Origin of the sequence: Streptomyces endophyticus, assembly GCF_035798155.1 — a bacterium.
Lineage (GTDB): Bacteria > Actinomycetota > Actinomycetes > Streptomycetales > Streptomycetaceae > Streptomyces > Streptomyces endophyticus.
Window position 1 is genome coordinate 1 of sequence record NZ_JAOZYC010000185.1, and the last position, 48255, is coordinate 48255.

Consider the following 48255-nt stretch of genomic DNA (forward strand, 5'->3'; position numbering starts at 1 on the left):
GTCATCGTCCCGCCGAACCAGGTCGCCATCCTGGGCATCGGCGCCACCGTCAAGCGCCCGGTCGTCATCTCCGACCCCGAGCTCGGCGACACCATCGCGGTGCGTGACATGACCTACGTGACCCTCTCCTACGACCACCGCCTGGTGGACGGCGCCGTCGTACGCGCGCGTGCGTAGCCGAACGCTCCGGCGGGCACCCCCTCTGTAGCCCGCCCCCGACAAACGCTCTCTGTAACCGGCATCACCCGTCGCATGCGCGGCCGTACCCCGTCCGGCCAGGGCAGCGGCCTTATTGTCTAAGGGTCCCCGCCGACCCACCGGGTCCACCCTGCCAAGGAGCCCCCATGACCGCGCCCGTCGTCCACTCGCTTCGCGATCAGATCCGCGAGCACATCGTCGAGGGGATCGTCAGCGGCCGCTGGAAGCCGGGCGAGCGCATCGTGGAGCGCCGGATCGCGACCGAGCTGGAGGTCTCGCAGACCCCGGTGCGGGAGGCGCTGCGGGAGCTGGAATCACTGCGGCTCATCGAGTCGGCGCCGAACAAGGGCGTGCGGGTACGGAACCTCTCCGCGGCGGACCTGGAGGAGTCCTACCCGGTCAGGGCGGGCCTGGAGGCCATCGCGGCGGAGCTGGCGGCCGCCAGGCTGGCCGACGACTGCTCGGCCCTTGAGCCCCACGTGGAGGCGCTGTACAGGGCGGACCAGGAGGCCGACGGGACCGCCCAGGTGCGGCACACGGTCGCCTTTCACCGCGCGCTGGTGCGGGCGGCGGACAATTCGGTGCTTCTGCACACGTGGGAGGGGCTCGGTATCGAGGTCTTCACCGCGCTGTCCATCCGCTGGCTGGGCACCGTGCAGCAGTCGTACGCGGAGGAGCACGCCGATCTCGTCGCCGCGTTCCGGCGGCGTGACCCGGAGATCGCGGCCCTCGTGAAGGCCCACGTCCTGGGGTGTGCGCCCCGCGCATGAGGCGTCACGGTCCGCAGCTCTGACCAGGCACTCCGTGCCCTGATCGACGAAATCCGGCGACACCCTGTGCCGACTTTCTCGATCTGAAGAGGTTTTGCGGGTGAATCCTTTGATCGATCATCGATCAGCGAGTTACAGTCCCGGATGGGTCCCCACCCGGACCTCGCCCTGTCCTGCCAAAGACAAAGGGCACCCCCACCCCACCCCCTTCGACTCAGGAAGGCGTGCGGCGACTATGACCGACCCCATGCGCATCCAGCCGAGCGAGCTCGACCAGCTCCCGGACCGTGACCCCGAGGAGACCGCCGAATGGCGGGCCTCCCTGGACGCCGTTACCCAGGCGGCCGGGCCGCACCGCGCCGCGTACCTCATGCGGCGCACGCTGGAAGGCGCCGAAGCGGGCGGCCTGGCGCTGCCGAAGCTTCTTGAGACGGACTACCTCAACTCCATCCCCACCGCCGCCGAGCCGGAGTTCCCGGGCGACGAGGAGATGGAAGCCAAGATCACCGCGTACAACCGCTGGAACGCGGCCGCGATGGTGACCCGTGGCTCGAAGCACGGCGTCGGCGGCCACATCGCCACGTTCGCCTCGGCCGCCTGGCTGTACGAGACCGGCTTCAACCACTTCTTCCGCGGCAAGGAGGGCGACGGCTCGGGCGACCAGCTCTACATCCAGGGCCACGCCTCCCCGGGCATCTACGCCCGCGCCTTCCTCGACGGCCGCCTCAGCGAGCAGCAGCTCGACAACTTCCGCCGCGAGGCGGGGGGCAACGGTCTGCCGTCGTACCCGCACCCGCGCCGCCTGCCCTGGCTGTGGGAGTTCCCGACGGTGTCCATGGGCCTCGGCCCGCTGTCCGCGATCTACCAGGCGCGGTTCAACCGCTACCTGACCGCGCGGAACATCAAGGACACGTCGAACTCGCACGTCTGGGCGTTCCTCGGCGACGGCGAGATGGACGAGCCCGAGTCGACCTCGGCGCTCACGCTCGCCGCCCGCGAGGGTCTGGACAACCTGACCTTCGTCATCAACTGCAACCTGCAGCGCCTGGACGGCCCGGTCCGCCCGAACTTCCGCGTGGTGCAGGAGCTCGAGGCCCAGTTCCTCGGCTCCGGCTGGAACGTCATCAAGTCCATGTGGGGCAACGCCTGGGACGAGCTCTTCCAGCTCGACACCACCGGCGCCCTGCTGCGCCGCCTGCGCGAGGTCCCGGACGCCCAGTTCCAGACGTACCAGACCCGCGACGTCGCCTACATCCGCGAGAACTTCTTCGGCACGGACCCGGCGCTCATCGAGCTCGCCAAGGTGCTGTCCGACGACAAGATCTCCGAGTGCTTCCACACCTCGCGCGGCGGCCACGAGCCCCGCAAGGTGTACGCGGCGTACAAGGCGGCCGTCGAGCACAAGGGCAAGCCGACCGTGATCCTCACCCAGACGGTGAAGGGCTTCACGCTCGGTAAGGGCTTCGAGTCCAAGAACGCCAACCACCAGATGAAGAAGCTGACGATCGACGAGTTCAAGGGCATGCGTGACCTCCTTGACCTGCCGATCCCGGACAGCCACTTCGAGGACGGCGTCGTCCCGTACGCGCGTCCCGCCGACGACTCCCCCGAGCTGCGCTACCTCGCCGAGCGTCGCGCCGCCCTCGACGGTCCCGCCCCGGCCCGCCGTACGCAGCCGCTCGCGCCGCTGCCCGCGCCCGCGGACAAGGCGTTCGCCTCGTTCGACAAGGGCTCCGGCACGCAGTCGGTCGCCTCGACGATGGCGCTCGTACGCCTGCTGAAGGACCTCGTACGGGACAAGACGTCCGGCAAGCGCTGGGTGCCGATCATTCCCGACGAGGCGCGCACCTTCGGCATGGAGTCGCTGTTCCCGTCGCTGGGTCTGTACTCGCCCAAGGGCCAGACGTACGACCCGGTCGACCGCGACCAGCTCATGTACTACAAGGAGTCCGAGTCCGGCCAGATCCTCAACGAGGGGATCAACGAGGCCGGTTCGCTCGCCGACTTCATCGCCGCCGCCACGTCGTACTCGACGCACGGCGAGCAGATGATCCCGCTGTACATCTTCTACTCGATGTTCGGCTGGCAGCGCACCGGCGACCAGTTCTGGCAGCTCGGCGACCAGATGGGCCGCGGCTTCGTCATCGGCGCCACGGCAGGCCGTACGACGCTCACCGGTGAGGGCCTGCAGCACGCGGACGGCCACTCGCCGATGATCGCGGCCACCAACCCGGCGGCCGTGACGTACGACCCGGCGTTCGCGTACGAGATCAGCGCCATCATGAAGGACGGTCTGCGCCGCATGTACGGCGAGGCCAAGCCGGGCGAGGACCAGGACGTCTTCTACTACCTGACGGTCTACAACGAGCCGATGCCGCAGCCGGCCAAGCCGGCCGTGGACGGTCTCGACGAGGCCATCATCAAGGGCCTGTACCGCTTCAACACGGCGGAGACCGCCGGTGTGGACGTGGCGGCGGCGAACGCCCCGCGCATCAACCTCATCGGCTCCGGCACGGCGATCCACTGGACGCTCAAGGCGCAGCAGTTGCTCGCCGAGGACTTCGGTGTGGCCGCCGACGTGTGGTCCGCGACGTCGTGGACCGAGCTGCGCCGCGACGCCCTCGAGGCCGACGAGGCGCTGCTGAACGGCGAGGAGCGGGTGCCGTTCGTCCGCCAGGCGCTGGCCGGCGCCGAGGGCCCGGTGCTCGCCGTCTCCGACTACATGCGCCAGGTCCCCGACCAGATCGCGCAGTGGATCGAGCAGGACTACACCTCGCTCGGCGCGGACGGCTTCGGCCTCTCCGACACCCGCGAGGACGCCCGCCGCCACTTCGGTGTCGACGCGGAGTCGATCGTCGTCGCGTCCCTCGCCCAGCTCGCCCGCCGCGGCGAGGTCAAGGCGACGGCCGTGAAGGAGGCGCGCGAGCGCTACGGCCTGTAAGGCCTGCTGAGAGGTACGTGTGCGTGCCCCGTCCCGATTGCCGGGACGGGGCACGCGTGCGTGAATGGACGCGTCGTCGCGAAGGCCGTCCGCGGGAGGCGCAGTTCCGTGAAGATCTCCAAGTCCCCCTCCGCTCCCTGCTGGGCCGATCTGTCGACGCCCGACCCGGAGGCGGCCCGGTACTTCTACGAGGCCCTGTTCGGCTGGCGCACCCGGTCGTCCGACGACCCCACGGTCGGCGGCCACGGCACGTTCGCGCTCGACAGCCCGGACGGACCGAAGGTGGCCGGGGTCGGCCCGGTGCTGCGCCCCGGACAGCCCGCCGCCTGGCTGCCGTACTTCCAGTCCGGCGGCATCGACGCGGTCACCGCGCGCGTGAGCGGCAACGGCGGCCGGGTCGTCTCCGGACCGATCGGCGTCCCCGCGGAGGGCAGGCTCGCGGTCTGCCAGGATCCGGCGGGCGCGGCGTTCGGCCTGTGGGAGCCGCAGGGGCGCGCCGGGTTCGAGGTGGTGAACGTGCCGAGCAGCTTCTGCTGGTTCGAGCTGCTCACACGGGACGGGGCGGGCGCGGTGGACTTCTACCAGTCGGTGCTCGGCTGGGGCGCGCGGCGCGACGGCGGCCACACGGAGTGGAGCGTCGCCGACGAGCCCTTCGGCAGCATGGTCGACATGTCGACCGGACAGTTCCCGCCCGAGGTGCCCTCGTACTGGAATCTGTACGTGGCCGTGGACGATCCGGACGCGGTGGCCGAGCGCTGCACGGAGCTGTCGGGGCGGGTCCTGGTGGCACCGACGACGATCGAGCCGGGCCGGTTCGCGATGCTCGCGGACCCGCAGGGCGCGGCGTTCTCGGTGATGCGCTTCGCGGCGTGAGCTGCTTGAGCGGGTCCCGTTGTCAGTGGAGCGGTTCATGATGACCGTATGCGTGCTGCCCGCCTGATCAAGATGGTGCTGTTGCTCCAGTCCCGGCCGTCCATGACCGCGGCCGAGCTGGCGCGCGAGCTCGAGGTGTCCGAGCGGACGGTGACGCGGGACGCGCAGGCACTGTCGGAGGCCGGGGTTCCGGTGTACGCGGACCGGGGGCGGGCCGGTGGGTACCGGCTGATCGGCGGGTACCGGACGCGGCTCACGGGGCTCGCGCGCGGCGAGGCGGAGGCGCTGTTCCTGTCGGGGGTGCCGGGGGCGCTGCGCGAGATGGGCCTTGAGGACGCGGCGTCGGCGGCGCATCTGAAGGTGTCGGCCGCCCTGCTGCCCTCCTTGCGGGACGCGCCGCGGACGGCGGCGCAGCGCTTCCATCTGGACGCGCCGGGCTGGTTCCAGGAGCCGCAGACGCCCGAGCTGCTGCCCGCGATCGCGGAGGCGGTGTGGGAGGACCGGGTGGTGCGGGTCCGCTACCGCCGCACATCGCTCGGGCAGGCGGAGGACGTGGAGCGGGAGTTGGAGCCGTACGGGCTCGTGCTCAAGGCGGGCGTCTGGTACCTGGCGGCCGCGGTGCGCGGGGCGGACACCTTCCGGGTGTACCGGGTCGACCGGTTCACGGCCGTGGAGCCGGGCGAGGAGCGGTTCGGGCGGGGCGAGGGGGAGGACGCGTTCGACCTGCCCGCGTTCTGGGAGGAGCGGTCGGCGCAGTTCGTACGGGCACTGCTGCGGGCGGAGGTCGTCGTGCGGCTCACGCCCTCCGGGGTACGTCAACTTCCGTACGCCACCGATCCGGCGTCCGCGCGCGAGGCCGTGGAGTCGGCGGGGGACGCGGACGCCGACGGGCGGATCGCGGTGACACTGCCGGTCGAGTCGGAGGACGTGGCGTACACGCAGCTCATGGCGCTCGGTCCGGAGGCGGAGGTGGTGGCTCCGGCGGCGCTGCGGGAGCGGTTCACGCAGGCCGCGCGGCGCATGCGGGGGTGGTACGGCTGACGGTGCCGGGCCGCGAGCGGGTCGCCCCGGGCGTGCCGTGGGCATGTGCATGCATAACGAAGTGGAGCAGCTCCCGCGCTCGGCGTGCGCCCCATCGGTACAGGGCCGATGCTGGTCCCGTGATGGACGAGACCGAGTTCTGGGAGATCGTGGACAGTACGCGTGAGGCCGCGGGTGGCGACCCCGAGGATCACGCCGAGCTGCTCGTCGAGCGGCTGCTGCGGTCCGATCCGGACTTCGTGCTCGACTTCGCCCGACACTTCGAGTCCCGGTACAACCGGGCGTACCGCTGGGACCTTTGGGGCGCGGCGTGGGTGCTGCTCGACGGGGCGAGCGACGACGCCTTCGACTACTTCCGCTGCTGGCTGATCGGCCAGGGCCGGGAGATGTTCGAAGGTGCGCTGCACGATCCGGACTCGCTGGCGGAACTCCTGGACGACTTCGACGACGAGGTCGACGGGGACGGCGAGGAGATCGGTTACGCGGCGGACGAGGCGTACGAACAGCTGACGGGGGTGGTCGCCCCGGACCTGGGCCTCTCCCCCGCCCCACCGGAGCCGGAGGGCACGCCTCTGGACTTCGAGGACGACGGGTTGATGGCCCGGACGTATCCCCGCCTCACGGCGCGGTTCGGGTAGCCGCGGCACCGGGGCGGGGCCATTCCCGACAGTCCTGCCGGACGGGCCTGCTCAATCGCCGCAGGGGCTTGATTGTGCCGCCCGGATCGCCTGGTCCACTCCCGGGTGCGCGAACTCGAACCCCGATTCCAGCAGCCGCGTGGGCACCGCCCGGGTCGACCCGAGAACGTCCCCCGCCATCTCCCCGAGGGCCACGCGGAGGGCGAAGGACGGAACGGGCAGCACCGCAGGCCTCCGCAGGACACGCCCCATCGCCGCCGTCACCTCCCGGTTCGTCGCCGGCTGGGGCGCCGTCAGGTTCACCGGACCGGCCAGCTCGTCCGTGTCCAGAAGGTGCCGCAGCGCCGCCACGTGGTCGGCGAGCGCGATGTACGACCAGTACTGCCGGCCGTCCCCAAGACGCCCGCCGAGCCCCGCCCTGAACAGCGGGAAGAGCTTGCCCCAGGCTCCTCCGCCGCGCGCGACGACGAGGCCGGTGCGGGCGAACACCGTACGGATGCCCGCCTGGTGCGCGGGCGCGGCCGCCGCCTCCCACTCGACGCAGAGCGAGGGCAGGAAGCCGTCGCCCGCCGGAGCCGATTCGTCGACCGTGCGGGCGCCCGTGTCGCCGTAGTAGCCGACCGCGCTGCCGTTGAGCAGGACGCGCGGCGGCGTGCCGAGCCCGGCGGCCGCCCGCGCGAGCGTCTGCGTGCCGAGGACCCGGCTGTCGCGGATCTCCCGCTTGTACGCGGCCGTCCACCGGTGGTCGCCGACCCCGGCCCCCGCGAGGTTGACGATCGCCTCGCAGCCGGAGAGCCGGGACGTGTCGACGTAACCCTCCTTCCGGTCCCAGCGCGCCTCGTCCGGCGCCCGTGGGGCGCGCCGCACCAGGCGCACCACGTCGTGCCCGTCGTCCGTCAGGGACCGGACCAGGGCCGAGCCGATGAGTCCTGAGGCGCCCGCCACCACGAAACGTGTCATGGGCCCATCCTGCCCGTCGTACAGTCGGCCGCATGTCAGCCCCCGAGGGCTCCGAGGCCCACATACGTTTCGCCGTCCCCGAGGACGCGGCGGCGCTCGGCCGTCTCGACCGGGAGACCTGGTCGTATCTGCACGCGGTGACGGCGCTCGACCCGGGGCCTTCGCCGTTCTTCAACGAGCGCTTCGGCCCGCGCGACCACCTTGTCGCCGAGCTCGACGGCCGGCTCGTGGGATACATCCGCCTCGGCCTCCCCACACCCCTGGAGACGAACGCGCACGTACGGCAGATCATGGGGCTCGCGGTCGCCGACGCCGCCCGCGGACGAGGCGCGGGCCGGGCCCTCGTGCGGGGCGCGATCGAACTGGCGCGGCGGCAGGGCGCGCGCCGGATCACGCTGCGCGTCCTCGGCCACAACACCCCGGCACGGAAGCTGTACGAGGCGGAGGGCTTCGTGGTCGAGGGCGTGCTGCCCGAGGAGTTCCTGCTCGACGGGGCGTACGTGGACGACGTGCTGATGGGACAGCCCCTGTAGGCCGCCCGGCGGCGGCGCGGTCACGGCGTGCGACGGGCGGCGACTCGTAGCAGGGTGAGGTGACACCTCCCACACCTCCAACGCCTCCGTCGCGAAGGGAGCCGAAGCCCGCATGACCTGGCCCGCGGCGCGCCGCAGAGACGAGGCGGAGCGCGCCTGGCTGCGCGGTGCGCCGCCGCCGCGCTGGGTGCGGTGGCTGCCGATCGGGCTGCTCGTGGTCCTGTACGCGCTCCAGGCCCCCACGGGATACCGGTTCGAGCTCGCGTTCCCGCTCGCGGCCATCCCGCCGCTCGCCGCGCTGTCGTACGGTCCCGTGGCCACGGCCCTCTACGGCGGCTTCGTCATCCTGCTCCTCGAACTGCCCCGCACCGGCTTCGGGCGCCCCGGCGACAGTGACGTGCTGACGGTGGGTCTCGTCGCCGTGCTCAGCACGGCGATCGCCCTGGTCCGCAGACGCAGGGACAAGCAGCTGGTCACGGTGCGCACGGTCGCGGAGGCCGCCCAGTTCGCGGTGCTGCCGCCGCTGCCCGAGCGGGTCGGGGCCGTGTGCTGCGCGGGCCTGTACCGGGCGGCGCACCGCGGCGCCCTGGTCGGCGGCGACCTCTTCGACGTGCGCAAGAGCCCGACCGGCGTGCGGGCGGTCGTCGGCGACGTACAGGGACATGGTCTGTCGGCGGTGGGCACGGTCGCGGGGCTGCTCGGCGCGTTCCGGGAGGCGGTCCTCGACCAGCCGGACCTGGAGGGCGTGGCGGCGCGCCTCGACCGGCGGCTCGTGGTGGACACGGCGGAGGACGAGCACGCGGAGCTGTTCGCGACGGCGGTGCTGCTCGAATTCCCCGACCCCGCCCCCGGCGAAGCCCCCGTCGTACGCCTCATCAGCTGCGGTCATCCGCACCCGCTGCTGCTGCGCGACGGGCGGGTGACCGAGCTGGACGTGCCGTCGGGTGCGCCGCTCGGCCTCGGCCTCGCGGAGGCCGCGCCGCCCGAGCGGCTCACGGTCGAGCTGCGGCCCGGGGACCGGCTGATCGCGCCGTCGGACGGGGTGACGGAGGCGCGGAACCGGGACGGGGAGTTCTATCCACTCGCCGACCGGCTTCCGCAGTTCGCGGGCGAGGATCCGGCCGGGCTCACGGACGCGGTGTGGCGGGACGTCATCCGGTTCGCCGGAGCCGTCAGGGACGATCTGACGCTGCTCGTCTTCGCCCCGCTCGTGTCCGCTCCTGACGCCACGCGGACCCCGGACGTGCCTCGCGAGGCGTGAGGTGTGAACGTAGGCGCATGAAGAACCCGGGACTCCCGCGCCGGCAGGGACACCGCCGAGCCGCGGCCACCGCCTCCGTACTGCTGCTGCCGCTCGCCGTTTCCACGCTGTCCGCCTGTTCCGACGACGACGGGGCGACCAATCCGCCGCCCGCCGCCTCGCCCGCCGCGACGGCGAGCGGCGCCCGCTGTGTCACGGACCGCTCGGCCGACGACAAGGGCCCGGACGCGGAGCCGCGCGCGAAGGCCGGGTACACGGTCACCGACAAGACGGTGAAGGCGAAGGCCCAGAAGGAGTTCAAGACGACGACGGGCGACAAGTCGGCGCTGCTCGTGTCGGGTTCGGGGAAGCTGACGACGCGCGACGCGAAGATCATCAAGCATGGCGGCACCTCGTCGGTCACCGCGTCCGACGGGCACGGCCTCAACGCCGCCGCGCTCGCCCGCGACGGGGGCACGCTCACGATGTCCGGCGGCCGGATGTCCACCCAGGGCAAGGGTGCGACCGGGGTGTTCGCCTCGGGCGAGGACGCGAAGGCCACGCTCAGCTCGGGCGGCATCAGGACGAAGGGCACCTCCGCGCGCGGGGTCACGGCGACGCACGGCGGCGCGCTCGACCTGACGTACGTGGAGATCGACACGGCGGCCGCGCAGGCGGCGCCGGTGGCCGTGGGGCCCGGCGGCGGGAAGGTCACGGTGTCCGGCGGCACGATGACCTCGGCGGGCTGCGGGTCGCCTGGCGTGCAGACGGCGGGCGACGTGTCCTTGTCGCAGACGCTGTTCGACCTGGCCAACTCGGAGGCGTTCACCGTGGAGGCCGGGGGTTCGCTGTCCCTGAAGGACGTCCGGGCGTCCGCCGCGGCGGGCGGTGTGGTGCTGCGCGGCGACGGCGAGACCTCGTTCCGGATGACCGGCGGGGCGGTCCAGGCCTCCGACGGTGACATCTTCTCGGTCCAACAGGCCGACGCCGACATCGAGTTGAGCGGTGGCGCCGACGTGAAGACGAAGGACGGAAAGCTGCTGCGGGTCACGGACAAGGGCAGGGCGACGTTCACGGCGGACGGCGAGAAGCTGAAGGGCAGCGTGGCCGTGGGCAAGGGCTCATCCGCCGCCCTCGATCTGACCGGCTCCGCCGATCTGGACGGAAAGATCGTGGGAGCGGCGTCGCTGACGCTCGGCCCCAAGACGCAGTGGTCCGTGTCCGGGGACTCGGCGCTGAAGGGCCTGAAGCTGGCGGACGGCGCGAAGGTCTCCGACGTGATCGTGGGCAACGGTCACACGGTGACGTACGACACGGCGTCGAGCCCGGACCTGCACGGGAAGAAGTACCAGCTGGAGGGCGGCGGCACGCTCAAGCCCGCGTAGCGCCCGGGGCGGGCCCGGGTCGGGGCCGGGGCGCTATCGGCGGTTCTGGAGCGCCGCGGCCCGTTCCCTGATCTCGGGCAGCTTCCCCATCAGGGCGAGGCCGGGGCAGAACGTCTCGTAGCCGTCGCGGTGCCCGGACACCGCGGAGAATTCGTGGGCCGTGCCCGCTCTGAAACGGGCCAGGTCGTTGCTGGACACCAGGCGTACGTGCGAGCGCGGGTCGATCCCGGACAGGCCCAGCTTCCAGGCGGCGACGGCGGCGATCGCGTCGGTCATCGCCTTCGGCACCGGGGTGCCCTCGGTGAACGTGCCGATCGCGGCGATCCCCGCCGTGTTCCGGTTGAAGCCCTGCGCGTGGGCGCCGATGACGGGCCGGCCGATGCCGCCCGCACGCCCCTCGTAGACCGTTCCGCAGCGGTCGACGAGGAAGTTGTAGCCGATGTCGTCCCACTCCTTGCCGCCCGATGCGCCGCCGCCCGCCTGACCCGCGTACAGGTAGCGGATGATGCGCGGCGCGTCCGCGCAGTCGTAGTCGTTCGGCGAGTCGGTGTGGTGCAGGAAGACGGCCTTGACGCGGTCGCCGTAGCGGACCGGGTCGCGGTGGTACGTCTCCGCTCCCGCGAGCCACCTGCCGCGCGGCACGATCCGTGGGCGCGCCGCCGGTACCCGGCCGCCCACGGCCGCGACCCGCTTCACCGGTGCCGCGGAGGCCGGCAGCTCGCCGCGGGCCGTGGCCGCGAAACGCGCGGGCCCGGGCCGGTCGACCGTCGCGGCACACAGCAGAAGGAGCCCGAGGGCCAGGGCTCCGGGCAGCCAGCGCAACTTTCTCCGTACGACGTGCACGCCTCCCACCCTCAGCCCGGCGCGCCCTGTGCGGTCAGCCACAGTGGGCCAGGTGGTGGAACCATCGGGGGCACCCGGGCGTTTCTTACCGGTATGGACCTCCACATACTCGACGTGCTGCTGCTCGTGGTGGCCCTCGCCTACGCCGTGTCCGGCTACCGGCGCGGACTGCTCGCGGGCTGCGTCTCGCTGGCCGGGTTCGTGGGCGGTGCGGCCGTCGGCGTCTGGCTGCTGCCGTACCTGATGGAGACGGTCACGCCGGGCACCACATCGGCCACGATCGTCGCCGTCCTCACGGTGCTCGTACCGGCGGTCGCCGGGCACGGTCTCGCCGGGCTGCTCGCGGCGCGGGTGCGCGGCGGCATGTCGCACGCGCCGGGTCCGCTGCGCGTGGCCGACGGGGTGGGCGGCGGCGCGGCGACCGCGGTGGCCGCCCTGGTGGTGGCGTGGGTGGCGGGCAGCGTCCTCGTCGCCTCCTCCTCCACGGTCCTCAACCAGGCGATCCGGAACTCCTCGGTGCTCGGCGCGGTGCAGCACACCATGCCGTCGACGACCCCGTCCTGGTTCTCACAGGCCACGGGCGCGCTCACCTCGGCGGGCTTCCCCCAGGTCTTCGACCCGTTCGCGAGCGAGCCGCCCGCCAAGGTGGCGAAGCCCTCCGGGGACAACGTCACCGCCAAGGCGACCGCCGCCGCCCAGCGCAGCAGCGTGAAGGTGCAGGGCGCGTCGGGCACCCAGGGCCGCGAGGGCAGTGGCTTCGTGTACAGCTCCGAGCACGTCATGACCAACGCCCACGTGGTCGCGGGCATCGACGACCCGACGGTCCGGGTGGGCGGCACGGGCCACGCGTACGAGGCGAAGGTCGTCCTCTTCGACCCCGACAAGGACGTGGCGGTCCTCTACGTCCCCGGGCTCGACGCCCCGTCGCTGCGCTTCGACGACTCGGCCGAGCGCGGCGACGCCGCCGTGGTCGCGGGCTACCCGCAGGACGGCGGCCTCGACCTCCAGGCCGCCACCGTCGACGACACGATCAAGGCGGCGGGCCAGAACATCTACGGCTCGGGCAACGTCACGCGCGACATCTACTCGATCCGCTCCACGGTCCTGCCCGGCAACTCCGGCGGCCCGCTCCTCGACACGGACGGCGAGGTGTACGGGGTGGTGTTCGCCCGGTCCACGACGGACGACGGGACGGGCTACGTGCTGACGGTGGACGAGGTGTCGCCCGACGCGCAGCGGGCGGCGTCGGCGACGGCGGCCGTGGACACCGGGGCGCTCATCTCCTCGTAGCCGTACGGGGTCAGCTCAGCGACTTCCCCGTCGGGACGACCACTCCGTACAGGTCGGTGATCGTCGCCAGCGCCCCGAGGTGCACCTGCTCGGCGGGCAGTTCGACGCCGCCGACCGAGGTCAGGGGGCGCGTCGCGCAGGCGTCGGCGACGACGGTGGGCCTGTTGCCGCGCAGGAACGCGCCCTGCGCGGTGAACTGCACGCACATGTGCGACATGAACCCGATCACGATGACGTCCTTGTGGCCCGCGGCGTCGACGCGCTCGCCCAGGTCGGTGCCGACGAAGGAGTCCGGGGCGGGCTTGACCACCACGGCCTCGCCCTCGACGGGTGCCACGTCGGGGTGGATCTCCCCGATCTCGGCGCGGATGTCGTACGCGGAGCCCTCGCCGCCGTCGTGCTGGACGTGGACGATCGTCGAGCCCGCCGCGCGGGCGCGGGCGAGGAGTGCGGCGGCGTTGTCGAGGGCGGTCCGCCAGCCCTCCAGCTCCATCACGCCGCGGGTGTAGGTGTTCTGGTAGTCGACCAGGATCAGCGTCGCGTCGGCGAGCGAGGCGGGCGTCTCGTCGAGGCCGTTGAGGGTGCGAAGAGTGGTTGTTGGCATGCCTGGAACGCTACGAGCGGCGCCGCCATGTCGGCAATGACGGCTAACATGCAGATTCGGACACGCCCAGGGAGAGGGGCCCACCGTGAGCGGCGGGAGCGCCACCGAACGACTCGTCGTCATCGTGCTCTTCGAGGGCGTCGACCTGCTCGACGTCACGGGCCCACCCGAGGTGTTCGCGCTGGTCAGGCGGGAGGCGAAGGACCCCGACGCCACCTACCGGGTGCTCCTCGCCGCCGAGACCCCGGACCCCGTCACCACGTCCGCGGGCGTACGCGTCCTGCCCGACGTCACCTTCGACGACGCGGCCCGCCTGGGCATCGACACCCTCCTGGTGCCGGGCTCGGTCGAGGCCGACGCGGAGCGCGGGGTGCGCGCCCTGGCGGAGCCCGCCGTGGTCGACCGGGTGCGGACGCTCGCCGGGCGGGCCCGCCGGGTCGCGTCGGTCTGCGTCGGGGCGCATCTGCTCGCGGCGGCCGGACTGCTCGACGGCAAGCGCGCCACCACCCACTGGTCGACCGCGCGCCAACTGGCGGACGAGCACCCGGAGATCGACGTCGACCCCGACCCGATCTTCATCCGCGAGGGAGACATCTGGACGGGCGCCGGGATCAGCTCCTGCCTCGACCTGTCCCTCGCCCTGGTCGCCGACGACCTCGGCGAGCCGACGGCGCTGCGGGTGGCGCGGCAGCTGGTGATGTACCTGAAGCGGCCGAGCGGCCAGAGCCAGTTCAGCGTGCCGCTGGCGCAGGCCTCCACGACGCGGCGCGTGGAGGACCTGCGCCAGCACATCACCCGGAGTCTCGGCGGACCGCTCACCGTCGCGGAGCTCGCTGCGCACGCCCACGTCAGCGAGCGCCAGCTCACCCGGATCTTCAAGTCCGAACTGGGCACGACACCGAGCGCGTACGTCGAGTCGGCGCGCGTCGAGCGGGCCCGTCAGCGGCTGGAATCCACCGACGACACGCTCGACCGGATCGCCTCCACCTGCGGTTTCGGCACGACGGACACGCTGGTGCGGGCCTTTCGCCGCCAGCTCGACACGACGCCGACGGCGTACCGGCACCGCTTCCGCGTATCCGTGTAGCGGCTCAGTAGTGGGTGCCGCCGTCGATACGGATCTCCGTACCGGTGATGAACTTCCCGTCTTGCGACGCGAGCATCGCGACGACCCCGGCCACGGCCTCGGGCCCGGCGAATCCGTCACCCAGCGAGGGCGACAGCTTCGCGAAGAGGCTCCAGTCGGTGTCCTCGGGCAGGCCGGGGCCCTGGCTCTGCTTGCTCATCCCGGAGCCGTCGGTCATGCCGGACGCGATGGAGCCGGGCTGCACGGCGGTGAACCGGATGCCCTGCTTGCTGTACTCGGCGGCCAGCGCGTGCGTCATGGACTGGACGCCGCCCTTGCTCGCCGCGTACGCCGCCATGTACGGGTGGGCGAACTGCGCGGACGTCGAGCTGAAGTTGACGACGGCGGAGTCCTCGCCCTGGAGAAGCGCCGGTATCGCCTCGCGGATCATCAGGAAGGTACCGGTGAGGTTGACCGCGAGCACCTGGTTGAACTCGGCGAGCGTCGTCTTCTCGGTGTGCGAGGAGCGCAGGATGCCGGCGGCGTTGACGAGTACGTCCAGGCCGCCCAGCGCCCGCACGGCCCCGGCGACGGCGTCGCGCACGGACGCCTCGTCGGCGATGTTCACGACGACCGTGGTGAGGCGCTCGGCGTCGGCGCCGGCCTTGCTCACGGTGTCCTGGAGGCCGGCCTCGCTGACATCGGCCGCGACGACCCGGCCGCCCTCCGCCAGCATGCGCAGCACCGTGGCCTGGCCGATGCCGGATCCGCCACCGGTGATCAGTGCACGGCGTCCTTCGTAGCGATTCAGGCGGTTCATGGCGACTCCTTACGTTCCTGTGTGCGTCCTCGCACGCTGCTCACCGTACGCTTCGGTGGCACGTTTTGCCATAACGGCGTTTCGTGCCATTTCATTCCCGGTGCGGTTACGCTTCGTCAGGTGAACGAGCCCAGAACTCCCCCTCCGTCGCCTGCGCAGCCCTCGCTGACCGAACGCCGCAAAGCGGCGACCCAGCTCGACATCGCCCGCGCGGCGATGGAGCTGTTCACCGAGAAGGGCCCCGACGGCACCACGGCCGAGGAGATCGCGCGCGGCGCCGGGGTCGCGCTGCGCACCTTCTACCGCTACTTCCGCAACAAGCAGGACGCCGTGGGGCCGCTGCTCGCGTCGGGTGGCGACCGCTGGCGCGCGCTGCTGGCCGCGACGAAGCCGGGCACGCCGCTGCCGCAGGCCCTCGAATCGGCCGCGGCGGCGACGCTCTCGCCCCCGGACGAGGCGGCGGAGGAGGCGCTGCTTGGCACCCGGACCCTGCTGCGTGCGGCCCAGGACGACCCGGCCCTGCGCGCGGTCTGGTACCGGGTCAACCAGGAGTCGGAGGAGCAGCTGCTCGCGGTGGTGACACACCTCGCGGGCCCCGACGCGGACCCCCTGGAGACCCGCCTGACGGCCGCCGCGGCGACCGACGCGATCCGGGTGGCCCTTGAGCTCTGGGCCACGACGGACGCCCCCACCTCCGGCCCCAACTCCCCCGCGTCCCTGGCGATCCGCGGCCTGCGCCACCTGAAGGCGGGGACCGCTGGGTAACCGGCGACGGGGGCCGGGGCGTGGCCTCGTGGCACGGAGCCGGGAAGCCCGACGGCGGGGCCGTGTCGGGCAACCGCGGGATGCGCCCCCACGGGGAGGCGCGTGGCCGTGCGCCGTCGTGCTCCCGTGCCGCCCCCACGCGCGACTGCCCGGCGCACGCACCGCGCCTACTCTCTAGTTCCCTGGGCCGCGAACTCAGGTATCCCGAGGGCACATTGAGGGCACGAGCCCCCGGACGCCAGCCACCCGACCCGCCGGAGGCACACCGTGCTGGACCCTGGAGACGTAAGCCCGGGAGCCATCGTCGTCGTGGGCGCCGGGGTCGCGGGACTCGCGGCGGCCCGGCACCTGACCAGGGCGGGACTGCACCCACTGGTCCTGGAGGCCACCACAGCCATCGGGGGCCGCATGTCCACCGAGAAGGTCGACGGCTTCCGCCTCGACCGGACCGGCCGGCCACTGTGCACCTCGTACCCCGAACTGCGCCGCGACCCCGCCCTCGCTCCCCTCCGCCTGCGCCGCTTCTCCCCCGGCGCGCTCGTGCACAGCGAGGGGCTGCGCCACCGGGCGGGCGAACCCACCGGCTCCCGGCGCACGAGGGGCGCACTCGATGCGGCACGCGCCCTGGCGAGCGCCCCTCGGAGTCGGCGCGGCACGCGCCCCACCCTTGGCAGTCCGCTCGACCACGCGCGCCTCGGTGCGACTCTGGCCCGGCTCGCGACGACGGAACCGTCCCGCCTCCTCACCCGCCCCGAACTCCCCGCCGCCCAGGCCCTCTTGAGCCGGGGCCTGCCGCCCTCGACCCTCCACGGCTTCGTACGCCCCCTGCTCTCGGCCCTGCTCTGCGACCCGGACCTCGGTACCTCCAGCCGCTGCGCCGACCTCGCCCTGCACGCGTACGCGGCGGGCTGGCTCGCCGTGCCGGAGGGCGGCGCCGACGCGCTGCCGGAGCTGCTCGCCGCGGGCCTGCCGCCCGGCACGGTGCACACCGGCGTACGGACCACCGCGGTCGCCACGACCTCGGTCACGACCACCGAACTCGGCCGACTCCCGTGCCGCGCCGTGGTGTTGGCGACCGGCGCGCACGACGCCGCCGCACTCCTCCCGGGCCTGCGCGTCCCCGGCTTCCACGAGGTCACGGTCGTGCACCACGCCATGCCCGAGCCGCCGCTCACCGAACCCGCGCTGCTGCTCGACGCGGACCGGCTCGGCCCGGTCGCGCACACGTCGGTGATCAGCCAGGTGGACCCCACGAGAGCCCCCGCGGGCCGCGCCCTGGTCTCCTCGACGGTCCTCGGCCCACCGCCCACGGACCGCGAACTCCGCACCCAACTCGGCACCCTCTACGGCACGTCGACCGCCGACTGGGAAACCCTGGCCGTGCACCACGACGCCCACGCCGTACCGGCGATGCCGCCCCCGCACGACCCGCGCCGCCCGGTCCGCCTCCTCGACGGCCTGTACGTGTGCGGGGACCACCGGGACGCCGGCACGGTGCAGGGCGCCCTCCACTCGGCCCGCCGGGCGACCCGCGCGCTCCTGACGGACCTGGGCATTCCCGAACCCACGGCGCCCCCGATCACCAACGCCGCGTAACCCTCCATACCGCGCCCGCCTCCGTGGCCCAACTCCGGGGGCGGGCGCACCAGACGCCGAGCCTCACCCCAGCGCCGCGACCCGCTCCCGGTACCCCCGGACGGGCCCCGCGTCGCGGTACGGCTCCAGCCGCCGCTCGAACTCCCGCACGTACTCGTGCGCCCGCACCGAGCGCATCTCGGCCGCGGCGGACGCCGCCTCCGCCCCGAGCGCGCACGCCGAGTCCAGCTCCCCGAGCCCGAGCCGCGCCGAGGCCAGCACCACCCGGCAGAACAACCGGCTGCGCGCGAACCCCGGCGCCCGCAACTGCAGGGACCGCTCCGCATGCTGCGCCGCGGCCCGGTACTGCTGCAGGTCCCGGTGGCAGTGCCCGAACTCGTCCGCCAACTGCGCCTCGTCGAAGAACCGCGCCCACGGCGGCACCTCGTCCCCGGGCCGCACCGCCCCGAGCGCCCGCTCGGCCCGCACCAGCGACGCCGTGCACGCCCGCACCTCGCCGAGCACCCCGTGCCCGCGCGCCTCCACGGCGTGCAGCAGCGCCTGCACCGCGGGCGGCGCCGAAGCCCCCACGCCCTGCTGTGCGACCCGCGCGAGCTGCACCGCCTCCCGGCCGTGCCCGAGATAGACGGCCTGCCGGCTCATCGTGACCAGCACGTACGACCCGTACATCCGGTCCCCCGCGGCCTGCGAAAGACGCAGCGCCTGCACGAAGTACCGCTGGGCAAGACCGTGCGCCGCGATGTCGTACGAGGTCCAGCCCGCGAGCCGGGTCAGATCGGCGACGGCGCAGAACAGTCGCCGCCCGTGCTGCTCCCCGTACGCCCCGCGCAGCATCGGCTCGGCCTCGTGCTCCAGGTACCGGACGAGGGCCTGGCGCGCGTGCCCGCCCCCGTACGCGTGGTCGAGCGCGCGGAACAGCTCGCCCACGGAGCGCAGCGCCGCGATGTCCCCGCTCGTCACCCGGTGTCCGGGCCCGCGCTCGGTCTGCCCCCGCTGTCGCGGCACGGCGGCGCCCACCGCCTCCAGCACCGCGCCGGGCCGCCCCTGCACCGGCACCCGCGGCAGCTGCTCGCCGTGGGCCACCCGGTCGTCGGCGCGGCCGATCAGCCAGTCGCGGCTGGGCACGACGAGCCCGGCCGGGGTGAAGGCGATCTTGCGGAGTTCGGCATGGCTGCCGGAGTCCTTGCGCCACAGGCCGCTGACGATGTCGACGGCCTCCTCGGGCGATCCCGCGAACTCAAGACCCGCGTAGACGGGCGCACACGCGTCGAGCCCGAGGTCCTGTGCGGAGAGGCGGCGGCCGAGGCGGCGTGTGAACACCTCGGCGATGAGCGCGGGCGTTGTCCCTCTGGGCTGCTGTCCGCGCAGCCACCGGGTCACGGATGTCTTGTCGTACCGCAGGTCAAGCCCGTGTTCGAGCCCTAGCTGGTCCACGCGGCGCGCGAGGCCCGCGTTGGAGAAACCGGCCTCCGCGATGAGCGCGGCGAGCTGGCGGTTCGGGGTGCGCTGCGGAGGTCGTTCCGTCATGCTGTGCGTTTGCCTTCCGGGCCCTTGGAAGCGGTAAAGGGGGGCCATCGAGTGCCCCCCTCTAGTCGCTGCTCCCTCATGGAACGGCGTACGCCGTGACCGGCTCTCGCTCACGGACGGCGCCGAAATTATCACGCAGCGCACACGGCGTCCCCCAATCAGCCGAGTCGAACCCCTCCTTCATCCGATCGTGTGACAAACCGCGCGAGGGGTGGACGGCTGAGCCGCGATCCGGGAGCCGTAGAGTTGCTCCGGGCGCGTTATATGCACGGTGAAGGTTCTTAGGGAGGCACTTGCCGTGAGTGAGTTCCGGTTCGTCCGCATGGGTTTCGGTGCGGACATGGTCGATTACCAGGTCGCCTGGGACGAGCAGCGCCGTGTGCACGCCGCTCGCTTTGCCGACGAGGTGCCCGACACCTGTCTGCTCCTGGAGCACCCGCCCGTCTATACGGCCGGCCGCCGCACCGCCCCCGAGGAGCGCCCGCTCGACGGCACCCCCGTCATCGACGTGGACCGCGGCGGCAAGATCACTTGGCACGGCCCCGGCCAGCTCGTCGGTTACCCGATCCAGAAGCTCCCCCGTCCCGTGGACGTGGTCGCGCATCTGCGCCGCCTGGAGGACGCGATGATCGCGGTCTGCGCCGAGTTCGGCATCGAGGCGGCGCGCATTGAGGGCCGGGCCGGGGTATGGGTGCTCGGCGACCCGATCGAGCAGCGCACGACCCGCAGGGAGAGCAGCGGCCTGTCGCTGGACTTCGACCCCCGCCTCAGCAGTGAGGACGAGGAGTTCGACCACCGTCTCGTCGGCGCCGAGTACGCGCCGTCGAACGCGGGCCAGCGGCACGAGGACCGCAAGATCTGCGCCATGGGCATCCGCGTCGCCAAGGGCGTCACGATGCACGGCTTCGCGCTGAACGTGAACCCGGACACCTCGAACTTCGACAAGATCATCCCGTGCGGCATCCGCGACGCGGGCGTGACCTCCCTCTCGTACGAGCTCGGGCGCGAGGTCACGATGGACGAGGTGCTGCCGATCGCAGAGAGGCATCTGCGGTCCGTCCTGGGGAACGCGGACCTCAAGCCGCGCGCCATCGAGAAAACGGCGAAGGCCTCGGTATAGCCCATACGGGGAATGCACCCCGCAGGCCGCCGGTTGGCCACCCGTAAGGGCCATGAACATCACGGGCGTACCCTGATGTACGCCGAGGAATCAAAGCTTTAGGGAGCCGGTCGTGTCCGCAGTCGCACCCGACGGACGCAAGATGCTGCGCCTGGAGGTCCGTAACGCTCAGACCCCCATCGAGCGCAAGCCCGAGTGGATCAAGACCCGGGCGAAAATGGGTCCCGAATACACGAAGATGCAGAACCTCGTGAAGTCCGAGGGCCTGCACACGGTCTGCCAGGAGGCGGGCTGCCCCAACATCTACGAATGCTGGGAGGACCGCGAGGCCACCTTCCTCATCGGCGGTGACCAGTGCACCCGGCGCTGCGACTTCTGCCAGATCGACACGGGCAAGCCCGAGCCGCTCGACCGTGACGAGCCGCGCCGCGTCGGCGAGTCCGTCGTCACGATGGACCTGAACTACGCCACGATCACCGGCGTCGCCCGCGACGACCTGGCGGACGGCGGCGCGTGGCTGTACGCGGAGACGGTCCGCCAGATCCACCGCCAGACCACCAACCGCGCGGAGGGCCGCACCAAGGTCGAGCTCCTCGCCCCCGACTTCAACGCGAACCCGGAGCAGCTGGCCGAGGTCTTCTCCTCCCGCCCCGAGGTCTTCGCGCACAACGTCGAGACGGTCCCGCGGATCTTCAAGCGGATCCGTCCGGGCTTCCGCTACGAGCGTTCGCTGAAGGTCATCACCGAGGCCCGTGACTTCGGCCTGGTCACCAAGTCGAACCTGATCCTCGGCATGGGCGAGACCCGCGAGGAGATCAGCGAGGCGCTGCGCCAGCTGCACGACGCCGGCTGCGAGCTGGTCACCATCACGCAGTACCTGCGCCCCTCGGTGCGGCACCACCCCGTGGAGCGCTGGGTCAAGCCGGCCGAGTTCGTGGAGCTGCAGCAGGAGGCCGAGCAGATCGGTTTCTCCGGTGTCATGTCGGGCCCGCTGGTCCGTTCCTCGTACCGCGCGGGCCGGCTGTTCCAGATGGCCAAGGAGCGGCGCGGCTCCGCCACCGCCCCGCAGACTGTGTGAATTCACGCACAAGAGGCTACTGATCGGTAGTGGCCGGTATGACGCGGTCCTGACGATCCCCGCAGTTGGGGGGCACCGTCAGGGCCGCGTCTGCGTTTGCGGCGCGAGCGTCAAGGCTTCATTGGTGTTTGACCGTCCGGTCACGCCCTGGTAACACCAATCAGTGACTCTGGAATCACGCCCCGTACACCCCGTGCAACAGCCGTGATCACCCTTCGAGGGGGGACCTCAACCATGCAGGCCGCGCCCGTCCGCGCCACCGCCATCCCGACCGTCACCGACGCCCTGCGCGCCGTGGAGTCGCTGCTCATGAGCGGCGGCCAGCGCACCGCTCGCCGCAATGCCTGGACCTCGGTCCTGGAGGACCGCCGCCGTGCCAAGGACCGGGTCGAGGCGCAGCGCGTCCTGGAGGCGGCCGCCGCACGGGTCTGAACGAACCGGGTGCAGGTGCGGGTTCTTCCCGCCCCCTTGGCCACGTAGACTTCAGGACATGGCGAGGAAGGAAACTGCAGCGGACGCTGCTAACACCGGGCGGCTCAAGCAGATCGCTCAGACCTACAAGATGACCCGCAGGGTCGACACCAAGATCGGTCTCGTTCTCGCGGCTGTGGGAATCGTCACCTTCGGTGTCCTCCTCGCGATCGGCTTCTTGCTCGGTCACCCCATCTACCTCGGAATTCTCGGCCTCCTGCTCGCTTTCCTCGCGATGGCGATCATCTTCGGGCGCCGAGCCGAGAAGGCCGCCTTCGGGCAGATGGAGGGACAGCCCGGCGCGGCCGCGGCCGTGCTCGACAACATCGGACGTGGCTGGACGACGACCCCCGCGGTCTCCATGAACCGCAGCCAGGACGTGGTGCACCGCGCGGTCGGCAAGGCCGGCATCGTGCTCGTCGCGGAGGGCAACCCGAACCGGGTGAAGTCGCTCCTCGCGGCCGAGAAGAAGAAGATGGCCCGCATCGTCTCCGACGTCCCGGTCCACGACTTCGTGGTGGGCACGAGCCAGGGACCCGAGGGAACGGTTCCGCTGAAGAAGCTCCGCACGACGATGCTCAAGCTGCCGCGCGTGCTGACCGGCCCCCAGGTGACCGCGACCAACGACCGGCTGAAGGCGATGGGCGACCTCATGTCGAACATGCCGCTGCCGAAGGGTCCGATGCCGAAGGGGATGAAGATGCCCAAGGGCGGCGGCGGCCGGACCCGCTGACGCTCTCCATACGCAAATGTGGCGGGCCGGAACCCTCGGGTTCCGGCCCGCCACTTGTCGTTCCGGGTCGGTCAGCTGCGGACCTCGACCGACTTCGCCACGCGGTCGTGCAGGCCGCGGCCGTCACGGTCCCAGATCAGCGCCGGGACGGCGACGCACAGCAGCACCGAGCGGGCGAGCACCCGGCCGAAGCCGATGCGCCCGCCGGCCTCGGAGACGACCCGCAGGCCGAAGAGGCGCTTCCCGGGCGTGCAGCCGATGGTGCCGACCGTGAGCACGCTGAGTGCGAAGAAGATGAGCAGCGCCCAGTTCCCCGTCGCCTGGTTGTAGCCGTGCGTGACCAGGCCGTATGCGATCAGCATGCACAGCGCCCAGTCGACGACGAGGGCTCCGATACGGCGGCCGGGGCGCGCGATGGAGCCGGGTCCGTGCTCGGGCAGACCGAGCTGTTCACCGCGGTAACCGAAGTCGGCGCCCGCCTGTTCCATGGCCTCACGAGGCCCGGACAGCCACGATCCCATTGCTTCCCTGTTGTCCACGCGTCAACGGTACTGCGCCGCTCCCCTGATGCGGTCCCGACCCCTGCTCCGGTTAACTTGGGCGAAACAAATGGGTCATGCTTGAGAAATCACGCCTGCATATCGTCAGGCCCCAGCGTGTGCCGCCGCACCGGTCGCGCGCGATCGAGCTGCCAAGAGCTGCAACCCCGCCCCTCCCTGGGTGGGAGTAGGAGGAGTTGGATGTTCCAGAACGCCGATGACGCCAAGAAATTCATCGCGGACGAGGACGTCAAGTTCGTCGACGTTCGCTTCTGCGACCTGCCGGGTGTGATGCAGCACTTCACGGTGCCGGCTGCGGCGTTCGACCCCACGGAAGAGCTGGCCTTCGACGGCTCGTCGATCCGCGGCTTCCAGGCCATCCACGAGTCCGACATGGCGCTGCGCGCGGACCTCACCACCGCCCGCGTGGACCCCTTCCGCCGCGACAAGACGCTGAACGTCAACTTCTTCATCCACGACCCGATCACGGGCGAGCAGTACAGCCGTGACCCGCGCAACGTGGCGAAGAAGGCCGAGGCGTACCTGGCCTCCACCGGCATCGCCGACACCGCGTTCTTCGGCCCCGAGGCCGAGTTCTACGTCTTCGACTCGGTGCGCTTCGAGACGACGGCCAACCGCTCGATGTACGAGATCGACTCCGAGGCGGGCGCCTGGAACACCGGCGCCGCCGAGAACAACCGTGGCTACAAGGTCCGCTACAAGGGCGGCTACTTCCCGACCCCGCCGGTCGACCACTTCGCCGACCTGCGCGCCGAGATCTCCCTGGAGCTGGACAAGAACGGCCTGCAGGTCGAGCGCCAGCACCACGAGGTCGGCACCGCGGGCCAGGCCGAGATCAACTACAAGTTCAACACGCTGCTCGCCGCGGCCGACGACCTGATGCTCTTCAAGTACATCGTGAAGAACGTCGCCTGGCGCAACGGCAAGACCGCGACCTTCATGCCGAAGCCGATCTTCGGTGACAACGGCTCGGGCATGCACGTCCACCAGTCCCTGTGGGCCGGTGGCGAGCCGCTCTTCTACGACGAGCAGGGCTACGCGGGCCTCTCGGACACCGCCCGGTACTACATCGGCGGCATCCTCAAGCACGCCCCGTCGCTCCTCGCCTTCACGAACCCGACGGTGAACTCGTACCACCGCCTGGTCCCGGGCTTCGAGGCGCCGGTCAACATGGTGTACTCGCAGCGCAACCGCTCCGCGGCCATGCGTATCCCGATCACGGGCTCGAACCCGAAGGCCAAGCGCGTCGAGTTCCGCGCGCCGGACCCGTCCTCGAACCCGTACCTCGCCTTCTCGGCGCTCCTGATGGCCGGCCTCGACGGCGTCAAGAACAAGATCGAGCCGGCCGAGCCGATCGACAAGGACCTGTACGAGCTGGCTCCCGAGGAGCACGCGAACGTCCAGCAGGTCCCGACCTCGCTCCCCGCGGTCCTCGACGCCCTCGAGGCGGACCACGAGTACCTCCTGGCCGGCGGTGTCTTCACCCCCGACCTGATCGAGACGTGGATCGACTACAAGCGCACGAACGAGATCGCCCCGATCCAGCTGCGCCCGCACCCGCACGAGTTCGAGCTGTACTTCGACCTCTAGACCGTCCCGTAACTCCGGACGCGCTCGTAGCCGAGGGCCCGGTCTCCCCCACCAGGGAGACCGGGCCCTCGGCCGTGTCAGGAGCAGGTAACCCTCGTCGGGCGAAAATCGGCCAATCGCCTTAAACTCGGGCAAGTCGCACACGCTGACAAGCCTCGGAGGAGTGCCGTCATGAGCAATCTGTTCGTCGTCGCCTATAACGACCTCGCCACCGCCGACCAGGTCCGCAACCGGCTCCTGGAAATGTCCAAGGAGCACCTCGTCGAGCTCGAGGACATCGTCGTCGTCGAGCGCCGGGAGTCCGACGGGAAGATCAAGCTGCACCAGGCCGTGAACCACACCACGATGGGCGCCACCGGCGGCGCGCTGTGGGGCGGCGTCATCGGCATGCTGTTCCTCGTGCCGTTCCTGGGTGCCGCCGTGGGCGCCGCCGCGGGAGCCGCGGGCGGGGCCGTCACGGACACCGGGATCAACGACAACTTCATGAAGGAACTCAGCGAGAACCTGCGGCCCGGCGCCGCCGCCCTGTTCGTCCTCGTCAAGCAGGCCGCCAAGGACAAGGTCGTGCCCGAGATCGCCACGTACGGCGGTCAGCTCGTGCAGACCTCGCTGAGCAATGACGAGGAGGAGGCGCTGCGCGAGATCCTGAAGGAGAGCCAGGCGAAGGCCGAGGCGTCGGCCTAAGTCGGCCTAAGTCGGCCTAGGTTCTGTCGTAGGAACCGGTCACTGGGCGAGGAGTTCGGGCAGTTGGCCCTCGGTGACCTCGCGGGCCACATCGGCCAGCTTGCGCCGGTGGGATCGCGCGTAGCCCCGCAGTCCCGCGAAGGCCTCGTCCAGTGACAGCCCGTGCCGGGCCGCGAGGATGCCCTTGGCCTGCTCCACGACGACCCGGCTGGACAGCGCGTGCTCCAACTGGCCCGCGAGGACCTGGGTTTCGCTCAGTTCACGCTGCAGGGTCAGGGTGTGCCCCGCGACCTCGGCGAAGAGCCGGACCAGGGCGAGGGCCTCCTCGTCCAGCGGCTTGTCCGGCGCTGTGAACAGCACCAGCGCCCCGACCTGCCCGCTCCTGCCCTGCAGCGGAAGCGCCGTGGCCCGGCCGAAGCCGAGAGCCGTGGCCCGCGGGGACCAGCGCGGCCAGCGCAGCCGGGCGGAGCGCGCGGCGACATCGACGTCCACGAGGGCACAGCCCGTCGTACGGGCGTCGTAGCCTGCGCCCTCCTCCCATCGGGCGGCATCGGCCGCGAGGGAGCCGAGCGAGGGATCGGTGCCGTCGGTGAGGACGGGCGAGTGGCCGCCGGGCACGTACGCCACCTTCGCCCCGCGCGCGTGGAACAGCCGCCTGCCCCCTTCGGCGAGGGTGGCCAGCAGGGCCTGTGTGTCCAAGGGGTCGCGGGCGGCTCCGCCTGTCAACTCGGCGAATACCGCGGCGACTTCCTGCTCTCGCAGTGTCACGGTGGGGACCTCTCAGCCGAGTCGGAGTCGTCCCTGGACGATATCCTGCGCGATATCGCCGATGGGACGACTGTCCGCGAAGGCGCGTACTTTGACCAGTTCCAGCGCGTCCGGTATGCGACAGCCGAGCTGGACGGCCACCATGCCCGCGGCCTGGTGGACCTCGGCGCGGTAGTCGATTCCTCCGAACAGACCGGGTACCGCGTCCGCACCGAGGAAAACGTTGCGGGTCAGGGAATCGGCGACCTGAGTGACGGTCGTGGTGGACGCGGCGTCCGAGCGCACGCCGAAGGCGGCCAGAGCCCCGATACAGCTGTCGGCGGACTGCAGGGGCACGGCGAGCACATGGCCTATTCCGAGCCCCTCGGCGGCCGGCCCGTAGCCGGGCCAGCGGCCCGCCAGCACGCCCCCCGAGGCGACGACCGCACAGCGGTTCCGCACCGCGTCGCGCGCCGGGCCCTCGCCGAGGATGTACTCCAGCTCCTGCGCGGCGCGCGAGGGCTCGTCGGACGAGGCGGCCGCGATCTGGTTCCGGTCGATGTCGACGAGGGTGACGGCGGCGCTGTCGGCCCCGCATGCCTCCGCGACCCCCGTCATGAACAACGGGGGCCGCCCTCCCGTGTCCGCCCAGCGGGCGGCGCGCCGGGCATGGGATTCGAGGAGCTGCGCGGTCAGCTCGTGGCGCCGCGCGCTCGCCTGGTGGATGTGCGCCAGGCGGACATGCAGATCGCCGCCGCGCTCCCGGGCCAGGTCCTCGCACTCGCGGACAAGTCTCAGCTCGCGGTCGGCGCGCTCGCGGGCGCGGGCCGCTCGCTGCCAGACGGCCGCCGCCTGTTCCGCCGAGCTCCCCCCGAGGGTCATGACTTCAGCGTACGCCCAAGGAACGGATCACGAGGCTCCGTTGCTCCGGCCGCCCTCCTCCATCAGCAGCACGACGCCGCCGCGGTGCCCATCGAAGGGGCTGCAGTTCACCGTGCAGTTGATGCTGCGGCCGAGGCGGTTGACGGCGGCGATCATCACGGGGTTGCCGCGGCTGCGGGTCTTGACGCAGTCCTCCACGGCCTCCCGCAGCGACCGGGTGGGCAACCCGAAGTCGAGGTCGAAGAAGGGCTCGTCGACCGCCTCGTCCTGGCGCAGCCCCCACAGGTCGCTCGCGCCCCGGTTCCAGCTCTTGACCCTGAGGTCCTTGTCGAGGACGACGATGGCGGCCGCGATGGAGGTGAGCACCCCCTCCAGGAAGGCGCGGGTCTCGTCGAGCTCGTCGCTGCGGATCCGCATTTCCTCGTTCATCGTCTCCAGTTCCTCGTTGCCGGACTGGAGTTCCTCGTTCGTGGTCTCCAACTCCTCGTTCGTGGACTGGAGTTCCTCGTTCGTCGTCTCCAACTCCTCGATGGAGGACTGGAGTTCCTCGTTCGTCGTCTCCAACTCCTCGTTCGTGGACTGGAGTTCCTCGTAGGCCGTCTCCAGGTCCTCGCGTACGCGCTTGACCTCGGCCTTGAGCTGGGTGGCCACCGTGACGTCGGTGAACGTGATGTGGGTGGCCGCCGGCATTCCGCCGGCGCCGATCAGCGGCTGGACGACGATGTCGAAGAACTGGGCGTCCTCGCCGACCCGGCGCTCCGCCCCGTTCACCCGCAGCGTCCGGCGCTCGTGCGTGGCCTGGTCGATCAGTGAACGCAGCTCGACGGGCCGGTAGGAGATCTCGAGATCCCGGAAGGGGCGGCCGATGTCGTTCGTGGTGAGGCCGAACTGCACGCGCGCGTGCTGGTTGATGAGAACGACGGAGCCCTCGGCGTCCACGGCGAGGGCTGCGCCGGGCGAGGCGTCGAGGATCAGATCGCGCAATTGGCGGTTCCGGGCCATGTGCTGCATCTCCCCGCCCAGGTTCGAGCGCAACTTCACCGGGGTGGGCTGGTAGGGGGCCGAGGAGTCACCCGCCCGGCGGCGGAAGATGCGCTGGCGCATGCTGACGACGTCGAAGCGGTCGGCGTCGTTGAGCAGCATCTCGGCCTTGCCGAGAAAGAGGAACCCGCCCTCGCGCAGCGCGAAGTGGAACCGGTCGATGATCTGGGTCTGCGCCTCGACGTTGAAGTACATCAGCGCGTTGCGGCAGACCAGCAGGTCGAGGCGGGAGATGGGGGCGTCGCGGGTGATGTCGTGGCGGCCGAAGATGACGCGGCGGCGCAGGTCGGAGCGGAAGAGGTAGCGGGCCCCGTTCTGCTCGAAGTACTTCTCGCGCAGGGCGTCGGAGAGCGGCTCCAGGGCCTTGGCCGGGTAGAGGCCGGAGCGCGCGTCGCGCAGGGCCTCGTCGTCGACGTCGGTGCCGTAGATCTTGACGCGGTTGAGGGTCTCCTCGACGCCGAGGGCCTCGGCGAACATGATCGCCAGCGAGTACGCCTCCTCGCCGCTGGAGCAGCCCGCGCTCCACACCCTGATCTCGTCCTCCGGGCCGTGCTCGGACAGGACCTCGGGGATCACCTCACGCTGCAGGTACGTCCAGGCGTCCGTGTCGCGGAAGATGGAGGTGACGTTGATCAGGATGGTGTTGAAGAGGGCGCTGAATTCATCCGCGTTCGTCTCCAGCTGGTCGCGGTAGTCGGCGTACTCCTCGATGCCGACATCGCTCATGCGCTTGCGGATCCGGCGTCCCAGGGACGAGCGCTTGTAGCCCGTGAAGTCGAAGCCGCGGGCGTCCCGAAGAAAGCCGAGCAGCTCCTCCAGCTCCTCGTCCGTCTCCACGTCACGCCGTGCCTCGCTCATCGCTGTCCTACCTACTGCTGCTTGGTGTCGACCAGTCCGCGGATCACCGTCGGGATTTCATTCAGCGGTAGCACGAAGTCCACTGTGCCCGTACCCACCGCCGCCTCCGGCATGCCCCGGAACTCCGCGGTGTGCGGATCCTGGGCGATCACGGTACCGCCGCGGGACTTCACGGCGTCGACACCCATGGCCCCGTCGTTGCCCGTGCCGGTCAGGACGACGGCGATGGCGCGGCGTCCGTAGGCGCCTGCGACGGATTCGAAGAGCAGGTCGGCGGAGGGGCGCAGGAAGTGGACCAGTTCGCTCTGGGAGAGGCCGAGGATGCCGTCCGGTCGCACGAGGAGATGACGGTCGGGCGGCGCGATGTAGACGGTGCCGGGCCGGGCCGCCTCGCCCTCCTCGGCGAGTTTGACGCGCAGGACGCTGCGGCGGTCGAGGATCTCCGCGAGGACGGTGCGGTGGCGCGGGTCCAGGTGCTGGACGACGAGGACGGGCACGGGCAGGTCGGCTTCGAGTCCGCCGAGGACGGTGACGAGGGCATGGAGGCCGCCCGCGGACGCGGCGACGGCGACGACGCTGAAGCTGTCGTCCGTACGGTCGGCACTGATCGGTGACGGCACAGCACCGACCCTAAACGCCCGACAGGTTCGCGGCTACGGATGCGTGTCGGCCGGCCGTCACACACCGGTGGCCGCGGTCAGCACCCCCGCCGATATCGCGCCCCGCAGCGCCGCGTGGTCCCGTGCGGTCTGGTCGGCGTAGTGCAGCGCGAACGCGGCGACCGCCCGGTCGAAGCCGTCCTTGCCGCCGAGGTAGGCCGCGAGCGCGACGCGGTCGCCCGAGCGGGCGTGCGCGCGGGCGAGGGCGGTGCCGCACAGCCCGGCGTACGCGAGGAGTTCGTCGGGTGGCATGACGGTGACGTCCGCGGAGCCCTTCATGTCGCGCAGTTGGCGCCAGTAGAAGGAGCGGCCCTGCGGTCCCGTCATCCAGCCGAGGAAGATGTCGCCCGCCGCCTGGAGCAGGCGCTGTCCCGATACGACGCGGTGGCCCGGATGGATGTACGGGCCGTGGTTCGGGATGTGGTCCTCGACGACGGACCGGGTGGCCTCCTTGATCTGGAGGAACAGCGGGTCGTCGGCGTCGCGCCCGGCGAGCAGCACGATGAAGCAGCGGGTGCCGACGCTGCCGACGCCGACCACCTTGCGGGCCGCGTCGACGAAGCGGTAGCGGTCGAGCAGGCGGCGGCGTTCCTCGGCGAGCGTGGAGCGGTAGTCGCCGAACATCTTGCGGACGGCCGCGGCGTCGGACACCCCGGCCGGTTCGAGGAGCGGCGGGTCGTAGGCGATGCGGCGGCGGCCGTCGGGGGTGGTCTCCGTGAGCTTGCCGAGGGCGTGCAGGCTGGTCCGCCGGGTGGCCTGGGCGAGGGTGTGCTCGGCGCGGCGGCGGTGGCGTGCGGTGCGAATGAGCGGGAGCAGCTCGTGGGCGTCGATCCGCTCGTACCAGACGGCGAGCTCACCGAGCGAGGCCAGGCGGCGCATGTTGGTGCGGTACGCGGTGACGGAGGTGAGGGCGGCGCGGTGGGCCTGCCGGTCGGAGTGGCCGTTGTCGCGGGCCGCGACGGCTATGGAGGCGGCGAGGCGTTTGACGTCCCACTCGAAGGGGCCCGGGTACGTCTCGTCGAAGTCGTTGAGGTCGAAGAGCAGGGCGCGGTCCGGAGCGGCGAACAGGCCGAAGTTCAACAGGTGGGCGTCGCCGCAGAGTTGGACGGTGAGGCCGGTGTGGGGTGTCGCCGCGAGGTCGCCGGCCATCACGGCGGCGGCGCCGCGCAGGAAGGCGAACGGGCTCGCCGCCATCCGCCCGTAGCGGATGGGCAGCAGGTCGCGGAGCCGGTCGGCGCCCTGTCGCTCCAGGGTCACGACGGGGTCGGGGCGGTCGGCGGACGGGATCCACGGGCCGTGCGAGGAGCGGGGGCTGTGCTGACGGGCTCGTCGGCCCAGGGCGGCACGTTCGGCGGGGCTGCTCATGGCTGGGCGCCCCGTCGGTCAATGACGCAGGGCGCGGGAGACCTCGGCGGTGATGTCACCGTCGAGGGAGTGGGTGCTGCGCGCGGTGGCGTCCTTGGACCCGCCGCCCCGCACGTCGTTCACGTTGAGCACGACGGTGTCCACCAGCTTGTCGTCGCCGTTCCTGAAGCCGACCTGGACGACGTACGACCTGGTGTCCGACGTGCCGTTGTCGACGGTGACCGGGACCGTGGTGCGATCGCCATCGGAGTTCACGTCGCCGAGCTTCACGTCGCCCTTGGCGTCGACGCCGTCCTTGAAGTCGTCGAACTTCTGCTGCGCCTCCGCGGTCGCCGACGCCACCACGTCGGACGCCCTCGACGCCGCCGAGGAGGCGGCCGATGCCGCCTTCGACGCGGCACTGGAGGGGCTGTCGCCGTCGTCGGAGCAGCCGGCCGCCGCCACGGTCAGGGCCGCCACGCACAGGGCCGCGCCCACCGCTCGGGCGCCTCGTGTGCCTCGTCGTACGTCCGCCATCGCCGACACCTCCGCTCGACCACCACTGCAGGTCGCCTCAGTCAACGGTGGGGCAGGGGCGGGGCGCATGCCAAGGGGGGCAAACAGGTGACCTTCGCGGCGGGGCGGCGGGCAGGATGTGCCGCATGAACACGAAGAGCACAGGAACCGTGCGGCACATCGGTGACGGCGAGCGGCGCGTGCGGCTCGCCGTCGCGCACCGCCTCGCCCCCTCGGTGCGCGCGGACCGCGCCGAGGACGTGGCGCGCTCGCTCGTGGCGCTGCACGGCACGGATCCGGCGACCGTGTACCTGGCGGTGGGGGCGCGGCTCGCGGACGCCTCCGGGACGGTCGCGGACGTCGAGCGGGCGCTGTACGAGGACCGGACGCTGGTGCGGATGCACGGGATGCGGCACACGGTGTTCACGTTCCCGGCGGAGCTGGCGGCGACGGTGCACGCGTCGACCGGGCTCGCGGTGGCGGCGAAGGCGCGGGCCGGGCTGCTCAAGGACATGGTGGGCGGGAGCGACGGGCGCCTCACTCCGGAGTGGCTGGCGGAGGTGGAGGCGTCGGCGCTGGCCGCACTTGAGCGGCGCGGGGAGGCGACGGTGACCGAACTGACCGTGGACGAGCCCCGGTTGAAGGAACACTTCACGTACGGCAGGGGCAGGAGCTACGAGGCCGAGCACACCGTGTCGTCGCGGCTCATGCGGGTGCTCGGGGTGGAGGGGCGGGTCGTACGGGGCCGGCCGCTCGGCTCGTGGACCTCCACGCAGTTCCGGTGGGCGGTCGCGCCGCCGCATCCGGAGCTGCCGGTCGCCGAGGCCCAGGCGGAGTTGCTGCGGCTGTGGCTGGGGGTGTGCGGGCCTGCCACGGAGGGGGACCTCAAGTGGTGGACGGGGTGGAAGGTCACGGACGTGCGCAAGGCGCTCGCCGCGGTGGGGGCGGTGGCGGTGTCGCTGGACGGCGGCGGCACGGGGTACGTGTCGGCGGACCAAGTGGACGCTCCGGAAGGCGACTTGGAGCCTTGGGCGGCGCTGCTGCCGGGCCTCGACCCTACGTCGATGGGCTGGCAGGAGCGTGACTGGTACTGCCCGCCGGAGCTGCGCCCCGCGCTCTTCGACGGGAGCGGGAACATCGGGCCCACGGTGTGGTGGGGCGGGCGGATCGTGGGCGGGTGGTCGCAGGGGGCGGGTGGCGAGGTGGTGTGGCGGTTGCTGGACGCCTCGGGTGGGCGCGAGGCGGAACGGGCCGTTGCCGCGGAGGCGGACCGGTTGTCGTCCTGGCTGGGCGGTACTCGGGTCACGCCGCGGTTTCGTACGCCGCTGGAGAAGGAGTTGGCGTCATCCTGATCTCGGGCCGCGACGGGGCGGGGGTCACGGGGCTCTGCCCCGGACCCCGCGCCTCAATCGCCGGCGGGGCTTGACTTGGTTACCGGCTGTACCGCATCAGCGCCCGCACCATGTGGCACGTCGTGTCGGACGGCGGATGGATCCCGACCTTGTCGGCCGTGGCGCGGATCTTGCGGTTGTGGGCCTGGGTGGGGAGGTAGACGCCGGAGTCGAGCAGGGCTATCGCCAGGCGCATGGCCTTCAGGCGGCGGTTGTGGGTGATGTACCAGTCGCGGGGGCGCCCCGCGGGGAGCGGCCTCTTCTCGAGTGGCGTGTACGGCAGATCGATCAGCATCGGAGCGGCGGCAGCGGGCACAGGCATCCTCCTGTCGCGAACGTCCGAGAGCCCCCGTAGCCCTCGAACACTGCTTCTATTCTACTGCCGACCACTGACAAAAGCCGCTGGCCAGAGCCGACTTGAGGGTCGCCGCACGGCTTCACTCACGTACCGTTGTCCCCATGGAGATCTGGATCAACCCGGCCTGCTCGAAGTGCCGAAGCGCGCTCACCCTGCTCGACGCGGAGGGCGCCGACTACACGGTGCGCCGCTACCTGGAGGACGTACCCACCCCCGCCGAGATCCGCGCGGTGCTCGGCCGGCTCGGCCTTGAGCCGTGGGACATCACCCGCACCCAGGAGGCCGACGCGAAGGAGCTCGGGCTTAAGGACTGGGCGCGCGACGCGGACAGCCGGGAGCGGTGGATCGAGGCGCTCGCCGCCCACCCGAAGCTGATCCAGCGCCCGATCATCACGGCCGAGGACGGCACGGCGGTCGTGGGTCGCAGCGAGGAGTCGGTGCGTGACGCAATGACGCGCCGCTGACTTTGAGCGTTCAGGCTCGGCTCCTCGTACGTAACGGCGTGCGCAACAACGTGCATCTCACGACAGGAGGCGCGCATGTCACGCAGGAGAACTCTCGGCCCGAAGAAGCGGCTCGCCCTCACGACGGCCGCGGCGGTGGTCGCGGGCGGCGGGGCGTTCGCCCTCGCGGCCACGAGCAACGCGTCGCAGGTCGACCAGGGCGCCCAGAGCGGCGCGCAGAGCTCGGCCGTGTGCGAAGGGCTGACCACGGCGCTCGGCAACAACCAGAAGTTCATCGACGGGCAGAAGGCGAACCCTGACGCCCAGTCCGAGGCCCGGATCGCCAACCGCGAAGCGGTGATCGCGGAGATCAAACGGAAACAGGAGGCCTCCGGATGCGATACGGGGGCGGAGGCCACCGCCACCGCCACCGCACCCGATACCACCGCCTCCGCCTCCGACCAGGCCGACGCCCCCGCCTCCGGTGAGCAGGTGTGCGCCGGGCAGCAGGTGACGCTCTCCGGGGAGGGCGGGGCCCCGGCCGCGTCCAGCGACCAGTTCCCGGCGGGCACGCAGCTGAAGGTGACCAACCTCGACAACGACAAGTCCACGACCGTCGAGGTCACCTCCACGTCCGGGTCCTGCGCCCTGCTCAACAACGCCGCGTTCGAGCAGGTCCGGGAGCCCGGCAAGTTCCTGATCCGCAACGCCCGCATCGAAAAGGTCGGGTAACCGGAGCACGGCACATCGCATACAGGTCCACGGGCCACGTCCCACCCCGCACCGCTCAGGTAACACGGGGTTCACAAACGGGCAACGGCCGGGAAATCCCCTGGTGACAAGCTTCCCGGCAGTTCGAGACCCGCGTGAATGAGGATGTGGCCCGTGACCTTCAAGGCTGAGTACATCTGGACCGACGGCACTCAGCCGACGGCCAGGCTCCGTTCGAAGACCAAGATAATCGCGGGCACCCCGCAGGGCCTGGACACGCTCCCGGTCTGGGGCTTCGACGGCTCCTCCACCAGCCAGGCCGAGGGTCACGCCTCCGACCTCGTGCTCCGGCCCGTCGCCCAGTACCCGGACCCGATCCGTGGCGGCGACGACATCCTCGTCATGTGCGAGGTCCTGAACATCGACATGACGCCGCACTACTCCAACACGCGTGCCGCGCTCGCCGAGACCGAGGCGCAGTTCGGCTCCCAGGAGCCGATCTTCGGCATCGAGCAGGAGTACACCTTCTTCGAGGGCGACCGCCCGCTCGGCTTCCCGGTCGGCGGCTTCCCCGCCGCGCAGGGCGGCTACTACTGCGGCGTCGGCACCGACGAGATCCACGGCCGCGACATCGTCGAGGCCCACCTCGAGAACTGCCTGAAGGCGGGTCTCGCCATCTCCGGCATCAACGCCGAGGTCATGCCGGGCCAGTGGGAGTTCCAGGTCGGCCCCGTGGCCCCGCTGGAGGTCTCCGACCAGCTGTGGATCGCCCGCTGGCTGCTCTACCGCACCGCCGAGGACTTCAAGGTCTCCGCGACCCTCGACCCCAAGCCGGTCAAGGGCGACTGGAACGGCGCGGGCGCGCACACCAACTTCTCCACGAAGGCGATGCGCGAGGGCTACGACGCGATCATCACGGCGTGCGAGTCGCTCGGCGAGGGCTCCAAGCCGCTCGACCACGTGAAGCACTACGGCGCCGGCATCGACGACCGCCTCACCGGTCTGCACGAGACCGCCCCGTGGGACGAGTACAAGTACGGCGTCTCCGACCGCGGCGCGTCGGTCCGCATCCCCTGGCAGGTCGCGCAGGACCGCAAGGGCTACATCGAGGACCGCCGCCCGAACGCCAACGTCGACCCGTACGTCGTGACGCGGCTGCTCGTCGACACCTGCTGCACCGCCCTGGAGAAGGCCGGCCAGGTCTGACGGCGCCGGCCGGGTCCGAATCCGGCCATCCGCTTCGGGAGGGTGTCCACATTGTGTGGGCGCCCTCTCGTTCGTGTGACCCATCTGTTTCAATGAAGGCATGGCCAGTCTCTATCGGAACAGCAGCTCGTGGGGTCGTCGGCACGACCTCGAGCCGTTCTGGCCGTCCCGCCAACACCACGATTTCGACCGTGTGTGTCGCCGCGTGAGGAACGCGCGGGCTCTCTAAAGCCGTTGGCCCGACCGCCACGGCCTTCGGTCCGCGCGCACGACGTACGTCCTGCTCCCCGACGTCTCCTCGCGCGAAAGAGTTGACCCATGGCTCATGCCCTTCTGACCGACCCGCTCATCTCCGTCGACACCGCCTGCCGCACGGTGCACGTCGCGGGCCGCCAACTCGACCTCACCTACCTGGAGTTCGAGCTGCTCGCCCATCTCGTCGGGCACCCGCACCGCGTGCACACCCGCGACACCCTCGTCCACACCGTGTGGGGATACGGGCATGTGGGCGACGGCCGCACCGTCGACGTCCATGTCGCCCGGCTGCGCCGGAAGCTGGGCGCCGAGTACCGGGACACCATCCGCACGGTGCGCCGCGTCGGCTACAAGTACACGCCACCCACCGGCAGTTGAGGTGAATTCCGGGGGCCGATTGAACAGGGTCGGCCCCCGTTGCGTACGTAGTCCCATGGGACGCACCTCACGGAAACGGCGCTCATCGCTGGCGACGCGCATGACCATCGCGTCGGCCGCACTGCTCCTGGGCGGAGGTGGGCTGGTCGCGGTCAACGTGTACGCGTCGGCCCACGAGGACTCCGCCGACGGGCAGGACGCGGGCAGCGGGACGCAACAGACACAGCAGACGCAACAAGTGGCCACCATCGACTGTCCGGACGTCGGCGCGCAGCTGTCCGACGTGCCGGACGGCGCCCGCGACGAGGTCGACGGTGAACTCGCCACCCTGGACACCCAAGTCACCGAGGCGTACAAGCGGCTCGCCTCGACGCGGGACGCGGCCGCGCGGGACCCGCGGTTCGTGCGGAACAGCATCATGGATCCGCTGAAGAAGAACCGCGGCACCATCCTTGAGCGCATCCGCCTGGAGATGGAGCGGCGCGGCGGACAGGCCCCCGACGGCATGAACGACATGGCCGAGTGCACGGCCCAGCCCAAGGAGGGCGAACAGCAGCCCCCGGACGGACAGGACGGCGGCTCGGACCAGGGCGGCGGCGGGGACCAGGCCGGCGGCGACCAGCAGCAGGGCAACGGCGGGCAGGCAGGCAACGGCCCCGTCGCCGCCGACTTCGCCGACATCACCAAGGTCCAGCCGAACGTCCAGAAGCCCCAGAATGGCGACAACGCCTCCACCGGCACCTTCACCACCCGCTGCGGCGTGAACGACAACAAGAAGTTCAACACCGACAACCTCATCGTGGCGCCCGGCGTGACCAACGGCGCGCACCACCTGCACGACTACGTGGGCAATCAGGACAACGACGCCTTCTCCAGCAACGACGATCTGGCGAACGCCGACACCAGCTGCCAGAACCAGGGCGACAAGTCCACGTACTACTGGCCGGTGCTGCGCGTGCAGGACGGCTCGGAGGAATTCGACGCCGACAAGGACGGCGGCGGCAAGGAAGGCAACGTCGGCAAGGTCCTTCAGGCCCAGAAGGCGAGCATCAAGTTCGCCGGGAGCCCGCAGGGCGAGGTCGTCCCGATGCCGAAGTTCCTGCGCATCATCACCGGCGACGCCAAGGCCTTCACCAACGGCACGGCGAACGCGAACGCGCACTGGAGCTGCACCGGCTTCGAGGACCGCCAGTTGACGGACAAGTACCCGCTGTGCCCCGACGGTTCGAAGGTGGTACGCAGCTTCGCGTTCCAGAGCTGCTGGGACGGGCAGAACATCGACAGCGCCAACCATCGCACACACGTGGCATTCGCTGACCAGGCCGGCAACTGCCCGCAGAACTTCAAGGCCATCCCGCAGCTGAAGATGCGCCTGGTGTACGACGTGCAGACGCCGACGATCGAGAACGGACAGGTGAAGAACCCGTTCGCGGTGGACGGCTTCCCCGAGCAGCTGCACAAGCCGATCACGGATCATGACGACTTCATCAACGTCTTCGACGACCAGACCATGCAGAAGGTCGTGGACTGCATCAACAAGGGCGATCGCTGCGACTGAGCGATCGCCCCACCCCGGCCGCTGCGCGGCCGGCTCAGCGGAGACCCCCGTACCCGGAGAGCTACCCCGCCTCGTGACCCCCACCACCGCTACTCCCCGAGTGGTGCGAGGCGGGCTTCTCCAGGGTCCCGCCGAGCCGGCCGCGCAGCTTCGTGAGCTGTGCGGCGCCGCCGACCGCGATCCACTTGGGTCCGACGAGGTAGACGCCGCCGTAGTCGTTGGCCTGGTCGAACCACTCGGCCTGGCCCTTGTCCGTGGTGAAGGTAGCGAGGATGTAACGCCTCTTTCCCGCACCGCAGTTGGCCTGTCGGATGTCGGCCGCGTCGGTCTGGATGTCGGGGCGGCAGCCCGCCTCCTTCGCGAGGTGTTCCAGGCTCCCGGAGGCCGTACGGGGGATCTTCGGCGTGTCGTCCTTCGGGGCCCCGTCGGAGCCACCCGAACCGCATCCGGTCGCGGCCGCGAGCAGTACGGCCGCCGCCACCAGCTTTTGCCTCATTGCGCTCTCCTGTCCCGTACGTTCCGTTGCTACCGTGCGCCGCACCAACCGCGACGCAAGGGGGGTACACGTATGTCCGCACCATCGCGACGCACTGTTCTCGGCACGACGGCCGCCATCGGCCTCGGCACGGCCCTGGGGACCGGTTCCCCGGCCGCTCAGGCGGCTCCGCGCCCGATCGGCGCGAGGGAGGTGCCCGTTCTTGATACGGCTGAGGCGCGCGCGGCACTCAACCGTCAACTTCCGCACCACGCCGACCAGTTCCGGCTCAGACTGCTGGCCGCGAGCGGCACGGAGGACCGTTTCCGGGTGACCGGGACGCAGGGCCGCATCACGGTGTACGGGACGACCCCGGCGACGCTGCTCGCCGGGGTCCACTGTTTTCTGAAGTACGAGTGCGGGGCGCACATCGCCTGGAACGGCTCCCAGCTGGACCTGCCGGACCGCCTCCCGGCCCCCTCGAAGACGCTGGAGCGCCGCACCCCGCTCCCCCACCGCTTCGCGCTCAACGACACCAACGACGGCTATACGGCACCCTTCGCCGACTGGTCGTACTGGGAGCGCGAGATCGACATCCTCGCGCTGCACGGCTGCAACGAGGTGCTGGTCATCGCGGGCATGGAGGCCGTCTACCACCGCGTACTGAGGGACTTCGGCTACAGCGACGAGGAGTCGCGGGCCTGGCTCCCCGCCCCGTCCCACCAGCCGTGGTGGCTGCTGCAGAACCTCTCCTCGTACGGGGGGCCGCTCTCGCCCGAACTCATCGCCAGACGCGCCGAGTTGGGGCGAAGAATCGTCGACCGGCTGCGTGCGCTCGGCATGAGACCCGTGATGCCCGGCTACTACGGCCACGTGCCGAAGGGGTTCGTGGAGCGCAACGGCGGGGACGCGCACGTCGTGCCGCAGGGTGTGTGGCACGGCTTCGAGCGCCCCGACTGGCTCGACCCGCGCACCAAGGCCTTCGCGCAGGTGGCGGAGTCGTTCTACGGGCACCAGAAGGACCTGTTCGGCGAGATCGGCGCCTTCAAGATGGACCTGCTGCACGAGGGCGGCACGGCAGGTGACGTGCCGGTCCCGGACGCGGCGCGCGGCGTCGAGACGGCGCTCCAGAAGAACCGGCCGGGGGCGACGTGGGTGATCCTCGGCTGGGAGGCGAACCCGCTGCCCGAGCTGATCGACGCGATCGACAAGAAGAAGATGCTGATCGTGGACGGTGTCTCGGACCGCTTCACCTCGGTCACCGACCGCGAGAAGGACTGGGGCGGCACCCCGTACGCGTTCGGCACGATCCCCAACTTCGGTGGCCGTACGACGATCGGGGCCCGCGCGCACATCTGGGAGCAGAAGTTCTTCGCGTGGCGCGACAAGCCGGACAGCGCGCTGGCCGGTACGGCGTACATGCCGGAGGCCACCGACCGGGACCCGGCGGCGTTCGAGCTGTGGTCCGAACTCGCCTGGATGGACGCGAAGGTGGACCGGGCGGCCTGGTTCGCCTCGTACGCCGACTTCCGCTACGGGCGCCGCGACAAGGAGGCCCGCGCCGCCTGGCAGGCGCTGCACGACACGGCGTACCAGCACAGGGCCGCCGAGCGCTCGGACCCGCACGACTCGCTCTTCGCGGCCCGCCCCGACCTCGCGGCCGACCGCGCCTCCTACTACGCGCCGCGCGCCCTCGCCTACGACCCGGGCCGCTTCGACGCCGCGCTCGCCGGACTGCTGGGCGTGGACGGGAAGTTGAGGGGCAGCGCGGCCTACGCGTACGACCTCGTGGACGTGACGCGGCAGGCACTCGCGCACCGCAGCCGACAGCTCCTCCCCCAGCTCAAGGCCGCGTACGCCGACAAGGACCGGGCCACCTTCACGGCCCTCGCCACACTGTGGCTGAAGCTGATGCGGCTCTCGGACGACGTGACGGGCACCCACACGGCGTTCCTGCTCGGCCCGTGGATCCGGGACGCCCGCAATCTCGCCACGAACGACGCCGAGCGCGCCGAGTTCGAGCGCTGCGCGAAGGCGCTGATCACGGTGTGGGGCGATCGGGCCACGTCCGATCCGGGCAACCTCCACGAGTACGGCAACCGCGAGTGGCACGGCCTGATCGCCGACTTCTACCTGCCGCGCTGGCAGAAGTGGCTCGACGAGCTGTCCGACGCGCTGGCCGCGGGCCGGGAGCCCGCGAAGGTCGACTGGTTCGCGTTCGAGCAACCCTGGACGCGCGAGCGCAAGGACTACCCGCTGCGGGCGTACGGGGATCCGTACCGGACGGCCTCGAAGGTCCGCGACGTCCTCGCGCGCGCCCCGTACCAGGGTTCGGTGGCGGTCAAGGCCGAGCCGTCCGCGTTCCCGCCGGGCGGGCACGCGCGCGTGGCGGCCACGTTCCGCAATGTCAACGGGCTGCGCGCGACGGGCCGCGTCGACTTCCAGCTCAAGGGCATCGCCGCCGAACCCGAGGGCGCGACGCACCTCGGCAGCGTGCCACCGGCGGGCGAGGGCACGGTCACGTGGCAGGCGAGCACGCCCGGGACCCCGCTCGACAAGCCGCTGCGCCCGCTCCCGTACACGATCGACGTCCAGTACGGTCCCGCCGGCGAGAAGCGGGTCACCTACGTCCACAAGGGCACGCTGTTCGAGGCCGGGCCGTTGGCCGAGGGCTGGCGGACGTACAGCAACAGCGCGGCGGTCTTCGGGCAGCTCGACGAGCGGTTCGCGATCGACGGCGGCGGCGCGGACCTGTGGAAGGGCACGGCGGAGTTCGGGGCGCTGTACCGCGCGAACGCGTTCCGGGACGGTTCGGTGGCGGTCGTGCGGGTGGACGCGCAGGCGGTGACGGGCCCGTGGGCGCGCGCCGGGATCATGGTGAGCAACTCCATCGGTGGCTCTGGGTCGTTGGGCTTCGCGAACCTGGCGGTCACGCCCGCCAATGGCGTCGTCCTCTCCTACGACTCCACCGGGGACGGCACCCTCGACACGTACAAGCGGATCACCGGGATCAAGGCGCCGGTGCTGCTGCGGCTGTCCCGGGCGGGCGACTCGTACACCGGGGAGTGCTCGACGGACGACGGCGCCACGTGGCGGACCGTCGCGACCGTGCCGTCGCCGAGGCTCGCCTCGGCGCAGGGCGTGGGCATGTTCATGAGCGCGACGAACGGCGGGAACGGGACGCGGGGCACGGTGGAGTTCAGCGGATGGAAGCTGAGCTGAGCCGGTACCGCTAACTCCGGTGACACCGGGGCGCCGCTGTGTGAGAGTGCCCCGGTGAGCACCGAGAGCAGTGACTGGGAAGAGCGGATCGCGGCCGCGTGGGCGGCGTTCGGCGCCTCCACCGACGACACGGAGGCAGGGGCGGGCGAATTCCGCGCGCTCATCGACGGGCTCGCCGCCGAGCTGCCCGCCGGCAGCCCCGTCGCGCCGTTCGAGCGGGCCTCGGCCTTCGACTCGACCGGCCACTCCGGCAAGGCGGTCCCGCTGTACCAGGAGGCGCTGCGCCTCGGCCTGAGCGGCTACCGGGCCCGCCGTACGAAGATTCAACTGTCCAGTTCACTGCGGAACATGGGGCGCCCGGAAGAGGGCGTCGCGCTCCTCGAACCGGAATTGACGGCTCCCAGCGACGAATTGGACGACGCGGTGCGGGCCTGCCTGGCGCTGTGCCTGTCGAGTCTCGGCCGCGACAGGGAGGGTCTTGCCCTGGTCCTCGGCGCGCTGGCACCGCATCTGCCCCGGTATCAGCGGTCGATGGCGAACTACGCGGAGGCGCTGCGCGTGTCCGAATAGGTGGGTGCGGGACTCTTGCGGGAACGGACAGCTGTGACCATCCCACGATTCGCTCGTTCAGCTGAACGTGCAGTCAAAGGTGCAGCAGCAATCCACGCCCCCGTCCACCGCGCCGGCCGCCGTCATCGACGTCGAGCAGGCCGAGGCCGCCCTGGTCGAGCACTACCCACGACTGGTCCGGCTCGCCTACCTCGTGCTGCCGCCGGGCCTCGGCCGCAACCGCCGGGTGCTGACCGCCCACTCGGTGGTCCAGCGGGCGCTCCCCCGCGGCCGCACCGCGGACGCGCCCGCGCCGGTCCCGGCCCAGCGCGACTCCGCCGGCCGCACCGGCGACCCCGGCTTCGCCTACGTACGCCTGAAGGTGCTGCGCAGCGCCCTGGAGGCGGGGCTTCCGCTGCGGCGCGCGGCCTGGCCGAAGCGGGCGCAACTGCCGCCGCTGCTGCCGCAGGTGTGGGGGCTGAGGCTGTTCCCGAAGTCCGGCGGCGCCGATGAACTCGCCCTGGACCAGCAGCTTTCCGCGCTGAGCGGCCCCGCCCGCGCCGCGTACGTGCTGCGCGGCCTGGAGCGCCTCGACGACGCCGCCGTCCGCGCGGTCCTCACCGAGGCGGGCTGCACGCAGGAGGACGCGGCGGCGGCCCTCGCCGAGGCGCGCGGCATGGCGGCCGACGCCGGGTCCTGCACGGAGCTCCTGGAATCGCCCGAGTTCGACCCGTGCTCCCTGCACGCGCGGCCCACCGATCTGATGCGCCGCCGCCAGCACCTGAAGGCGGCGATCGCGGCGGTCGCGGCGACCCTCGTGTGCGGCGCGCTGCTCGGGCTGCCGGGCGAGGGCTGGGCCCCGGACGGCGCGGCGGCCCCGCCGTACGCGAAGAACCCGGCGGGCCAGGCGGCCCTGAATCCGGCCAAGCTGCGAAGGGTCGCGCCGGACGCGTGGAAGACGTCGGCCCGCACCGACTTCTCGGTGTGGCCCGCGCGCGGCTCGCTCACCGGGGACAAGGATCTGCTGCGCAGGGCGCTCGCCGTGTGGGCGCGGCCCGGCGGCTCCGTGAAGGTCTCGGCGACACCCGGCACCCCGGCGGGCGCACCGCCCGGACCGCCGCAGCTCCTGTACGCGGGCGAGCTCGACCAGGCCCGCGTCGTGCTGCTCTACGACGGGTTGCGCATCGTGCGCTACGCCGAGCCGAAGAGCGGCACGAGCGGCGCCGCGCTCGACTTCGCGCGGGTCGACGGGGCGGCGGACGCGCAGTCGGGTGCCGTGGTGATGGACCGGGCCGACGGCAACGTCCGCTATCTGACCGCCCCTTGGGTGGCCAAGGCCGCCACCCGCGACCTCCTGAAGCCGGCCGCGGGGGCGAGTGCCCTGTCGCGTACGAAGGACGGGGTGACGGCGCCGTTCCCGAGCCCGGCGCTCGCGACGTCCTGCACGTCGTGGAACGCGCTGGCGCTGACCGACTCGACCGGCACCCGGCTCACCACCGACCTCGGCGAGCTCGTGCCCGCGCACCTCACGTCCGGCAGCCCCACCGCGCCCCGCGAGGCGCGGCCCGCGGACTGGGCGACGACCGCGTGCTCACTGTCGGCGGCGCGCTCGCACGGGGTGCGCTCCGTCAACTCCTGGGCGTACGCGCGCCAGGCGCTGCCGGAGGGGAACGGGACGGCCGAGTGGTGGTGCACGCGGGCCGACACGTGGCGGGGTGTGGGGCCGCGCACCCTCGCGCTGTTCCGGGCGCCGGGGGCGAATACCGCTGTCGTCGCGGCGAAGTCGCAGTCGTCGCCCGCGTGTGGCTCGCGCCAGGAGCGGGTGCTTGCGGGTGTGCGGTGGAAGTCGCGGGAGGGGGCGTGGTACCTGGTTGCCGCGGGCAGCCGGGGGGTGAACTCGGTGACGGCTTCTGGGCGGTCGGCTCGTGGGAATGTGCTTGCGGTGCGGCTGGCGCGTGGCGCGGAGGTTTCGCTGTCCGGCAGGTCGGCTCAGGGAGCGAAGGTTCGGCCCCTGAGGTGAGCCCGGTCGCGGGGCTCTGCCCCGGACCCCGCTGCTCAATCGCCGCAGGGGCTTAATCGGCTCAACCCGCGCAGGGGCCTGATTGGCAAAAGTGGTGCACGAGGGGTGTCCAAGGTGTCTACCCGTCAGTACATTGACGCCATGTCTAATACGCGCGTCCCGTTGAAGGCACGCCAGGTGTCCTTCGCCTGGGACAAGACACCCCTGCACTGGCTGCCGGACGACCCGTTCAGCACGCACACCATCAACGTCCTGCACCTCCTGCTGCCGGCCGGCGAACGCTGGTTCGTGCACGTCTACAAGCAGGTGCTGCCGTACATCACGGACGAGCGGCTGCGCGAGGACGTCATCGGGTTCATCGGCCAGGAGGCCATGCACTCGCAGGCGCACGACGAGGTGTTGCCGCACCTGCGGGAGCAGGGCCTGGACCCGACGCCGTACACGGCCCAACTCGACTGGTTCTTCGAGAAGTTGCTGGGCGACCGGACGCTGCCGCCGGGCAAGGCGCGGCAGTGGTGGCTGATGGAGCGGGTGGCGCTGATCGCGGCGATCGAGCACTACACGGCGTTCCTCGGCAACTGGGTGCTGAACGCCGAGGAGCTGGACCGGCGCGGCGCCGACCCGATGATGCTGGACCTGCTGCGCTGGCACGGCGCGGAGGAGGTCGAGCACCGGGCGGTGGCCTTCGAGCTGTTCGAGCACCTCGACGGCAGCTACCGGCGCCGCGTGCGCACCTGGGCCACCGCCTTCACCGCGCTCGTCTTCCTGTGGCAGCGCGGCGCGCGGTTCTTCATGGAGAACGACCCGACGCTGGTCGACGGCAAGGCCTCCTGGAAGGACTTCTACCGGAGCGGCAAGCGGGGCGTGCTCCCGACGCCCGGGGCCATGGCGCGGTCCATCCCCCGCTATCTGAGCCGGAGTTACCACCCGGACCAGGAGGGCGACACCGAGCAGGCCGTCGCCTATCTCGCCTCGTCACCCGCGGCCGTCGCCGCCGAAGCCCGTACGGGAGCCGACCGATGAAGGCCCGTACGCTGCGCAAGGCCGTGGTCGTCGCCGGTGCCGCGTACGTCGTGCGGAACGCGATGCGGCTGCGTGTGCGGCGCTCGCCCCTGTGGCCGATGCCCGCGCTGGAGGAGCCGACGTCGGGGCGGCCGCGGGCCCGCGCGCTGAACCTGCTCGTCACGCGGCACGAACAGATCGCCGACGGTGTCGTGCAACTCCGTCTCGAGGGCCGCGACCTGCCCACCTGGCGGCCGGGCGCGCACCTCGATCTCGTGCTCCCCTCCGGGCTCGTACGGCAGTACTCGCTGTGCGGCGATCCCGAGGACACGTCGTCGTACACCGTCGCCACGCGGCTCATCGCGGCGGACGAGGGCGGGCGCGGCGGGTCGCGCGAGGTGCACGAGCAGGTGCGGGAGGGCACGGAGGTCGAGGTGCGCGGGCCGCGCAACCGCTTCCCGCTCGACGCGGAGGCACCCGCGTACGTGTTCGTCGCGGGCGGCATCGGCGTGACGCCGATCCTGCCCATGCTGCGGGAGGCCGCGGCGCGGGGCGCCGACTGGAAGCTGCTGTACGGGGGCAGGTCGCGGGCCTCGATGCCGTTCGTGGAGGACGTGGCGAAGCTGGCCGACGAGGCCGCGGGCCGCGTCACGGTCGTGGCGGAGGACGAGGACGGGCGGCCCGACCTCGCCGCCGCGCTCGCGGACACCGTGCCCGGCACGGCCGTTTACTGCTGCGGTCCCGAGGGGCTGATGGCGGCCGTGGAGGCGGTGCTGCCCGAGCACTGCACGCTGCACAGCGAACGGTTCGCGCCACGCAATTCGGCCGAGGGCAACGGCCCGTTCGAGGTCGAGCTGCGGCGCAGCGGCAAGATCGTGGACGTACCCGCCGACACGACGGTGCTGGCGGCGGTCCGCTCGGAGATGCCCGCGATTCCGTACTCCTGCGAGCAGGGCTTCTGCGGAACCTGCCAACAGCGGGTCGTGGAAGGGGAGATCGAGCATCGCGACGAGTTGCTCACGGATGCCGAGCGTGCCGACTCGATGCTGATCTGCGTTTCGCGGGCCCGTGGCGAGCGTCTGGTTCTCGACCTTTAATGACGTCGCGCGGGGACGGTGCCCGGGGTCCGGTTGGCAGGCCGGATTCGCTCGGTAGAGTGTTCGGCATGACTACCGGGGTGCGGCGCAGGATGGGAGTCGAGGAGCGGCGGCGGCAGTTGATCGGGGTCGCACTCGAACTGTTCAGCCACCGCTCCCCCGACGAGGTCTCCATCGACGAGATAGCGGCCGCCGCGGGCATCTCGCGGCCGCTGGTCTACCACTACTTCCCTGGCAAACTCAGCCTGTACGAGGCCGCGTTGAGGCGGGCGGCGCAGGATCTGGCCGAGCGGTTCGTGGAGCCGCAGGAGGGTCCGCTCGGCGCGCGGCTGCTGCGCGTGATGGGCCGCTTCTTCGACTTCGTGGACGAGCACGGGCCGGGCTTCTCCGCGCTGATGCGCGGTGGCCCGGCGGTGGGTTCGTCGGCGACGAACGCGCTGATCGACTCCGTCCGGCAGGCGGCGTACGTCCAGATCCTCGCGCATCTGGGGGTCGTGGCGCCCTCCGCGCGCCTCGAACTCGTCGTCCGCTCCTGGATCTCGCTCGCCGAGTCGACGGCGCTGATCTGGCTGGACGGCCGCCGTATCCCCCGCGAGGAGCTCCAGCGCCAGCTCGTCCACGACTTCGCGGCGCTCGCGGCGGTGAGCGCCGCGTACGACGAGGAGATGGCGGCCCTCCTCCGCCACCTCCTCGCGGACGAACCGGGAGACGGCCCCTTCGCAGCCCTGATCACCCGCCTCGCAACACTGGCCCCGGCGTAGCCCCATCAAGCCCCGCCGGCGTTTGAGGCGCGGGGTCCGGGGCGGAGCCCCGTGGCGTGGGGGACGTGCCGCCTCAGTCGGCGACGGCCGAGCGGTACGTCGGGTCCAAGTCCCGCACCTCGACAGAGAGATGCACGCCCGCCGCCCCCTTGATGTGGCCCGGCAGCGCCGCCAGAACCGCCTCGGCGAGCGCCGTCTTCGCCTCCTCCGTACGCCCCGCGAGCAGCGCGATCTCCACGTGCACGAGGGAGGCGGGCCCGTCCCCGACCACCGTGGCCCCGACACCGCGGAACCGCGTCTTGCACGCGGGAATGCGCGCGGCCACGATGTCGACGGCCGCCTGGTGCACGGCCCCGGCGAGCCCGGCCCGGTCGAGGCGGTCGTCGAGGTCCGCGGAGTGGTCGACGGTGATCTGCGGCATGAGGCCCTCCGAGGTGTCGTGGTGCGTGCGCACACGCGTGTCGGCGCCAACCTTCACCCGGAAGCGCCCGACCGCACAATCACGTCCCGACCGGCGGACGCACCGACGGACACCCGGTCACCGCGGAGCGCGCCGCAGCGCCAACAGCGCGATGTCATCGGCCCGGTCACGACCGAACCTCGCGAGAAGCGCATCGCACAGATCACCAGGCGCGGCAGGCGCCACCGCGGCGGCGCGCCGCAGTTCCTCCAAGGACAGGGACAGATCGATGCCGCGCGTCTCGACGAGGCCGTCGGTGACCATGAGGAGGCGGGCACCGGGGGCGAGGTCGAGCACGGTGGGCTCGGGATGCGACAGGCCGAGCCCGAGCAGCGGCCCCGCCGCCCTCGCGTACCGGGCCGCGCCGCCGACCGGCACGATCAGCGGCGGGATGTGTCCCGCGTTGGCCACCCGCGTACGGCCCGTGTCGGGGTCGACGAGGGCCAGGCACAGCGTGGCGGTGAGCTGCGGGTGGTAGTGCTGGAGCAGCCGGTCGAGGCGGGTCACCAGGTGCCCGGGGCGCGGGTCCTCCAGGCAGTAGGCGCGCAGCGCGTGCCGGAGCTCGACCATCACCGTGGCCGCGTCGAGCGAGTGCCCCACGACGTCGCCGACGCCGACGAGTACGCCCTCGGGGGTGGGCAGCGCCGCGTAGAAGTCGCCGCCCATCTCGGCCTCCTGGGAGGCAGGCTCGTAGCGGAAGTCGACGTCAAGGCCGGTGAAGGCGGGCAGCACGGAGGGCAGGAAGCTGTGTTGCAGCGTGTGGGCGACATGGCGTTCCTGCTCGTACAGGACGAGGGGTTCCGCGGCGAGCGCGGTCGCGCGGGCGAGCTGGGCGACGAGCGGCCCCACCCGGCCGTCCGGGTCGGCGAAGTCGGGCGTGGCCAGGCACACGGGGAGCCGGCCGTCGCGGGTGCGGGAGAGGCTGAGCCGGGCGCCGCCGGGCCCGAAGTACGCCTGCGGCCACGCGGCCCCGGGCCGCAGCGTGGTGCGTACGCC

General features: G+C 71.6%; 45 protein-coding genes and 2 pseudogenes. 31 read left to right on the forward strand and 16 right to left on the reverse strand.

Annotated features, from left to right (window positions below; translation table 11 throughout):
* From OKJ99_RS37305 to OKJ99_RS37330, 6 genes and pseudogenes are all read left to right on the forward strand, one after another.
* Positions 1-156 (forward strand): annotated as a pseudogene (locus OKJ99_RS37305) (2-oxo acid dehydrogenase subunit E2); the annotation flags it as partial.
* A 188-nt stretch (positions 157-344) separates the two neighbouring features.
* The gene (locus tag OKJ99_RS37310; RefSeq protein WP_326022828.1) at positions 345-968 is read left to right on the forward strand and encodes a GntR family transcriptional regulator; all 624 of its coding nucleotides are present in this window, start codon (positions 345-347) and stop codon (positions 966-968) included.
* Positions 969-1203: 235 nt separating this feature from the next.
* On the forward strand, positions 1204-3909 hold the full coding sequence (gene aceE / locus OKJ99_RS37315) for a pyruvate dehydrogenase (acetyl-transferring), homodimeric type (protein WP_326022829.1): 2706 nt from the start codon (positions 1204-1206) through the stop codon (positions 3907-3909).
* A gap of 108 nt (positions 3910-4017) precedes the next feature.
* The gene (locus tag OKJ99_RS37320) at positions 4018-4782 is read left to right on the forward strand and encodes a VOC family protein (RefSeq protein ID WP_326022830.1); all 765 of its coding nucleotides are present in this window, start codon (positions 4018-4020) and stop codon (positions 4780-4782) included.
* Between the two features lie 48 nt (positions 4783-4830).
* Complete coding sequence (locus tag OKJ99_RS37325; RefSeq protein WP_326022831.1) at positions 4831-5823, forward strand: helix-turn-helix transcriptional regulator; 993 nt, start codon at positions 4831-4833, stop codon at positions 5821-5823.
* Between the two features lie 122 nt (positions 5824-5945).
* Positions 5946-6461, forward strand: a complete 516-nt coding sequence (locus OKJ99_RS37330) for a DUF4240 domain-containing protein (RefSeq protein WP_326022877.1) — start codon at positions 5946-5948, stop codon at positions 6459-6461.
* 51 nt (positions 6462-6512) lie between these two features.
* On the opposite strand, the gene OKJ99_RS37335 is transcribed toward OKJ99_RS37330, so the two are convergent.
* Positions 6513-7421 carry a TIGR01777 family oxidoreductase gene (locus OKJ99_RS37335; protein ID WP_326022832.1) on the reverse strand — a complete coding sequence of 303 codons (909 nt, stop codon included), beginning with the start codon at positions 7419-7421 and terminating at the stop codon, positions 6513-6515.
* Positions 7422-7453: 32 nt separating this feature from the next.
* Here OKJ99_RS37335 and OKJ99_RS37340 point away from each other — a divergent pair, with 32 nt between their 5' ends.
* The 3 genes from OKJ99_RS37340 (at position 7454) to OKJ99_RS37350 (ending at position 10579) form a co-directional block, all read left to right on the forward strand.
* Entirely contained in the window at positions 7454-7954 is a 501-nt protein-coding gene (locus OKJ99_RS37340) for a GNAT family N-acetyltransferase (protein ID WP_326022834.1), read from the forward strand.
* 112 nt (positions 7955-8066) lie between these two features.
* Complete coding sequence (locus OKJ99_RS37345) at positions 8067-9215, forward strand: PP2C family protein-serine/threonine phosphatase (protein ID WP_326022835.1); 1149 nt, start codon at positions 8067-8069, stop codon at positions 9213-9215.
* A gap of 17 nt (positions 9216-9232) precedes the next feature.
* Positions 9233-10579, forward strand: coding sequence for a hypothetical protein (locus OKJ99_RS37350; protein WP_326022836.1), 1347 nt, complete (start codon positions 9233-9235; stop codon positions 10577-10579).
* A 33-nt stretch (positions 10580-10612) separates the two neighbouring features.
* Here the strand turns inward: OKJ99_RS37350 and OKJ99_RS37355 are convergent, their stop codons facing one another.
* Positions 10613-11422: a peptidoglycan recognition protein family protein gene (locus OKJ99_RS37355; protein ID WP_326022837.1), complete on the reverse strand. Its 810-nt coding sequence runs from the start codon at positions 11420-11422 to the stop codon at positions 10613-10615.
* 93 nt (positions 11423-11515) lie between these two features.
* Between OKJ99_RS37355 and OKJ99_RS37360 the strand changes: the two genes are divergently transcribed.
* The gene (locus tag OKJ99_RS37360; RefSeq protein ID WP_326022838.1) at positions 11516-12712 is read left to right on the forward strand and encodes a MarP family serine protease; all 1197 of its coding nucleotides are present in this window, start codon (positions 11516-11518) and stop codon (positions 12710-12712) included.
* Between the two features lie 10 nt (positions 12713-12722).
* Here the strand turns inward: OKJ99_RS37360 and OKJ99_RS37365 are convergent, their stop codons facing one another.
* The gene (locus OKJ99_RS37365; RefSeq protein ID WP_326022839.1) at positions 12723-13316 is read right to left on the reverse strand and encodes a cysteine hydrolase family protein; all 594 of its coding nucleotides are present in this window, start codon (positions 13314-13316) and stop codon (positions 12723-12725) included.
* Positions 13317-13401: 85 nt separating this feature from the next.
* Here OKJ99_RS37365 and OKJ99_RS37370 point away from each other — a divergent pair, with 85 nt between their 5' ends.
* On the forward strand, positions 13402-14403 hold the full coding sequence (locus OKJ99_RS37370; RefSeq protein ID WP_326022840.1) for a GlxA family transcriptional regulator: 1002 nt from the start codon (positions 13402-13404) through the stop codon (positions 14401-14403).
* A gap of 4 nt (positions 14404-14407) precedes the next feature.
* On the opposite strand, the gene OKJ99_RS37375 is transcribed toward OKJ99_RS37370, so the two are convergent.
* The gene (locus OKJ99_RS37375) at positions 14408-15202 is read right to left on the reverse strand and encodes an SDR family NAD(P)-dependent oxidoreductase (protein WP_326022841.1); all 795 of its coding nucleotides are present in this window, start codon (positions 15200-15202) and stop codon (positions 14408-14410) included.
* A gap of 120 nt (positions 15203-15322) precedes the next feature.
* On the opposite strand from OKJ99_RS37375, the gene OKJ99_RS37380 reads away from it, so the two are divergent.
* The gene (locus tag OKJ99_RS37380) at positions 15323-15967 is read left to right on the forward strand and encodes a TetR/AcrR family transcriptional regulator (RefSeq protein WP_326022842.1); all 645 of its coding nucleotides are present in this window, start codon (positions 15323-15325) and stop codon (positions 15965-15967) included.
* A 267-nt stretch (positions 15968-16234) separates the two neighbouring features.
* Positions 16235-17563 (forward strand): FAD-dependent oxidoreductase, encoded by a 1329-nt coding sequence (locus tag OKJ99_RS37385; protein ID WP_326022843.1) that lies wholly within the window; start codon positions 16235-16237, stop codon positions 17561-17563.
* A gap of 63 nt (positions 17564-17626) precedes the next feature.
* On the opposite strand, the gene OKJ99_RS37390 is transcribed toward OKJ99_RS37385, so the two are convergent.
* Positions 17627-19090, reverse strand: coding sequence for a regulator (locus OKJ99_RS37390; protein WP_326022844.1), 1464 nt, complete (start codon positions 19088-19090; stop codon positions 17627-17629).
* A 298-nt stretch (positions 19091-19388) separates the two neighbouring features.
* Between OKJ99_RS37390 and lipB the strand changes: the two genes are divergently transcribed.
* The 4 genes from lipB to OKJ99_RS37410 all read left to right on the forward strand — a co-directional run bounded on the left by lipB (position 19389) and on the right by OKJ99_RS37410 (position 22492).
* A complete protein-coding gene (gene lipB, locus OKJ99_RS37395) occupies positions 19389-20210 on the forward strand; it encodes a lipoyl(octanoyl) transferase LipB (protein WP_326022845.1) in 822 nt (273 codons plus the stop codon).
* Positions 20211-20322: 112 nt separating this feature from the next.
* A complete protein-coding gene (gene lipA / locus OKJ99_RS37400) occupies positions 20323-21288 on the forward strand; it encodes a lipoyl synthase (protein WP_326022846.1) in 966 nt (321 codons plus the stop codon).
* Between the two features lie 234 nt (positions 21289-21522).
* Positions 21523-21720 carry an SCO2195 family GlnR-regulated protein gene (locus OKJ99_RS37405; protein ID WP_326022847.1) on the forward strand — a complete coding sequence of 66 codons (198 nt, stop codon included), beginning with the start codon at positions 21523-21525 and terminating at the stop codon, positions 21718-21720.
* 58 nt (positions 21721-21778) lie between these two features.
* Positions 21779-22492, forward strand: coding sequence for a DUF4191 domain-containing protein (locus OKJ99_RS37410; RefSeq protein WP_326022848.1), 714 nt, complete (start codon positions 21779-21781; stop codon positions 22490-22492).
* 71 nt (positions 22493-22563) lie between these two features.
* On the opposite strand, the gene OKJ99_RS37415 is transcribed toward OKJ99_RS37410, so the two are convergent.
* A complete protein-coding gene (locus tag OKJ99_RS37415; protein WP_326022849.1) occupies positions 22564-23031 on the reverse strand; it encodes an RDD family protein in 468 nt (155 codons plus the stop codon).
* A 201-nt stretch (positions 23032-23232) separates the two neighbouring features.
* Here OKJ99_RS37415 and glnA point away from each other — a divergent pair, with 201 nt between their 5' ends.
* Positions 23233-24642, forward strand: coding sequence for a type I glutamate--ammonia ligase (gene glnA / locus OKJ99_RS37420; RefSeq protein ID WP_326022851.1), 1410 nt, complete (start codon positions 23233-23235; stop codon positions 24640-24642).
* Positions 24643-24813: 171 nt separating this feature from the next.
* Positions 24814-25326, forward strand: a complete 513-nt coding sequence (locus tag OKJ99_RS37425; RefSeq protein ID WP_326022852.1) for a DUF1269 domain-containing protein — start codon at positions 24814-24816, stop codon at positions 25324-25326.
* Between the two features lie 39 nt (positions 25327-25365).
* Here OKJ99_RS37425 and OKJ99_RS37430 read toward each other — a convergent pair whose 3' ends face one another.
* Genes OKJ99_RS37430 through OKJ99_RS37455 form a run of 6 tightly spaced genes read right to left on the reverse strand, consistent with a single transcriptional unit; the run spans position 25366 to position 31394 of the window.
* Entirely contained in the window at positions 25366-26094 is a 729-nt protein-coding gene (locus OKJ99_RS37430; protein WP_326022853.1) for an ANTAR domain-containing protein, read from the reverse strand.
* Positions 26095-26106: 12 nt separating this feature from the next.
* Complete coding sequence (locus tag OKJ99_RS37435) at positions 26107-26955, reverse strand: GAF and ANTAR domain-containing protein (RefSeq protein WP_326022854.1); 849 nt, start codon at positions 26953-26955, stop codon at positions 26107-26109.
* A gap of 27 nt (positions 26956-26982) precedes the next feature.
* On the reverse strand, positions 26983-28854 hold the full coding sequence (locus OKJ99_RS37440; RefSeq protein ID WP_326022855.1) for a CheR family methyltransferase: 1872 nt from the start codon (positions 28852-28854) through the stop codon (positions 26983-26985).
* A gap of 11 nt (positions 28855-28865) precedes the next feature.
* Positions 28866-29474, reverse strand: coding sequence for a chemotaxis protein CheB (locus OKJ99_RS37445; RefSeq protein WP_326022856.1), 609 nt, complete (start codon positions 29472-29474; stop codon positions 28866-28868).
* Positions 29475-29531: 57 nt separating this feature from the next.
* Positions 29532-30878 (reverse strand): DUF2252 domain-containing protein, encoded by a 1347-nt coding sequence (locus OKJ99_RS37450; RefSeq protein ID WP_326022858.1) that lies wholly within the window; start codon positions 30876-30878, stop codon positions 29532-29534.
* Between the two features lie 18 nt (positions 30879-30896).
* Positions 30897-31394 (reverse strand): hypothetical protein, encoded by a 498-nt coding sequence (locus tag OKJ99_RS37455; protein ID WP_326022859.1) that lies wholly within the window; start codon positions 31392-31394, stop codon positions 30897-30899.
* Positions 31395-31519: 125 nt separating this feature from the next.
* Here OKJ99_RS37455 and OKJ99_RS37460 point away from each other — a divergent pair, with 125 nt between their 5' ends.
* Positions 31520-32725 (forward strand): winged helix DNA-binding domain-containing protein, encoded by a 1206-nt coding sequence (locus OKJ99_RS37460; RefSeq protein WP_326022860.1) that lies wholly within the window; start codon positions 31520-31522, stop codon positions 32723-32725.
* A gap of 79 nt (positions 32726-32804) precedes the next feature.
* On the opposite strand, the gene OKJ99_RS37465 is transcribed toward OKJ99_RS37460, so the two are convergent.
* Positions 32805-33086, reverse strand: a complete 282-nt coding sequence (locus OKJ99_RS37465) for a hypothetical protein (RefSeq protein ID WP_407700840.1) — start codon at positions 33084-33086, stop codon at positions 32805-32807.
* Positions 33087-33223: 137 nt separating this feature from the next.
* Here OKJ99_RS37465 and OKJ99_RS37470 point away from each other — a divergent pair, with 137 nt between their 5' ends.
* The 5 genes and pseudogenes from OKJ99_RS37470 (at position 33224) to OKJ99_RS37490 (ending at position 37673) form a co-directional block, all read left to right on the forward strand.
* Positions 33224-33586 carry an arsenate reductase family protein gene (locus tag OKJ99_RS37470; protein WP_326022861.1) on the forward strand — a complete coding sequence of 121 codons (363 nt, stop codon included), beginning with the start codon at positions 33224-33226 and terminating at the stop codon, positions 33584-33586.
* A gap of 75 nt (positions 33587-33661) precedes the next feature.
* Complete coding sequence (locus tag OKJ99_RS37475) at positions 33662-34297, forward strand: RlpA-like double-psi beta-barrel domain-containing protein (RefSeq protein WP_326022862.1); 636 nt, start codon at positions 33662-33664, stop codon at positions 34295-34297.
* Between the two features lie 153 nt (positions 34298-34450).
* A complete protein-coding gene (glnII, locus tag OKJ99_RS37480) occupies positions 34451-35482 on the forward strand; it encodes a glutamine synthetase (RefSeq protein WP_326022863.1) in 1032 nt (343 codons plus the stop codon).
* Between the two features lie 339 nt (positions 35483-35821).
* Positions 35822-36115, forward strand: a pseudogene (locus tag OKJ99_RS37485) (winged helix-turn-helix domain-containing protein); the annotation flags it as partial.
* Positions 36116-36170: 55 nt separating this feature from the next.
* Positions 36171-37673 (forward strand): DUF1996 domain-containing protein, encoded by a 1503-nt coding sequence (locus OKJ99_RS37490; RefSeq protein ID WP_326022864.1) that lies wholly within the window; start codon positions 36171-36173, stop codon positions 37671-37673.
* A 61-nt stretch (positions 37674-37734) separates the two neighbouring features.
* Here the strand turns inward: OKJ99_RS37490 and OKJ99_RS37495 are convergent, their stop codons facing one another.
* A complete protein-coding gene (locus OKJ99_RS37495) occupies positions 37735-38169 on the reverse strand; it encodes a hypothetical protein (RefSeq protein ID WP_326022865.1) in 435 nt (144 codons plus the stop codon).
* Positions 38170-38241: 72 nt separating this feature from the next.
* Between OKJ99_RS37495 and OKJ99_RS37500 the strand changes: the two genes are divergently transcribed.
* The 6 genes from OKJ99_RS37500 to OKJ99_RS37525 all read left to right on the forward strand — a co-directional run bounded on the left by OKJ99_RS37500 (position 38242) and on the right by OKJ99_RS37525 (position 46799).
* Positions 38242-41370: an alpha-N-acetylglucosaminidase gene (locus OKJ99_RS37500; RefSeq protein ID WP_326022866.1), complete on the forward strand. Its 3129-nt coding sequence runs from the start codon at positions 38242-38244 to the stop codon at positions 41368-41370.
* A gap of 36 nt (positions 41371-41406) precedes the next feature.
* On the forward strand, positions 41407-41940 hold the full coding sequence (locus OKJ99_RS37505; RefSeq protein ID WP_407700841.1) for a tetratricopeptide repeat protein: 534 nt from the start codon (positions 41407-41409) through the stop codon (positions 41938-41940).
* A 79-nt stretch (positions 41941-42019) separates the two neighbouring features.
* Positions 42020-43939 (forward strand): hypothetical protein, encoded by a 1920-nt coding sequence (locus OKJ99_RS37510; protein WP_326022869.1) that lies wholly within the window; start codon positions 42020-42022, stop codon positions 43937-43939.
* 141 nt (positions 43940-44080) lie between these two features.
* Entirely contained in the window at positions 44081-44962 is an 882-nt protein-coding gene (locus OKJ99_RS37515) for a metal-dependent hydrolase (protein WP_326022871.1), read from the forward strand.
* Positions 44959-46038, forward strand: a complete 1080-nt coding sequence (locus OKJ99_RS37520; RefSeq protein ID WP_326022872.1) for a PDR/VanB family oxidoreductase — start codon at positions 44959-44961, stop codon at positions 46036-46038. Before OKJ99_RS37515 ends, OKJ99_RS37520 begins: the two co-directional genes overlap by 4 nt.
* 68 nt (positions 46039-46106) lie before the next feature.
* Positions 46107-46799 (forward strand): TetR/AcrR family transcriptional regulator, encoded by a 693-nt coding sequence (locus OKJ99_RS37525; protein WP_326022873.1) that lies wholly within the window; start codon positions 46107-46109, stop codon positions 46797-46799.
* Between the two features lie 73 nt (positions 46800-46872).
* Here OKJ99_RS37525 and OKJ99_RS37530 read toward each other — a convergent pair whose 3' ends face one another.
* Both OKJ99_RS37530 and OKJ99_RS37535 read right to left on the reverse strand, forming a co-directional pair.
* Positions 46873-47220, reverse strand: a complete 348-nt coding sequence (locus OKJ99_RS37530) for a 5-carboxymethyl-2-hydroxymuconate Delta-isomerase (protein ID WP_326022874.1) — start codon at positions 47218-47220, stop codon at positions 46873-46875.
* Between the two features lie 117 nt (positions 47221-47337).
* Positions 47338-48255: PP2C family protein-serine/threonine phosphatase (locus OKJ99_RS37535; protein WP_326022876.1), on the reverse strand; the 918-nt coding region annotated here is incomplete at its 5' end.

Excerpts from the sequence above, each read along its gene's own strand:
- OKJ99_RS37465 (WP_407700840.1), bottom strand. The coding sequence starts at position 33,086 with ATGCCTGTGCCCGCTGCCGCCGCTCCGATGCTGATCGATCTGCCGTAC.
- OKJ99_RS37410 (WP_326022848.1), top strand. The coding sequence starts at position 21,779 with ATGGCGAGGAAGGAAACTGCAGCGGACGCTGCTAACACCGGGCGGCTC.
- OKJ99_RS37365 (WP_326022839.1), bottom strand. The coding sequence starts at position 13,316 with ATGCCAACAACCACTCTTCGCACCCTCAACGGCCTCGACGAGACGCCC.
- OKJ99_RS37350 (WP_326022836.1), top strand. The coding sequence starts at position 9,233 with ATGAAGAACCCGGGACTCCCGCGCCGGCAGGGACACCGCCGAGCCGCG.
- OKJ99_RS37330 (WP_326022877.1), top strand. The coding sequence starts at position 5,946 with ATGGACGAGACCGAGTTCTGGGAGATCGTGGACAGTACGCGTGAGGCC.
- OKJ99_RS37440 (WP_326022855.1), bottom strand. The coding sequence starts at position 28,854 with ATGAGCGAGGCACGGCGTGACGTGGAGACGGACGAGGAGCTGGAGGAG.
- OKJ99_RS37530 (WP_326022874.1), bottom strand. The coding sequence starts at position 47,220 with ATGCCGCAGATCACCGTCGACCACTCCGCGGACCTCGACGACCGCCTC.
- OKJ99_RS37375 (WP_326022841.1), bottom strand. The coding sequence starts at position 15,202 with ATGAACCGCCTGAATCGCTACGAAGGACGCCGTGCACTGATCACCGGT.
- OKJ99_RS37435 (WP_326022854.1), bottom strand. The coding sequence starts at position 26,955 with ATGACCCTCGGGGGGAGCTCGGCGGAACAGGCGGCGGCCGTCTGGCAG.
- OKJ99_RS37475 (WP_326022862.1), top strand. The coding sequence starts at position 33,662 with ATGTCACGCAGGAGAACTCTCGGCCCGAAGAAGCGGCTCGCCCTCACG.
- OKJ99_RS37405 (WP_326022847.1), top strand. The coding sequence starts at position 21,523 with ATGCAGGCCGCGCCCGTCCGCGCCACCGCCATCCCGACCGTCACCGAC.
- OKJ99_RS37490 (WP_326022864.1), top strand. The coding sequence starts at position 36,171 with ATGGGACGCACCTCACGGAAACGGCGCTCATCGCTGGCGACGCGCATG.
- OKJ99_RS37520 (WP_326022872.1), top strand. The coding sequence starts at position 44,959 with ATGAAGGCCCGTACGCTGCGCAAGGCCGTGGTCGTCGCCGGTGCCGCG.
- OKJ99_RS37340 (WP_326022834.1), top strand. The coding sequence starts at position 7,454 with ATGTCAGCCCCCGAGGGCTCCGAGGCCCACATACGTTTCGCCGTCCCC.
- OKJ99_RS37390 (WP_326022844.1), bottom strand. The coding sequence starts at position 19,090 with ATGACGGAACGACCTCCGCAGCGCACCCCGAACCGCCAGCTCGCCGCG.
- OKJ99_RS37525 (WP_326022873.1), top strand. The coding sequence starts at position 46,107 with ATGACTACCGGGGTGCGGCGCAGGATGGGAGTCGAGGAGCGGCGGCGG.
- OKJ99_RS37325 (WP_326022831.1), top strand. The coding sequence starts at position 4,831 with ATGCGTGCTGCCCGCCTGATCAAGATGGTGCTGTTGCTCCAGTCCCGG.
- OKJ99_RS37455 (WP_326022859.1), bottom strand. The coding sequence starts at position 31,394 with ATGGCGGACGTACGACGAGGCACACGAGGCGCCCGAGCGGTGGGCGCG.
- OKJ99_RS37335 (WP_326022832.1), bottom strand. The coding sequence starts at position 7,421 with ATGACACGTTTCGTGGTGGCGGGCGCCTCAGGACTCATCGGCTCGGCC.
- OKJ99_RS37360 (WP_326022838.1), top strand. The coding sequence starts at position 11,516 with ATGGACCTCCACATACTCGACGTGCTGCTGCTCGTGGTGGCCCTCGCC.
- OKJ99_RS37310 (WP_326022828.1), top strand. The coding sequence starts at position 345 with ATGACCGCGCCCGTCGTCCACTCGCTTCGCGATCAGATCCGCGAGCAC.
- OKJ99_RS37470 (WP_326022861.1), top strand. The coding sequence starts at position 33,224 with ATGGAGATCTGGATCAACCCGGCCTGCTCGAAGTGCCGAAGCGCGCTC.
- glnA (WP_326022851.1), top strand. The coding sequence starts at position 23,233 with ATGTTCCAGAACGCCGATGACGCCAAGAAATTCATCGCGGACGAGGAC.
- OKJ99_RS37425 (WP_326022852.1), top strand. The coding sequence starts at position 24,814 with ATGAGCAATCTGTTCGTCGTCGCCTATAACGACCTCGCCACCGCCGAC.
- OKJ99_RS37500 (WP_326022866.1), top strand. The coding sequence starts at position 38,242 with ATGTCCGCACCATCGCGACGCACTGTTCTCGGCACGACGGCCGCCATC.
- OKJ99_RS37515 (WP_326022871.1), top strand. The coding sequence starts at position 44,081 with ATGTCTAATACGCGCGTCCCGTTGAAGGCACGCCAGGTGTCCTTCGCC.
- OKJ99_RS37495 (WP_326022865.1), bottom strand. The coding sequence starts at position 38,169 with ATGAGGCAAAAGCTGGTGGCGGCGGCCGTACTGCTCGCGGCCGCGACC.
- aceE (WP_326022829.1), top strand. The coding sequence starts at position 1,204 with ATGACCGACCCCATGCGCATCCAGCCGAGCGAGCTCGACCAGCTCCCG.
- OKJ99_RS37345 (WP_326022835.1), top strand. The coding sequence starts at position 8,067 with ATGACCTGGCCCGCGGCGCGCCGCAGAGACGAGGCGGAGCGCGCCTGG.
- OKJ99_RS37460 (WP_326022860.1), top strand. The coding sequence starts at position 31,520 with ATGAACACGAAGAGCACAGGAACCGTGCGGCACATCGGTGACGGCGAG.
- OKJ99_RS37450 (WP_326022858.1), bottom strand. The coding sequence starts at position 30,878 with ATGAGCAGCCCCGCCGAACGTGCCGCCCTGGGCCGACGAGCCCGTCAG.